This window comes from Frigidibacter sp. (genome assembly GCF_030695035.1).
Lineage (GTDB): Bacteria > Pseudomonadota > Alphaproteobacteria > Rhodobacterales > Rhodobacteraceae > Frigidibacter.
The window spans coordinates 1-56,406 of sequence record NZ_JAUYTT010000001.1; the positions used below are offsets into that span (position 1 = coordinate 1).

Sequence of the window (56,406 nt, forward strand, 5' to 3'; positions counted from 1 at the left end):
GCTGACACTCTCATCATCGGGCCTAAACCCTAAAGAGCCGATATGCAGCGTTCGTCCATCGAAACAGACCAAACCGCCCACATATCTCTTCAGTAAATCCAAAATGTCAAAGAGCACGAGACAAAATCAAACCGGATGCGCTCTAACTTGCCAGCGCGCCCGCCTGATCTGTCTCAAATTATCCCGGCTTCTGCCTGCTTCCAGACCGTCTGCCGCGCCGCCGCCCCGGTGTCTCGTTTGTCACCGTCGCTTCGGTAGAGCGGTTTCTAGGGTTACTCACCGAGGAGCGCAAGCACTTTTTTCCGGGCTCGTCACATTTTCTTCGCAGAGCCTTGTTTTCATGGGGTTGGCGTCGGTTTTTCGGGCGCTCTGCGAACCGTCTCTGGGTGAGTGCGGCCTGTTGTCGGCCGACTCGGCCGTGTCCGGAGCCGACTCGCGGGCGCCGCAGCCACTCCTGCTGCGACAGAGTCGCCCCGAACGGCCCCGATCTGCTGCCTCACCTTGCCCCAGAGAGGTTCGGGGCGCAGGCTTTCGCGCGGTCACAGCCGAACCACCGCCCGTGCCGCGCTTGATGGAGACTGCAGATGCCTCGTTCGCCAGATGATGCCCCCTCGCCCCGCCCCGCGCGCAAGCGCCGCCCTGCCGCGGTGACGGTTGCGGAACCGACACCCGTGCAGGCAGGGCTGCCCGCGTTGCGCCGCGACACGGCGCTTGCCCCACTGCCAGCCCCCGATGCGCCGCTTGGTGCCGAGGCGTTCCGCGCCGTCGACAAGATGGCTCAGGCGCAGCTTGCAGCACTGACCGGTGGCCTCTCGCCCGCCGCGATGACACTGGCGCTGTTCGACTGGTCCATGCATCTGGCCGCCGCCCCAGGCAAGCAGATGGAGCTGGCGACAAAGGCAGCACGAAAGACCGGCCGGTTCGCCTCTCAGGCACTCGCCGAGGCCACGGGGGCAGAGCAGCCGCCCTGCATCACCCCCCTGCCCGGCGATCACCGCTTTCAGGGCGAAGGCTGGAACAGGCCCCCCTTCAGCCTGATGGCAGAGGGCTTCCTGCTGACCCAGCAATGGTGGCACAATGCCACGCATGAGGTGCCCGGCCTCGCCCCGCATCACCGCGACGTGGTCTCCTATGCCGTGCGGCAGGCGCTGGATATGGCCGCGCCCTCGAACCTGCCCTTCACCAACCCCGAGGTAATCGCCCGAACATTGCAGACGGGCGGTGCGAATCTGGTCGCCGGCTGGCGCAACTGGCTCGAGGATGCAGCCCGCACCGCGCGCGGAGAGCCGGAGCAGGGCACCGAGGCCTACCTGCCTGGCCGGGACGTGGCGATCACGCCGGGCAAGGTGGTCTTTCGCAATCACCTGATCGAGCTGATCCAGTACAGCCCTTCAACAGACCAGGTCCGCGCCGAGCCGGTGCTGATCGTTCCCGCCTGGATCATGAAATACTACATCCTCGACCTTTCACCTCAGAACTCGCTGATCCGCTATCTGGTCGCGGCGGGCCATACCGTCTTCTGCATCTCATGGCGCAATCCCGGGCCCGAGGACCGCGAGCTGTCCTTTGACGACTATCGCCGCCTCGGGGTGCTGGCGGCGCTGGACGCCGTCGAAAGCATCGTCCCGGGCCACAAGATCCACGCGGCTGGGTACTGCCTTGGCGGCACCTTGCTGGCGATCACCGCGGCGGCGATGGCCCGCGCCGGCGATGCGCGCCTTGCCACGATCACCCTGCTGGCCGCGCAGACCGATTTCACCGAACCGGGCGAGCTGGCGCTGTTCATCGACGACAGCCAGATGCACATGCTCGACAGCGTGATGTGGACCAGCGGCCAGCTTGCTGGCAAGCAGATGACCGGCGCCTTTCAGATGCTGCGCACCAATGACCTGATCTGGTCCCGGATGGTGCATGACTACATGATGGGGGAACGCACGCCCATGACCGACATGATGGCCTGGAACGCCGATACGACGCGAATGCCCTACAAGATGCATTCCGACTATCTGCACCGGCTCTATCTGCACAATGAACTGGCCGCCGGGCATTTCATGGTCGATGGCCACCCGGCGGTGCTGCAGAACATTGATGTGCCGATCTTCGCCATCGGCACCGAAACCGACCACGTCGCCCCGTGGCAGTCGGTCTACAAGCTGCATCTTCTGACGGATACCGAGCTGACCTTCGTGCTGACCAGCGGCGGGCACAATGCCGGGATCATCAGCGAACCGGGCCATCCGCACCGGCATTACCGGATCCGCCGGCAATTGCCGGGGGATATCTGCCTCAGCCCTGAAGAATGGGCCACTGGCGCGTCGCTGCGCGAAGGGTCGTGGTGGCCGGGATGGGTGGAGTGGCTGGCGGCGCATTCAGCGCCCACCAGCGTCGCCCCGCCGCCGATGGGCAACGCCGGGGCTGGCTATGCACCGCTGGAGGATGCCCCCGGCAGCTACGTCCTGCAGCGATAGCGCCGGGTATCAGTCCGCCCAGTCCCAGGCCCCGGCGAACTCTCCCAGCTTCTGCGCGACGGCCGCGTCATCGACCTCGCCCTCGCGCACCATCCGCGCTACCAGCCCGCGCTTCTTGTCCTCGACCACCTCGGCCACCCGCACCGGCAGCCCAGCCTCGGCCAGCGCGGCATCATAGACGCGGCGGATCGCGCGCTTGCGCAGCTCTGGCTTGAAGATCTTGCCCACCGCGGTCTTCGGCAGCTCGGGCAAGATTTCCACATGCTTGGGCATCGCGGCACGCTCATGCACATGGCTGCGCGCATGTTCGGTCAGCTCGGCCACTGTCGTCTCGGCCCCGGCCACCAGTTCGACATAGACGCAAGGCAGCTCGCCCGCGAAGGCATCGGGCTGGCCGATCGCGCCGGCAAAGGCGACCGCCGGGTGGCTCGCCATCGCCTCCTCGATCTCGGCCGGGTCGATATTGTGCCCGCCGCGGATGATCAGGTCCTTGGCCCGCCCGGTGATCCACAGATAGCCATCCGCATCGAGCCGCCCCAGATCGCCGGTGCGCAGATAGCGGTCCTCGGCAAAGAGGCCGTGGTTCTTGTCCACCTCGGTATAGGTCGAACCTTCAAACACCCCAGGATTGGCCACGCAGATCTCGCCGACCTCATCCACCCCGCATTCGCGGATCACGTCGCCGGTGGGGGTGTTCTGCAAGATCCGCACATGGGTATGCGGCAGCACGACGCCTACGGACCCGACCTTCTTCTTCCCGTCCACCGGGTTGCAGGACACAAGGCAGGTCGCCTCGGTCAGCCCGTAGCCTTCCGCGATCTCCACCCCCGTCGCCGCCTTGAAGCGGTTATAGAGCTCCACCGGCAGCGGCGCGGACCCAGAGATCGCAATGCGCAGGGACGAGACATCCGCATCCACCGGCCGCTGCATCAGCGCGGCAATCGCCGTGGGCACGGTGATCAGGAAGGTGACCTGCCAGCGTTCGACCAGTTTCCAGAAATTGTCGAACACGCCCTCGCCGCGATAGCCCGCGGGGGTCGGCATCACCATATGCGCGCCGCTGGCAATGCAGGACATCAAGATCGGATAGGCCGCGAACACATGGAACAGCGGCAGCGGGCAGATCAGCACGTCATCCTTGCTGAACAACAGTCGCCCGCCCAGCCAGCCGTTATAGATCATCCCCGAATACTTGTGCTGCGCCACCTTGGGCATGCCCGTTGTGCCGCCGGTGTGGAAATAGGCCGCCACCCGGTCACCGGCGCTGTCCGCAAAAGCCAGCCGGTCGCCCGGCTCGCGCGCTGCAGAGCGGTTGAAGTCCAGCACGTCCGCCTTGTGGGCCACCGGGTTCTTCGGCCGGATCAGCGGCACGATCCAGCTTTTGGGCGGGGTCAGGTAGCGGTTCAGGTCGACCTCGAGCACCGTCTTCACGTTCGGCGCATGCCGCACCGCCTCGGCCGCCTTCTGCGCGACCTCGGATTTGGGGAAGGCCTTCAGCGTGACCAGCACCTTCGCCTTGGTCTCGCGCAGGATCGCGGCGATCTGCTCGGGCTCCAGCAGCGGGTTGATCGGGTTGACGATGCCCGCCGTCGCCCCCGCCAGCAGCGCCACCGCCGCCTCGGTGCAGTTGGGCAGCAGGTAGGCGACGGTGTCACCCTCCTGTACCCCAAGCCTGCGCAGCAGGTTCGCCGCCTGCGTCACCCGTTTGTGCAGCTCGGCCCAGGTCACCGTCTCGGCCCGGTCCTTGGGGCCCGAGGTGATCTGGAACGAGATCGCGGGCCGCGCGCCATGCGCCGCCTTGGTCTGGCTCAGGAATTGGTAGATCGTCGTCGGAACCTGGCGCTCGGCCCAGGTCATCTCTGCTTCGACGGCATCACGGTCCGCGACGCTTGCGAATTTCGGCATTGGTCAATCCTCCCCTTCCACCCCTTGGCGGGGCGTCTCCTTGCGCACAAGCATGGTCGCAAACACCCCGCTGCTGCAAGAGTGACGCAGCGGCGGAAGGGGCGCAGGGAGGCGGGCTCAGGCCGCGCCGACCTGCGGCACGGCCTCGGGCTCTGCCCCGCCATCGGTGAATTGCAGCCGCGCCAGCCTTGCGTAAAGCCCGCCCTCCGCGACCAGCGCGTCATGCGTGCCCTGCGCCACGATGTGCCCGCCCTCGAACACCACGATCCGGTCGGCCTTCTTCACCGTCGCCAGCCGGTGCGCCACGATCAGCGTGGTGCGCCCTTCGGCCAGCTTCTCCACAGCCGCCTGCACCGCCCGCTCGCTTTCGGCATCGAGCGCGCTTGTCGCCTCGTCCAGCAGCAGCACCCGCGCATCGCGCAGGATCGCCCGGGCAATGGCGATGCGCTGCTTCTGTCCGCCCGACAGCATCACCCCGCGCTCGCCGACATAGGTGTCGTAGCCGTCGGGCAAAGCCATCAGGAAGTCATGCGCCGCTGCAGCCTGCGCCGCGGCCTCGACCTCGGTATCGCTGGCATCCGGACGCCCGAAGCGGATATTCTCGCGGGCGCTGGCGGCAAAGATCACCGGGTCCTGCGGCACCAGCGCGATATCTTGCCGAAAATCGGCGCGCTCCATGTCGCGCAGGTCGATCCCGTCCAGCGTCACCCGGCCCCCCTGCGGGTCATAGAACCGCTGGATCAGCTGGATCACCGTGGTCTTGCCGGCGCCCGAGGGCCCGACGAGCGCCACCGTCTCGCCCGGCCGCACCAGCAGGTCCACGCCTTCCAGCGCTGACGTGCCCGGACGCGAGGGATACTGGAAGCGCACCCCTTCGAAGGCGATCTCGCCCCGCACCGGCCGCGGCAGCGGCAGCGGCCTCTCCGGACCCTTCACGCTATCCTCGGCCGCGAGCAGCTCCGACAGACGCTCCGTCGCGCCCGCCGCCCGCTGCAGCTCGCCCCAGATTTCCGACAGCGCGCCGACCGAACCGGCCACCATCACCGCATAGATGACGAACTGCACCAGCTCACCCGGGGTCATCAGCCCCTCGCGCACGTCGCGCGCGCCGATCCACAGCACCCCGATCACGCCCGCGAACACCAGAAAGATCACGATCATCGTCATCACCGCACGGGTCCCGATCCGGGCCCTGGCCGAGTCGAACGCCTTCTCGGTCACGCGCGAAAAGTCACCGCGGCTGACATCTTCATGGGTGAAGGCCTGCACCGTCTGCACCGACAGCAGCACTTCCGACGCCGAGCCGGACGAGGCTGCGATCCAGTCCTGGTTCTCGCGCCCCAATGCCCGCAGCCGCCGTCCCAGGACGATGATGGGAATGATCACCGCCGGCACGATCAGCATCACAAGGCCGGTCAGCTTGGCCGAGGTCAGCATCAGCAGCGCCAGCCCGCCGATCAGCAGCAGCAGGTTGCGCAGCGCGACAGAGACGGAAGAGCCGATGACCGACAGGATCACCGTGGTGTCGGTGGTGATCCGGCTGATTATCTCGCCGGTCAGCACCCGTTCGAAGAAGGCGGGGCTCATCCCCACCACCCGGTCGAACACTGCCTTACGGATATCGGCCACCACCCGCTCGCCCAGCCGGGTCACAAGGTAGTAGCGCGCCCCGGTGCCCAGCGCGAGCAACCCCGCGATCACCAGCGCCGCCAGGAAATACTGGTCCAGCAGCTCGGCGCCCTGGTTGAACCCGTCCACAACCCGCCGCACCGCGATCGGCAGAACCAGACTGACCGACGCGGTCAGCATCAGCGCCAGCAGCGCCCCCAGCACCATGCCCAGATAGGGTCTCAGGAACGGCGCAAGCGCCCGAAGCGCACCGATACGTTTCGATGCCGCCCGCTCTTCGGCGGACATCTGCGGTCTTCTGGCCATTGTCTTTCCCTTCGCGCTGCCTTGCGGTTTAGGCGGTGCAGGCCCATCGGGCAAGCCGCGCGTCACGAAGCGGGTCAATGCGCCGCGCCTGGGATCCTGGGGAGGGAGGTTGGAGCGGGCAGCGGGAATCGAACCCGCGTCTTTAGCTTGGAAGGCTAAGGTCTTACCATTACACAATGCCCGCGTCTGGCTGACAATATAGTCCCCGTTGGGGGAGTGCAAGTATCGCGGGGTGTCTCAGGCGGAAGGCAGCGGACGCTTGCCACAGTCTTGCGATGCGCAGGCTGCCGCCCCGGCGCGATCACGCGGCTTGCCAGTGGCAAGCCGCCCGCGACGTTTGCCCGAAGGCGTAAGCCGCAGGGCAACGGGGGTGCCGCCAACCCGGACGGTGCCAAATTCTGATGCCCCCCCCCGGTGAGCACATATGTGCCCGCCCTCGGGGGGGCGCCCCCAAAGCAAGGGGCGCGCCCGAAGACGCGCCCCCACCCGCAGACCTGCTGCTTACTTCTTGGTGATGCGCCCATCGAGATAGGGCGTGTAGGGCGTATTCTCAGCCAGATACTCTGCCGTCACATCCGCCAGATCTGGGCCGAAGTCATAGGCGTTCTGCGCATCCGTCGCGAACATCTTGAACCCGTCGCCTCCGTTGCGGACATAGTTGTTGGTGACGATGCCATAGACGGTCTCGGGCTCGATCGGCGCCCAGTCCTCGCCGGCCTTCACCATAACGTCCGACACGCGCGAGCCCACCGGCTGGGTGACATCGAAGCTGTATGTCAGCCCCGCCACCTGCACGAAGCGCCCCGCGCCCTCCTCATACTGGCTCACGCCATTCTCCAGCGCGGCCACCACGGTCGCCCCCGGCGCCTGGAAGGTGGACAGCGTGTTCTGGAACGGCAGCACCGTCAGCACCTCGCCCATCGTCACCTCGCCCGCGTCGATGGACGCGCGCAGCCCGCCGCCATTGGCGATGGCGATGGTCACGCCCTGATCGGCCACACGGTCCAGCATCGCATCGGCGACGAGGTTGCCCATCGTGCATTCCTGCGCCCGGCAGGACCCGCGGTCGCCGTCGATGGCTTCAGCCGCCTCGGCCACAACCTTCTGGCGGATCTCCTCCAGCGGCACCGCCAGCTCGGCAATCCGCGCCACGGTGGCTTCGTCCTGCACCACCGCGGCGTCCATAATCAACGGCTCGCCGCTGGCCTCGGTCACCACGCCCGCATCGTCAAAGGTCACGTTCAGCTCGCCCAGGAACTTGCCATAGGCATAGGCCGACACGATGGCGGTCTGGCCCACCATTGTCGGATAGGGTCCCTCGGCATCCTCGGACGCATTGGACAGGTAGGTATTGCTGTGCCCGCCGACGATCACATCCACCCCGGTCGTGCCCGCGGCGATCTCCTTGTCCACGACATAGCCCGAATGGCTCAGCACGATGATCTTGGTCACGCCCTCGGCGGTCAGCTTGTCGACCTCGGCCTGCACCGCGCCAACCGGATCGGTAAAGATCACGTTGGGGCCGGGGCTGGCCAGCTCATCCGTGTCATGCGGCGTCAGCCCAATCAGGCCCAGCTTCTCGCCGCCCTTCTCGATCACCACCGATTTCTGGATGATGTCCGCCAGCAACGGCTCGCCTGAGATGTCGGCATTCGACATCAGGATCGGGAAATCCACCGTCTCGACAAAGCCCTTCAGCACCTCGGGCCCGTCGTCGAATTCGTGGTTGCCCACGGTCATCGCGTCATAGCCCAGCTTGTTCATGAACTCGGCCGAGGCCGCGCCCTTATAATAGGTGTAGAACAGCGTGCCCTGAAACTGGTCGCCGCCATCCACCAGAATCGAATTGTTCGACCGCGCGCGCGCATCGGCAATCGCCGTCACCAGCCGCGCGGTGCCGCCAAAGCACTTACCCTCGGCCGCAGCCTCTGCGCCGCAGGCCGAATCAGAGCTGGAGATCGGCTCGAACCGCGCATGGAAGTCATTGGTGTGCAGGATGGTCAGCGTATACTCCGCCGAAGCGGCACCGGCAGACAGCGCAAGCGCGGCTACCGAGGCAAGAAGCCGGGAATTCATGGGCATATCTCCTATGTCGTGCGGGGGCGTCAGAAACGGATGGCCGAGGCTGTTACATTGCTGTCACAATCCGCCCCTGTCAAAGCCCTATCGCCGCATAGGGCACCACCCGGATGACAGCGCCATGACATCGGCGCCGGCCTCGGCGGAACCGCGCCCCGATCCCGGCCATTGACCGGCGCGCGGGGGCAAGGCATGTGTCGGCGATGCTGATCTTCAAGATATTCCGTCGCCCCGAATGGGATGCGTTCAAGGCCGCCGGCGAAACCGCCGGGGCGCCCGTCGATCTGGCCGATGGCTACATCCATTTCTCGACCGCCGCGCAGCTGCCGGGAACCGCGTCGAAACACTTCGCCACCGAAAGCGATCTGGTGCTGGTGGCCTTCGCGCCCGATACCCTGGGCGAGGCGCTGAAATGGGAACCCTCCCGGGGCGGGCAACTCTTCCCCCACCTCTACCGGCCCCTGCGCCTGTCCGAGGTGGTGTGGGACAAGTCCCTCCCCCTCGGCGCCACCGGCCACATCTTCCCCGAGGGCGTGCTGTGACCCCGCTCGAACGCCTTGGCCTCCTGGCACTGCACCGGCTGGACCCTGAAACCGCACATGCCCTGTCGGTCCGCGCCCTAAACGCGGGACTCGCTCCGACCCCCGGTCCCGTCACCAGCGCCCGGCTTGCCACCACGCTCGCCGGCCTCGCACTGCCCAACCCGGTCGGCCTCGCTGCGGGCTTCGACAAGAACGCCGTCGCCGTGAACCGTCTGACCCGCGCCGGCTTCGGCTTCATCGAGGTGGGGGCGGCAACGCCCCGCCCGCAAGAGGGCAACGCCCGCCCGCGCCTGTTCCGGCTGACCGAGGACCGCGCCGTCATCAACCGCTTCGGCTTCAACAACGAAGGCTCCGAAGCCATCACCGCGCGTCTGGCCGCCCGGCAGCGCGGGCCGGTGCCCGTCGGCCTGAACCTCGGCGCCAACAAGGACAGCGCCGACCGCGCCGCCGATTTCGGGCAGGTGCTGGCGCTGGCCGGCCCGCATGTCGATTTCGCCACCGTCAACGTCTCCTCCCCCAACACCGAGCGCCTGCGCGATCTGCAGGGCAAGGCGGCGTTGACCGCCCTGCTGACCGGCGTGCTGGCGGTGCGCGATACGCTCGCCGTGCGCATCCCGGTCTTCGTGAAGATCGCCCCCGACCTCGATGCCGCGGGGCTCGAGGATATCGCCGAGGCCGCGCTGACCTCGGGCATCGACGGCATCATCGCCACCAACACCACCCTGTCGCGGAGCGGCCTGCGCAGCCCCCACGCCACGCAAACCGGCGGCCTCTCCGGCGCGCCGCTGTTCGAGCTGTCGACCCGCGTCCTGGCCCGCATCTCCGCACTGACCGAAGGCCGCCTGCCGCTGGTCGGCGTCGGCGGCATTTCCAGCGCCGAACAGGCCTATGCCAAGATCCGCGCCGGTGCCTCGGCGGTGCAGCTCTACTCCGGCCTCGTCTATGGCGGGCTGTCGCTGGCGGCAGACATCGCCCGCGGCCTCGATGCGCTGCTCGAACGCGACGGCTTTGCCTCCGTCGCGGAAGCCGTCGGCACCGGCCGCGGCGACTGGCTCTAAGCCGCCGCCCGCTCCACCCGCGGGTACAGCGCCGCCATGGTCAGCCCGCGCACCGCATTCAACACCATCAGCGCCGCCCAGAGGCCGTGATTGCCGAACACCGGCAACAGCACCACCACCGCCACCACATAGATCACCGCCGACACCAGCATCGCATTGCGCATCTCGCGCGTGCGCGTCGCGCCGATGAAGATGCCGTCCAGCATCCAGCTGGCCACCCCGATCAGCGGCGCCGCCGCAATCCAGGGCAGGAAGGCGCGTGCCTCGGCCCGCACCTCGGGCGAGGTTGCCATCAGATCCACGATCACCGGTCCTGCCAGCCAGTAGCACAGCGCCAGCAGCGCCGCGCCGCCAACGCCCCATTGCGAGGTGATGATCGCCGCCCGCCGCACCCGGCCCCGGCTGCGCGCGCCCACCGCCTGCCCCACCAGCGCCTCGGCCGCAAAGGCGAAGCCATCCAGCGCGAAGGCCGTCAGCTCCAGAAACTGCAACAGCACCTGATTGGCCGCCAGCGTCACATCGCCCATCCGCGCCCCAAGGAACACGAAGCTGGTGAAGGATGCCTGCAACATCACCGACCGCAGCATGATATCGCGGTTCACCGCCAGCATCCGCCGCAACCGCGCCGCATCGAACACCCGCGCCCGGTCGCGCCAGTATCCGCCCGCCAGCGCATCGCGGCACAGCCACAGTCCAAGCGCCAGCCCGGTCCATTCCGCGATCAGCGTCGCAACCGCCACGCCCTCGACACCCCAGCCAAGCCCCAGCACGAACCACAGGTCCAGCCCGATGTTCAGCGCGTTCATCCACAGCTGCAGCAACAGCACGCCCCGCGTCCGCTCCAGCGCGATCAGCCAGCCGGTCACGGCATAAAGCGCAATCGTCGCCGGCGCGCCCCAGATACGGATCTGCATGTAGTCGCGCGCCAGCCCCTCCACCTCATCCGAGGCAGGGGCGAGCGCAAAGGCGCCCGCAAACAGCGGCACCTGCATCACCACGATGACCAGCCCGGCGGCGGCGGCCACCAGCAGAGCCCGCACCAGATTTGCCGCCACCTCGGCGCTATCACCCGCGCCCTTGGCCTGCGCCACCAAGCCGGACGTGCCCATCCGCAGAAAGCTGAAGATCCAGTAGATCGACACCAGCACGATGGCACCGAGCCCCACCGCACCGATCGGCGCCGCCTGCCCCAGCTGGCCGACAACGCCGGTATCGACCGCGCCCAGGATCGGCACCGTCATGTTCGCCAGCACGATCGGCACAGCGATCTTCAGCACGCGGGCGTGGGTGATGTCGCGCATCGGCCGGGATCAGTCGTCGCGGGCCGGCATCAGGAAATGCCCCGTCGCCTGCGCGAACAGGCGGGATCGGTTGTCCTGCCAGGCCTCGACATGGACGCTTGCATAGCGGCGGCCCGACCTGTTGACCCGCGCCCGCGCATAGGCATCGCGCGGCAGGCCAGACCGCAGATAATCCACGGTGAAGTCGATGGTCTTGGGCAGCCGCGGCAGATGCAGCGGGTCCAGCAGCGTCGCGTCGATCCGCCCCGCCTCCATCTCTTCCCACAGCAAGGACCATGACAGCTCGATGATTGCCGTCGTCTCCAGAAAGGCCGCCGTCACCCCGCCATGCAGCGCCGGCAGCATCGGGTTGCCGATCAGCTTCTCGTCAAAGGGCAGCGTCGCCGTCAGCTCATCCCCGCGCCGGTCAAAGGCGATGCCGAGGAACTGAATATAGGGCACCCCCGCCACCAGCGCCTTCAGCGCGGCATCGCGGCGCTGCTTGATGACCTGCACAGGTTCGGGGCGCGCGCGCGGGGCCGTGCTCATGCCGTCCACCCCCCGGTCGTCTGCACGGTGAAGGTCCCCGTCGCTGTCGCCACCGGCAGCGCGTCATTGTCGTCATGCGCGCTCGCCCGCACGAAGGCGACCGACCGGGTGATGTGGTGGCATTCGGCCCGGGCGCGGATGCGCTGGCCCGGGGTCGCCGCGCGCATGTAGTCGATGCGCAGGTCGATGGTCGCGGTGCCCGCCGGGCTGCCCGGATGGCTCATCACCGCCGCCCCGCAACAGGTGTCCATCAGCGCCGAGACCGCGCCGCCATGGATCACCCCGGTCTGCGGATCGCCCACCAGCCGCAGGTCATAGGGCATCGAGATCGCGGCAAGCCCCTCGCCCAACTCGTCCAGCACCATGTTCAGCGCCCGAGAGTGCGGGATCGCCTCGATGAACTGCCGCGCGATGGCCATCTTGCCCTGTTCGTCCATGCCCGTCGCTCCCTGCCCGTTCGGCGCCATGCTGCGCGGCAAGCTGCGCCGCCGCAAGCCTGAACTTGCCCCGCTGTCCGGCGCGCAGGGCAGTTGAGATCGCCCGCCCAACTCGCTAGCCTGCCCCCACCGGGGGAGTGCTGTAATGACCGACCAGACGTTGAGCTTCAAGGAAATGTGCGCGCGGTTCGACGTGACCCCGCGCACGCTGCGCTATTACGAATACATCGAACTTCTGAACCCCGGCAAAGAGGGCCGCGCCCGGCATTATGGCCCGCGCGAGGTGGCGCGGATGACGCTGATCCTGCGCGGCCGCCGCTTCGGCTTCAGCCTCGAGGAGGTGCGGCAATGGCTGCTGCTCTACGATCAGAAGGGCACGCAGGCGCAATACCGGGTCTGGGTCGGGCTTGCCGACCGCCAGCTTGCAGAACTGGAGCGGCAGCGCGCCGATCTTGATGCGACCATCGCCGACCTGCGCCAGCTGCGCGACGCCAGCGCCGCAACGCTGACGGACGGCTCACAGGCTTGACCGATCCGCGCCTCTGCCCAAATTCCTTGCGGCGGCCAGAAACCGCCTATCCAAAGCGCTTTGCACGCCGGGATATCCTTGCGCGGGCCAAGTCCCCGGGATCACGAAATTTCACGCAGCGCCCCGTTTCTTTTCTGACATGACGTCACGGTTTTGGTGACGCCACGTTACGTTTACGTTCACGTCACCTTCGCTTGTAAGCTTGCGGAAATCGGACCATCTGCCGCTCCATGACGCTACGACAAGTTGCATGGAAAGACAGTGCCATGAGTGAACAGGTTATGACCATCCGCGAGATGTGCGACACCTATGACGTGACCCCGCGCACGCTGCGCTTTTACGAGAGCAAGGAACTGCTGTTCCCGATCCGTGAAGGCCAGCGCCGCCTGTTCACGCGGCGCGACCGCGCCAGGCTGACGCTCATTCTGCGCGGCAAGCGCTTCGGCTTCACGCTCGAGGATATCCGCCAGCTGCTGGATCTCTACGAGCTTGGCGACGGCCAGCAGACGCAGCTGTGCCGCACGCTCGACGTGGCCCGCGGCCGGCTGGCCGAGATGGAGCGTCAGCACCTCGAACTCGGCGAAGCGATTGCCGAACTGAAGGATCAGATTAGCTGGGGCGAGGAGAAACTCGCCAAGGCCGAGACCAAACCAGACTGACGGCAAAACCGCCGCGGGCCGGGATACGAACTAGGGAGGAAGACCATGCCAAGCTACATCGCCCCCACGAAGGACATGCAATTCGTTCTTCATGACGTGCTCAAAGTCACCGAAACCGGCGTGCCGGGCTATGACGAGCTGGAGCGCGACTTCACCGAAGCGGTGCTCGATGCCGCCGGCAAGGTCTCGACCGAGGTTCTGGCCCCGCTGAATACGGTCGGCGACCAGGTCGGCTGCGTGATGGACAACGGCGTGGTCCGCACCCCCGAGGGCTTCAAGGCCGCCTTCGCCGCGATGAAAGACGGCGGCTGGACGGCGCTGGACTGCGATCCCGAATATGGCGGGCAGGGCATGCCCTATGTGCTGGCAACGGCGGTGGGCGAGATGTTCGTGTCGGCCAACATGGCCTTCAACATGTATCAGGGCCTGACCCATGGCGCCTATTCCGCGATTCACGCCCACGGCACCGCCGAGCAGAAGCAGACCTACCTGCCCAAGATGGTCAGCTGCGACTGGACCGGCACCATGAACCTGACCGAACCGCATTGCGGCACCGATCTGGGCATGATGCGCACCAAGGCCGAACCGCAGGACGATGGCAGCTACAAGATCACCGGCCAGAAGATCTTCATCTCGGCCGGCGAGCATGATCTGGCCGACAACATCATCCATCTGGTGCTCGCCAAGGCCCCCGGCGGCGGTGAGGGCACCAAGGGCATCTCGCTGTTCATCGTGCCGAAGGTTCTGGTGAACGACGATGGCAGCCTCGGCGCCCGCAACGCGGTCAGCTGCGGCAAGATCGAAGAGAAGATGGGCATCCACGGCAACTCCACCTGCGTCATGAACTATGACGGCGCGACCGGCTGGCTGCTTGGCGATCTGCACAAGGGCATGCGCGCGATGTTCACCATGATGAACGAGGCGCGCCTGGGGGTTGGACTGCAAGGCTATGCCGTGGGCGAGGCCGCCTATCAGAACGCGGTGATCTATGCCAAGGACCGCCTGCAGGGCCGTGCCGTCACCGGCGCCGAAAACCCCTCGGGCCCCGCCGATCCGCTGATCGTGCATCCCGATATCCGCCGGATGCTGATGGACCAGAAATCCTTCCTCGAAGGCGCCCGCGCCTTCACCTTCTGGGGCGCGCATCTGATCGACTGCAGCCGCCGGTCCGATGATGCCGCAGCCGAGGGCATGGTCTCGCTGATCACCCCGGTGCTGAAGGGTTTCCTCACAGACAAGGGGTTCGAGACCGCGATCACCGCCCAGCAAGTCTATGGCGGGCATGGTTACATCGAAGAATGGGGCATGTCGCAATTCGCCCGCGACGCCCGCATCGCCATGATCTACGAAGGCGCCAACGGCATTCAGGCGCTGGACCTCGTCGGCCGCAAGCTGGCGCAGGATGGCGGCAAGCATGTCATGGCCTTCTTCGAGATGGTGAAGACCTTCCTCAAGGAGAACGAGGGCGATGCCGCGCTGAAAGAGGGCTTCCTCGATCCGCTGAAAGCCGCCTCCAAGGATCTGCAATCGGCCGCGATGTTCTTCATGCAGAACGGCATGAAAAACCCCAACGCCGCGCTGGCAGGTTCGTATGACTTCATGCACCTCTTCGGCCATGTCTGCCTTGGCTTCATGTGGGCCCGGATGGGCAAGGCCGCGATGGCGGCCCTCGAAGGCGGTGCCAGCGACACAGCGTTCTATGAGACGAAGATCGCCACGGGCCGCTACTACATGGCCCGGCAACTGCCGATGACCGCCACCCACCTCGCCCGCATCCAGTCGGGCGCGGACCCGGTGATGGCGCTGCCGGCCGAGGCGTTCTAGGCTCGGGGCAACGGGCGCGGCAGCGGAGGAGAGGACGATGGCCGAAGCAGAGGACAACTGGAGCGAAACACCGGCAGCCATGGGCGGCTGCCAGTGCGGCACGGTGCGCTACCGCATCGCTGCCGGCCCCACCCGCGCCTCGGTCTGCCATTGCCGGATGTGCCAGCGTCAGGTCGGCGGCCCCTATGCCGCCTTCCTGAAACTGGCCGCCAGCCAGGTCACATGGCTGTCAGAGCCTGCCTGGTTCGCCTCCTCCGACATCGCCGAGCGCGGCTTCTGTCAGGCGTGCGGCACGCCGCTGGCCTTCCGCGACTTCGGATCGGAGTGGATCGAGATCACCGCAGGCAGCCTGCCCGCGGGTTTCCCCTTCGCCCCGACCGTGCAGTTCGGCATCGAAAGCCGGCACGGCTGGATCGACCATCTGGCCGCCCTGCCCGGCGAGGAAACCACCGAACAGCCGGTCAGCCACCAGTCGCAGGACGGTGCCTGATGCCCAAGCGCCTGCGCCTCACCCGCCGGTTCCCGGTCGCGCTGACCGAGGATGCCTACCGCAAGCTGAAACGCTTCAGCGACGATGCCGGCCTCACCCACGATCAGGCGCTGATCTTCCTGTTCGAGAATTTCGGCTCTGTCACCGACGAGTCGAACCTGACCCACCGGCTGCGGCTGTTCAAGGCCGAGCTTGAGACCACGGACTGACCCCCACCGCTGGCGAAAGGGACCATCATGACCGCGAAACTGTACTGCATGGGCGAAAGCGGCAATGCCTACAAGGCCGCCCTGACGATGACGCTGGCGGGCTTCGACTGGGAGCCGGTCTTCGTGGATTTCTTCAACGGCGGCGCCCGCACGCCCGAGTTTCTGGCGATCAACCCGATGGGCGAGGTGCCGGTGCTGGTGGACGGGGATCAGACCCTGACCCAATCGGGCGTGATCCAGTATCACGCCGCCGAAAAGACCGGCCGCTTTCAGGGCGAGACCGCGGCGGACCGCGCCGAGGTGCTGCGCTGGATACTGTGGGACAATCACAAGATGTCCTCGCAGAACGGCCCGCTGCGCTTCATGATGAACTTCCTGCCCGAAGAGAAGCGCCCGGCCGAGGCCATCGCCTGGCTCGGCGGCCGCGCCAAGGCCGCGTGGAAGACGCTCGACACCCATCTGGAAGGCCGCGACTGGATCGTCGGTCAAGCCCCCACGATCGCCGACTTCGCCTGCTGCGGCTATCTCTATTACCCCGAACCCTTCGGCTTTGCCCGCGCGGACTGGCCGAATATCGACCGCTGGCTGGACGGCATCGCCGCCCTGCCCGGCTGGAAACACCCCTATGACATGATGCCGGGCCATCCGTCCGACCGGGCTTAAGCCTGCGGACACCCCCGCCCAAGACGACCGAGGAGGATACCATGACCGAAGCCTATATCTACGATGCCGCCCGCACCCCGCGCGGCAAGGGCCGCCCCGATGGCGCGCTGCATGAAGTGACCTCGGTGGCGCTGTCCGCCCGGCTGCTGAACGCGGTCAAGGACCGCAACGGCCTGCAGGGCGCCGCGGTCGAGGATGTGATCTGGGGCAACGTCACGCAAGTCGGCGAGCAGGGCGGCTGCCTTGCCCGCTCGGCCGTGCTGATGTCGGACCTTGACGAAGGCATCCCCGGCCTTGCCATCAACCGCTTCTGCGCCAGCGGCATGGAGGCGGTGAACCTTGCCGCCAATCAGGTCAAGGCCGGCGCCGGCATGGGCTATATCGCCGGCGGGGTCGAGATGATGGGCCGCGTCGCCATGGGCTCGGACGGGGCCGCCATCGCCGTCGATCCGACGCTGGCGATGAAGACCTATTTCGTGCCGCAGGGCATTTCGGCCGATATCATCGCGACCCAATATGGCTTCAGCCGTACCGATGCCGATGCGCTGGCCGTGGAATCGCAGCGCCGCGCCGCCGAGGCTTGGGCCGACAACCGTTTCGCCAAATCCATCGTCCCGGTCCGCGACCAGAACGGCGTCATCATCCTTGGCACCGACGAATACATGCGCCCCGGCACCGACATGCAAAGCCTTGGCGCGCTGAAGGCCAGCTTCAAGGACATGGGCGAATCCATGCCCGGCTTCGACAAGATCGCGCTGATGAAATACCCGCATCTGGAGCGGATCGAGCATATCCACCATGCCGGCAACTCGTCCGGCATCGTCGATGGCGCCGCCGCCGTGCTGATCGGCAACAAGGAGTTCGGCGAGAAATGGGGCCTCAAACCCCGCGCCCGCATCCGCGCCACTGCCAAGATCGGCACTGACCCCACCATCATGCTCACCGGCCCCGTGCCCGTCACCGAAAAGATCCTGCGCGAGTCCGGCATGTCGATCTCGGACATCGACCTTTTCGAGGTGAACGAGGCCTTTGCCGCCGTGGTCCTGCGCTTCATGCAGGCCTTCGACGTCGATGCCTCCAAGGTCAACGTCAACGGCGGCTCCATCGCCATGGGCCACCCGCTTGGCGCCACCGGCGCGATCATCATCGGCACCATGCTGGACGAGCTGGAGCGCCGCGGCCTCGGCACGGCGCTTGCCACGCTCTGCATCGCCAGCGGCATGGGCGCGGCCACCATCATCGAGCGGGTGTGATGCAACACACCCCGATCAGCCGGGAGGTGTCGCGGTGAAGGTTGACCGCGCCAGCCTGCTGCCGGAACGCTCCTTCGAAGGGGCGCGGACGCTGCATCTGTCGGATGCGGGCGGGCTGACGCAGTTCGGCTGCAACCTGCAGATCCTTCCCCCGGGCGCGCGCTCGTCCGAACGGCACTGGCACGCCTCCGAGGATGAGGCGCTGTTCATCCTGTCGGGCAGCGCCACGGTGATCGACGATGATGGCGAGCATCTGCTGGCCGAGGGCGATGCCGCCGTCTGGCGGCGGGGCGATCCGAACGCGCATCACCTGCGCAACGATGGGACCGCGCCCTGCCGCTACATCGTCATCGGCGCGCGGGTGGCGGGGGATGTCTGCACCTATCCCGACCTCGGCCACCGGCAGGTGAACGGGGCAAGCGACTGGCGGGTCGAAGACGCAGCAGGCACCCGCCTGCGCGGCGGTGACCTCCCCCCGCGCCTGCTGAACCTCGCCCCCGACTGGGGTGCGCCCCTCGATGCGGGCCTCACCCCGCAGCGTATCCAGCGCGCCGGCGCCCGGGTGTGGGAGACGGAAGCCGCTTGGGAACACCCCATCCTCGGCGGCGGCCTCGGCCCCTACAGCCACTGCATCCTCGGCGATCCCGGCGGGCTGACCCAGTTCGGGGTGCATCTCGAACTGCTGCCCCCCGGCTCGCACTCTTCCTTCCGGCACTGGCACGAGGCGGAAGACGAGATGGTCTACCTGCTGGACGGCGAGGTGGTGCTGATCGAGGATGAGGAAACCCTCCTCCATCCCGGCGATGCCGCCTGCTGGCCCGCGGGCCACCCTGTCGGCCATTGCCTTGAAAACCGCAGCAGGCAGGACGCCTGCTACCTGACCATCGGCACGCGCAAGCAGACCGATGTCATCCACTACCCAGATCACGACCTGATTACCCAAAAGGACGGCCCCGCGCGCAGCTACCTGCACCGCGACGGCACGCCCCACCGCAAGGGAGAGAGCACATGACCGATTTCACCTACAGCCTCGGCGACGACGGTGTCGCCATCATCACCTGGGACGTTTCCGGCAAGTCGATGAACGTGATGTCGCTGGCCGGCTTTGCCGAGCTTGACGGACATATCGACACCGCGCTGGCCGACAGCGCCGTCAAGGGCGTGGTCATCACCTCGGCCAAGAAGGACTTCGCCGGCGGGATGGACCTGAACGTCATCGCCCGGATGCGCGAGGATGCAGGCGCCGAGCCGGCCCGCGGCCTTTTCGAAGGCGTCATGATGATGCACGGCGTGCTGCGCAAGATCGAGCGTGCAGGGATGGACCCCAAGACGCTCAAGGGCGGCAAGCCGATTGCAGCTGCCCTGCCCGGCACCGCGCTTGGGATCGGGCTGGAGCTGCCGCTGGCCTGCCACCGCATCTTCGCCGCCGACAATCCCAAGGCCAAGATCGGCCTGCCCGAGATCATGATCGGCATCTTCCCCGGCGCCGGCGGCACCACCCGGCTGGCCCGCAAGCTGGGCGCGATGGTGGCGGCCCCCTTCCTGCTGGAAGGCAAGCTGTCCGACCCCAAATCCGCCAAGAATGCCGGCCTGATCGATGAGGTCGTGCCCGCCGAAGACCTGCTGGCCCGCGCGAAAGAGTGGGTGCTGTCCGCCAAGGACGCCGATATCGTCAAGCCCTGGGATGCCAAGGGCTACAAGATGCCCGGCGGTGCCCCCTATCACCCCGCCGGCTTCATGACCTTTGTCGGTGCCAGCGCCATGGTCAACGGCAAGACCCAAGGCGTCTTCCCGGCCGCCAAGGCGCTGCTGGCCGCGGTCTATGAAGGCGCGCTGGTGCCCTTCGACACCGCGCTGAAGATCGAGGCGCGCTGGTTCACCAACGTGATGCTGAACCCCTCGTCTTCCGCGATGATCCGCAGCCTCTTCATCAACAAGGAAGCGCTGGAGAAGGGCGCCAACCGCCCCGCCGTGCCCGACCAGACCGTGAAGAAGCTCGGCGTCCTCGGCGCCGGGATGATGGGCGCGGGCATCGCCTATGTCGCGGCCAATGCCGGGATCGAGGTTGTGCTGATCGACGCCGCGCAAGAGGCCGCCGACCGCGGCAAGGCCCATGCCGAGGGCATCCTTGCCAAGGGCATGAAGCGCGGCAAGGTCAGCGCCGACAAGATGGCCGAGGCACTGGGCCGCATCACCGCCACCACCGATTACGCCTTGCTGGACGGTGCCGACCTGATCGTCGAGGCGGTGTTCGAGGACCCGAAGGTCAAGGCCGGCGTCACCGCGCAGGCCGAGGCGGTGATCCCCGCCACCGCCGTCTTCGCCACCAACACCTCCACCCTGCCGATCAGCGACCTGGCGAAGGCCTCTGCCCGGCCCGCCAACTTCATCGGCATCCACTTCTTCAGCCCGGTGGACAAGATGATGCTGGTGGAGATCATCCGCGGCAAGGAGACCGGCGACATTGCCGTCGCCAAGGCGCTGGATTTCGTCCGCCAGATCCGCAAGACCCCCATCGTGGTCAACGACGCGCGCTTCTTCTACGCCAACCGCTGCATCATTCCCTACATCAACGAGGGCATCCGCATGGTCTCGGAAGGCGTCGCCCCGGCGCTGGTGGAGAATGCCGCGCGCCTTGTCGGGATGCCGCTTGGCCCGCTGCAACTGGTGGACGAGACCTCGATCGACCTCGGCGTGAAGATCGCCAAGGCCACCCGCGCCGCGATGGGCGACGCCTATCCCGACGGCGCGGTGGACGAGGTTCTCTTCGCGCTGGCCGACCAAGGCCGTCTGGGGCGCAAGTCGAACTCCGGCTTCTACGCCTATGACGACAAGGGCAGCCGCCTCGGCCTCTGGTCCGGCCTCGCCGAGGCCTACCCGGTCTCGGACACCCAGCCCGAGCTGACCGAGGTTCAGCACCGCCTGCTCTTCGCGCAGGTGCTGGAGGCGGTCCGCGCGCTGGAAGACGGCGTGCTGACCGACATCCGCGAAGGCGATGTCGGCGCGATCCTCGGCTGGGGCTTCGCGCCGTGGTCCGGCGGGCCTTTCTCCTGGCTCGACATCATGGGGGCCGAGCGGGCGGTAGAGATCTGCGACCGGCTGACCGCTACCTTTGGCGAGCGGTTCAAAACCCCGGCGCTGCTGCGCGAGATGGCCGCGAAGGGTGAAACCTTCTACGGCCGCTTCGCCGCCGCCCCCGCCAAGGCAGCCTGAGCCAAAGGCCGGCGCCCCCCGGGGGCGCCGGCCTACGGATCGAACCGATACCCGAACCGCGCGATGTCCTCCGCCGCCACCTCCGCCAGCAGCTCCGCGTCCGCCGCGCTGAAATAGGGCCGCCAGTCGCGCCCCCTCTCGGACGCATTGGCCCGCCCCACCGGCCCCAGCCGCAGGTCCAGCAGCGCCTCAAGCTGCGGCAGATCCTCCTCCAGCCGCTCCAGCCGCAGGAACAGATCGCAGCGCTCCACCCCGCCCGCGTCCCGCACATAGCTACCATAGGGCGACGCCGTCAGCGAAATCCGCGTCACCTTATGGTTCAGGAACCCGCTGAAGTCGGTGACCTTCGCCAGCGCCACCGCCGGATGCGCAAAGCCCTGCCCGCGCAGCCAATGGTAATAACTCACCACCCGATCCCAGGGATTGCGCACCAGCGTGAACACCCGCAGCGCCTCGTCGGCGCTCACCAGCCCGTCGATATCCGCCAGCGTCGAGTGCTTCCACAGCCGCCCCGCCGCCGTCAGCCCCTTCAGCCGCCCGCGCCGTGCCCGCGCCTTGGGCGTGTCGCCGATCAGGATATCGTCCTTCATCGCCCGCGCCTCCAGCGCCAGCGACAAAGCGGTGCCGCCGGTCTTGGGGATATGCACGAAGATGTAGCGCCGCCCGCGCGAGATGATCATGGCCGCCTCCAGCTCCCGCGCAAGATCACCCCTCGCACAACCGCGCGCAAGTCACCCCTTCCTGCGCAGCGCGATCAGCATCCCCGCCGCCACGATCAGCGCAATCCCCAGCAGCGCCCGGCCGCCCAGCATCTCGCCCCACAGGAACCAGCTCCAGAACGCCGCGCAGGGCAGGATGGTGTATTCGAACACCGCCGCCCGGCTCGCCTCGGCCATCTGGTAGCCCTTGACCATCATCACGATGCCCAGCAGCGACCCCGCCGCCTGCACGAAGGTCCAGCCCATGAAACTGGCCGAGGGCCAGACCCAGCCCCGCAGCACGAAGCCCGCCGTGCCGCCCGGCACCTCGGGCGCGGCCAGCGCCAGCACTGCCATGCCGAGGGCGCCGTAGATCCCCAGCACCCCGAAGAACCCCGCCACCAGCGTCTCGGCGCTCTCGCCCGCGCACCAGCGGCGGGTGGCGATATTGCCAAGCGCATAAAGGAACCCGCCAATCACCGGCGCGATCAGCACAGGCGACAGGCTGCCCTCGCCCGGGTCCAGCACCATCAGCGTGCCCAGAAACCCCAGCGCGACGGCCATGATCCGGAACGGCCCGATCCGCTCGCCAAAGGCAAAGCGCGACAGCAGCAGCACGAAGATCGGCGCCGTGAACAGGCCCGCCGCCACCACCGCCACCGGCAGGAAGGCGAGGCTGCCGAAGTAGAACAGCATCGCCGTGCCATGCACGAGGCTCCGCGCCGCCACCGCCCGCGGGTTGCGGGGCCAGAGCCGCAGCCCCAGCAAAGGCGCCGCGACGGCAAACAGCGTCAGCGCCATGACCGAGCGCGTGGCATGGAACTGCCAAAGCCCGCCCTGCTCGGCGATCACCCGCACGAAATTGTCGGTGAAGCCGATGATGACCGCATAGATCAGGATCGCGCCCGCCGCCGCCAGCGTGCGGTTGCCCGCCGCCGTACCCGCCACCCTCTCGCTCATACCCTGCCCCTCAAGTCCTTGCTTTCCTTCAACCCTGCGCCGCGCCAATATGCGCGCCTGAAAGCGACATTCGGGGCGCGCCCGCAACGACGGGCAGGAGGACGATATGGGCTGGCTGCCAGATGAAACCGGGCTGGAGAAATGCGCCGCGAACTTCGTGTCGCTGACGCCGCTGTCACATCTGGCGCGCGCCGCCGATGTCTTCGCGGACCGCAACGCGCTGGTCTATGGCGCCCGCCGCTGGACCTATGCCGAATATCACGCCCGCGTCTCGCGCCTCGCCTCCGCCCTTTCGGGGCGCGGCATCGTGCCCGGCGATGTGGTGGCGACGATCCTGCCCAATATCGCCGCGCAGGCCGAGGCGCATTTCGGCGTGCCCGCCTGCGGTGCGATCCTGAATGCCATCAACACGCGGCTGGATGTGGACACGGTGGCCTATATCCTCGGCCATGGCGGCGCGCGGCTGGTGCTGGTGGACAGCGCCTTCCTGCCGCTGGCCGAGGCGGCGATCAAGGCGATGAAAGGCGACCCGCCGCGCATCGTCGAGGTGGCCGATACCGCCGCCGGCTTCCCCGCCTCGGGGCACTATCTGGAATACGAGGAGCTTCTGGCCGAAGGCGACCCCGCCGCGCCTTGGATCCTGCCGGCCGATGAATGGGAGAGCCTCGCGCTCAACTACACGTCCGGCACCACCGGGCGGCCCAAGGGCGTGGTCTATCACCACCGCGGCGCCTACCTTTCCACCGTCCAGAACCTGATCTCCTGGCGCATGGTGCTCTACCCGGTCTACCTCACCATCGTGCCGATGTTCCACTGCAACGCCTGGACCCATCCCTGGATGATCCCGGCCCTTGGCGGCACGCTGGTCTGCTGCCGCGACATCACCGCCCGCGCGATCTATGACGCCATCGCCGATGAGGGCGTCACCCATTTCGGCGGCGCGCCGATCGTGCTCAACACCCTCGTCAACGCGAGGGCCGAGGATCGCCGTCCCTTCGGCCATATCGTCGAGGTTTTCACCGCCGGCGCCCCGCCGCCCGCAGCAACCCTCGCCGCCGTCGAACCGCTCGGCTTCAACGTCACGCAGGTCTATGGGCTGACCGAGGTCTATGGCCCCGCCACCGAATGCATCTGGAAGCCGGAATGGGACGGTATCGAAGGCGAGGCCCGCGCCGCGCTGAAGGCCCGCACCGGCGTGCTGATGCCGATGATGGACGCGATCACGGTCCACGACGACACCGGCACCGACATCCCCCGCGACGCGGCCCATCTGGGCGAGATCGCCATGCGCGGCAATGTGGTGATGAAGGGCTATTACAAGAACCCCGAAGCCACCGCCGAAGCCTTTGCCGGCGGCTACTTCCGCACCGGCGACATCGCCCTGCGGCACCCGGACGGCTACATCAAGATCACCGACCGTGCCAAGGACATCATCATCTCGGGCGGCGAGAACGTCTCCTCGGTCGAGGTCGAGGATGTACTGGCCCATCACCCTGCAGTGTCCCTCGCCTCGGTCGTCGCCAAGCCCGATGAGAAATGGGGCGAGGTGCCCTGCGCCTTCGTCGAGCTGAAACACGGCCAGCAGGTGACCGAGGCAGAGCTGATCGCCTTCGCCCGCGCGCGGCTGGCGGGCTTCAAGACCCCCAAGCATGTGGTGTTCTGCGAGCTGCCCAAAACCTCCACCGGCAAGATCCAGAAATTCGAGCTTCGCGCGGTGGCCAAGCTGCTATGAGGGCCCCCCTCTTGTCCATTTCCAACCTTTCGGCTGATGCGGTGGCAGGACAGCACCTGATTGCCCCGCCCGCCCCTGCCCGCTATGGTCGCCCAACGGACGCCCGGCCCGGCGCCCGCAGCGCAAAGGATGCGGGCGGCCGATGACGGCACTGACCGAATATCAACGGCTTGAATGCCCCGGGATCTGGCGCGAGGCCGCAGGCGCGCAGCGCCGCGAGGTGATCGTGGCGCTTGGCGATGCCACCGTCGTCATCTCCGACAGCCGCAGCGAACGCGCGCTGGCGCATTGGTCGCTGCCCGCCGTGCTGCGTCTCAATGCCGGCGAGATACCCGCGCTCTACGCCCCCGGCGACGAAGCTGGCGAGACGCTGGAGATTGACGAACCCGCGATGGTCGCCGCGCTGGAGAAGGTGCATTCCATCATCGAAGCCCGCCGCCCGCATCCCGGCCGGCTGCGAATGACGGTTCTGGGCAGCATCCTTGCCGGTGTCACCGCGCTTGGCGTCTTCTGGCTGCCCGGCGCGCTGGTTGGCCATACCGCCTCTGCCCTACCCTTCGCCAAGCGGCAGGAAATCGGCGTCGGCCTGCTGACCGACCTTGCCCGCGTCGGCGGCGCGTCCTGCGCCAGCCGCCTTGGCGACAGCGCCCTGTCGCAGCTCGCCACCAAGCTCTTCGGCACCGGCGCCACCCAGATCTTCGTGATGCGCGACGGCGTTGCCGATGCCGTCCACCTGCCCGGCCAGATCCTCGTGCTGAACCGCGCGCTGATCGAGGATCAGGACACGCCCGAGGTTGCCGCAGGCTATCTGCTGGCCGAACGGCTGCGCGCCGAAGACTCCGACCCTATGGTGCAGCTGCTGCAATGGGCGGGCCTGCGCGCCACCTTCCGGCTGCTGACCACCGGAAACCTGCCCGAGGACGCACTGACCGGCTATGCCGAGGTGCTGCTGACCACGCCCGATGCGCCGGTGGACGAGGCCGCACTGCTCTCGCGCTTTGCCGCCGCAGGTGTCGGATCGACCGCCTATGCCTATGCCGTCGATCCCAGCGGCGAGACCGTCCTGCCGCTGATCGAGGGCGACCCGCATCCCGGCGGCGCCACGGGCCGCGGCGCGGTGCTACCCGACGAGGCCTGGGTGGCGCTGCAGGGCATCTGCGGCGACTGATCCCCAAAGCGATTGGTCCAAAAAGGAACGCCGCCCTCCTTGCGGAAGGCGGCGCCGGTACTGCCCGATGTTCCCCCGGTTACCTCTCAGCGCAGCGGCCCCAAGCCGCGGCGCAAGTCTTCAGCGTACGTAAGCGTCGGCAAACCCTGCCCGCCGCGCCGCGCTCAGCGCTCCCGCCACGTCCGCCGGGGCAAGCGGCCCCAGCATCACGATCTGCAAGGCGCGCCCGCTTTTCTGGATCTTGCTGGTCGCCACCGGCAACCCGGTCGCCCGCAACCGCGCAGCCGTGGCCGCGGCATTTGCCGGCTCGCCGAAGGTGCCGACCTGCACATAGCGCCCGCTGGTCGCGGCAGGTTGCACAGCAGCCGCCCGAATTGGCGCGGCCCTGACCTGCGCCACGGGCTCTGACCTTGAGGACACCGTCACCTGCACGGGGGCCGGAGCCTGCACCACCCGCACCTGCTGCGGCGCAGCCTTCATCGGCACCTTGTCCGTCCAGACCTGCGCCATCTGCGCGTCGCCCGTCGGCGTGCCGACCCCGCGCATCGGGTTCAGCCGGTCATCCTTCCACGCGGGTTTGTAGCCCGGCGGCACCGTCACCGGCACCGCCTGCACAAAGCCCTGCGGCATCGCTGCAATCTGCGCCGCGGTGGCATAGGTCTTGGGGTATTCGCTCTGCGGCACGCAGCGGATCACGTGGCGGCCATCGGCCAGCATGAAGCGCTGCGCCACCGGCGAGCGGTTCGGGCAAGCGGTCTGCCCCACCGGCGCCGCGGCAATCGCCACGCCGCGCGGCTGCGCTACGGGGGCCGGAGCGCGAACAGGCGCCGGAGCCTGAGCCGCCATCACCCGCGCGCCGGCATAGCTGCGCGGATCGGGCCCGCCGGTCCGCACTGTGGCCGGCGCAGTGATCCGCGGCGGCGCTGTGGTCGTGGCAATGGTGTCCATCGGCCGGCCAACACGTCCGGCCGGGGCCACACGCGGGGCGGGGGCAGCGGCAATCACGGGGGCTGTAGGCGCAGAGCCGAAGGTCGGCCGCTGCCCGCAGATCACCGTGCGGTCGCGCGCCACCCGCGGCACCCAGGTCGTCTGACCGGCATAGCCGGCGCGCATGAACACGCAGCCGCTACTGTCGACATACTGGCTGCCGCCAAAGCTCGCAGGCGGAAACTCCGCCGGGCCGTCAATCTCGTCGAAGGTAACAGCGCCCGCAGACACGGCGCTGAAGGCGGCCGCGAGCATCGCAGCCGTTAGCAATTTCGCAACATTCATCTTCTTGACCCCCCCGGGTAAAGCAAGGCCAAGGATGCCGCATGCCGCGAATCATGTAAAGCGCTAATGGCCCTATTTTGTGCCGAACATGCGGTCGCCCGCATCCCCTAGCCCCGGCACAATATATCCATGGTCATTCAGGTGACTATCCACAGCTGCTGTGACGATCGGCACATCCGGATGCGCCTCTCTCATCCGCGCCACGCCTTCCGGCGCCGCCAGCAGGCACAGGAAGCGCAGGTTCTTCGCCCCCGCCTTCTTCAGCAGGTCGATGGCGGCGACCGAGGAGTTCCCCGTCGCCAGCATCGGATCGACCACGATCACCATCCGGTCCTCCAGCTCTGCCGGTACCTTGCAGTAATATTGCACCGGCTGCAGCGTTTCCGGGTCACGGTAGAGGCCAATGAACCCCACCCGCGCCGCCGGTACCAGTTCCAGAATGCCATCCAGCAGCCCGTTCCCGGCCCGCAGGATCGAGATCAGCGCCAGCTTCTTGCCGTCGAGGATCGGCGCCTCCATCGGCTCCAGCGGCGTGTCGATGGTGCAGGTGGTCATGTCCAGCTCGCGCGTCACCTCATAGGCCAGCAGCAGGCTGATCTCGCGCAGCAGCCGCCGGAAGCCCGCGGTCGAGGTATTCTTGTCGCGCAGCAGCGTCAGCTTGTGCTGCACCAGCGGGTGGCGGACGACGGTCAGGTGCTCAAGCATCCTTCTTCTCCAGTTTTTTCAAGATATTGGCTTTGGTGGCGGCATCGCAGAAAGCGGCCTCGGCAGCGGTGCGGGCAAGGTCTTCGAACACCGCCTCGTCCCAATCGAAGGCCTCAGCCAGCCGGTCATATTCGCGCACCATCGTGGTGTGAAAGAACGGCGGATCGTCGGTGGAGACGGTAACCTTCACCCCCCGCCGGTGCAATTCGCCAATCGGATGCTTGCGCCAGCCGGGGTAGAGGCCAAGCGCGAGGTTGGAGCCCGGGCAGACCTCCAGCACGATGCCGCGCTCCGCCAGTTCATCGACCAGCGCCATGTCCTCGATGGCGCGGACGCCGTGGCCGATCCGCTCCACCCCAAGATCGCGGATCGCCTCGCGCACGCTTTGCGGGCCCTCCCACTCGCCAGCATGGCAGGTCAGCCGCAACCCAGCCTCGCGAGCGCAGTCGAAGCTCCAGGCGAAGTCCTTGGGTTTGCAGATCTTTTCGTCGCCGCCAAGCCCAAGCCCCACGATGAACTCCCCCGCCGTCTCGGCCGCGCAGATCGCCGCCTCGCGCGCCTTTTCGGGGCCAAAGTGGCGGATCGGGGTGACGATGCCGCGCATGACGATGCCAAGCCCGCGCTCGGCCTCGGCGGCCGCATCCTGGATGGCGGCGAGGTGGTCGCGCCAGGCGGGAAGGTCGCGGGTGCCACAGAAGTCGGGCGAGAGGAAGATTTCCGTGTAGATGACCCCACTTGCAGCGCTTTCTTCAAGCACGGCGAGAGTCAGGCGGCGGTAGTCGTCGGGTGTTTGCAAAACGCTGGTCGCCGCCTCGTAGACTTTAAGAAACTGCCAGAAGTCCTTGAAAGCATAGGCACCTTTGGCATCGAAGATGCCCGAGATATCCATCTTCTTCTCGGCCGCCAGCCCGCGGATGAACGAGGGCGGCGCCGCGCCTTCCAGATGCAGGTGCAGCTCGACCTTGGGCAAGTCCTTGGGACTCATAGAAAACTCCTCCCCGGCCCCGCGGCCGGTATCCCCAGATGCGCCGCGATGCTGGCGGCCATATCCGTAAACGCCACCTGCCCCACCGGCCGCAAGCCCTTGCCCCAGCCGATCACCGGAACCCGCTCGCGCGTGTGGTCAGTGCCGGTCCAGGTGGGGTCGTTGCCATGATCGGCGGTGAAGATCACGAGGTCGCCGGGTTGCAGCCGTGCCAGAAACCGGCCCGCCACTGCGTCGAAGGTTTCCAGCGCCCGGGCATAGCCAGAGACGTCGCGGCGGTGGCCGTAGAGGCTGTCAAACTCCACAAAGTTGGCAAAGGTCAAGGAGCCGGGCTCTGCGTCGCCTGCCAAGGTCAGCAGGTGTTCGAAAAGGGCTGCATCATCCGCGCCCTTGCGCAGGTCCGACACGCCGCGCATCGAGAAGATGTCGCCGATCTTGCCGATCGCATGGGTCTGCCGTCCGGCGCCTGCGGCCCAGTCCAGCAGCGTCGGGGACGGTGGGGCAATGGCATAGTCATGCCGGTTGGCAGTCCGCCGGAAGCTGCCGGGCGCGCCGGTGAAGGGCCGCGCGATCACCCGGCCGATCTTCATGTCGTGCAGCCGGGGCGCGAGCGCGGCACACAGCGCCAGCAGCCGGTCCAGCCCGAACGCCTTTTCATGCGCCGCAATCTGGAACACGCTGTCGGCGGAGGTGTAGCAGATCGGCCAGCCGGTGCGGATATGCTGCTCCCCCAGCCGCGCGATGATGTCGGTGCCCGAAGCGTGGCAGTTGCCCAAGATGCCGTCGGTGCCGGCCAGCCGCGCGACCTCGGCGGTCAGGTCCGCCGGGAAGGCAGGCTCGGCATCGGGGAAATAGCTCCACTCCCACGGCACCGGCACGCCGGCGAGTTCCCAGTGGCCCGAGGGTGTGTCCTTGCCGCGCGACACCTCTGTCGCTGAGCCCCAGAGGCCCCGCGGGTCGGCATCAAGCCCGGGCGTGCCCGCCTCCGAGGCAAGCCGGATCGCCGCGCCGAGGCCGAGGCCGTCCAGCACCGGCAATCGCAGCGGGCCGCTGCGGCCTTCCTCGGCGCGGCCTTCGGAGCAGGCCGCAGCGATATGGGCCAGCGTATTGGCACCGGTATCGGGACGCGTGCCGTTGAAGAAGGCGCCCGCGTCGGGCGCGCCGCCGCAGCCGACGCTGTCCATGACGATCAGGAAGGCGCGCCCCGGAGCGGTGGCATCAGACGCCTGCACCTACCCGATCCTCTCATAGATCAGGTCGGGCTCATCCGGTTCGGTGTCGGCCAAAGTATAGGCGGCGCGGACGGCGGCGGCGGCGCGGTCGGCCTCGACCTCGCTCGCGGCATGGACCATGGCCAGCGGCAGGTCGGGCGAGACGCGCTCGCCGATCATCACCATCTCGGACAGGCCGACCGAGGGGTTGATACGGTCGCCGTTCTTCAGCCGCCCGCCCCCAAGCCGCACCACGGCCATGCCCAGAGCCTCGGCATCGACGATGGCGACAAAGCCGGCGCGTTCGGCGCGGACCTCACGCATCACCGGGGCGGCGGGCAGGCGGTCGGGGAAGCGTTCGACGAAATCCATCGGCCCGCCCAGAACCGCCACCATCTCGCCGAAGATCTCGGCGGCGCGGCCGGTCTCCAGCGCGTCGTCTATCTTCTGCGCGCCCTCATCGGCATCGGCAGCCAGCCCCGCCAGCGCCAGCGCCTCGCCGCCCAGCGCGGCGGTCAGATCCCACAGCGCCTGATTGACGGCGCTGCCGGTCAGGGTTTCCATCGCCTCCAGCACTTCCAGCGCGTTGCCGGCGCTGCAACCCAGCGGCTGGTTCATGTCGGTGATGAGGGCGGTGGTCATGCAGCCGGCGCCCTGCGCGGTGCTGACCAGCGATTGCGCCAGGGCCCGGGCCTGATCCATCGTCTTCATGAAGGCGCCCGAGCCGACCTTGACGTCGAGCACCAGCGCCTCCAGCCCCGCCGCGAGCTTCTTGGACAGGATCGAGGCGGTGATGAGGTCGATGCTTTCGACCGAGGCGGTCACGTCGCGGATCGCATAGAGCCGACGGTCGGCCGGGGCGATGTCGGCGCTGGCGCCGGTGATGATGCAGCGGGTGTCGCGCACCAGCTTTTGCAGCTCATCCACCGACAGGTCGGTGCGATAGCCCGGGATCGCCTCCAGCTTGTCCAGCGTACCGCCGGTATGGCCAAGGCCGCGGCCCGAGATCATCGGCACATAGCAGCCGCAGGCGGCCAGCGCCGGGGCCAGCAGCAGGGAAACGCTGTCGCCGAGGCCGCCGGTGGAGTGCTTGTCGACGACCGGGCCGGGCATGTCCCAGTGCAGCACCTGGCCGCTGTCACGCATGGCGCGGGTCAGGGCAACGCGGCCGGGCGCATCGAGGCCGTTGAGGCGGATAGCCATCGCAAAGGCCCCGGCCTGCGCGTCGGTCACCTCGCCCGAGGCGAGGGCGCGGGCGAACCAGTCGGCCTCTGCCGCGGTCAGGCCCTTGGCGTCACGCACCCGGGCCAGAACCTCGCGCGCATCCATCAATCGCGCCCTGCAAGCGTCATGTGATGCACGGTGAAGGAGCCGGGCAGCAGCGCGCCGATGGTGGTGGCGAACTGTTTGCCGGCGACGGTGGCCAGCGTCACCGGCACCTCATGGCGGCCGAACTCGGCGAGCTTCTGGCGGCAGCCGCCGCAGGGGGGCACGGGTTCGGGGCTGTCGGCGATCACGCAGACCTCGGTCAGCTCCGTCTCGCCCGCGGCGACCATGGCGGCGATGGCGCCGGCCTCGGCGCAGGTGCCTTCGGGGTAGGCGACATTCTCGACATTGCAGCCGACATAGACGGTGCCCGAGGCGGCGCGGATGGCGGCGCCGACCTTGAAGCGGGAATAGGGCACATAGGCATTCTCGCGCACATCGGTGGCGGCCTGAAGAAGCGACATCGGATCCTCCGGGTTGGGGTTGCGGCAAGACTGCGCTGCCGGGGCGGGCGATGCAAGCGGGAGGGGTGGGAAGGCGCGTCCTGCGCGGTCCCATTGGCGAAGGCCATCGCCTTCGCCATGCGCTGAGAGTGCATTTTGCACCGGACGGGCCCCCAAAGGGCCCGGCCAGCGCCCGCCCCGCCCCCGGCGGGCGCTTCTCGCCCGCCAGGTCGGGCGCTGTCCTCATACGGTCTCATGCTGTCAGCGGCTCCGGGTGACATGTCCCGCAGCGTGCGGGGGCGAGGCAGTGCCTCGCCTGTTCCCGCCCGGCCTCGCCGGATGGATCCGCGACAAATTGCTCCAAGCTTGCGCCGTTGCGTCAACCGGCGTATGCCGGGGCAGGCCCGGCGCGCGGGATAGTTCAAGGCTAAACGATCTTGGGGGAGGCCATCTGATGGACGACATGAACGAAGATGCAGCCCCGCAGGACGCGGTTCGGCTGGACGCGGTTCGGCAAGACGAGGCGCGGCAGGACAAGGCCCGCATGGACGCCCTGCGCTACCATGAGGAGCCCAAGCCCGGAAAGCTGGAGATCCGCGCGACGAAGCCCCTGGCCAATGGCCGCGACCTGAGCCTTGCCTACTCGCCCGGCGTTGCCGAAGCCTGCCTCGAGATCAAGGCCGACCCGTCCACTGCCGCCCGCTATACTTCGCGCGGCAATCTGGTGGCCGTCGTATCAAACGGCACCGCAGTGCTGGGCCTTGGCAATATCGGCCCGCTGGCCGCCAAGCCGGTGATGGAGGGCAAGGCCGTCCTCTTCAAGAAATTCGCCAATATCGACTGTTTCGACATCGAGCTGAACGAGATGGACCCGGTCAAGCTGGCGGATATCGTCTGCGCGATGGAGCCGTCCTTTGGCGCGATCAACCTTGAGGATATCAAGGCCCCCGACTGTTTCATCGTGGAAAAGCTGTGCCGCGAGCGGATGAACATCCCGGTCTTCCATGACGACCAGCACGGCACCGCCATCGTCGTCGGCGCGGCGGCGACCAATGCGCTGCATGTGTCGGGCAAGCGGTTCGAGGATATCAAGGTCGTCTCCACAGGCGGCGGCGCGGCGGGCATCGCCTGCCTCAACATGCTGCTGAAGCTGGGCGTGCGGCGCGAGAATGTGTGGCTGTGTGATCTGGCGGGGCTGGTCTATCACGGCCGTGAGGCGGACATGACCCCGCAGAAGGCCGAGTATGCGCAGGGAGACCAGCCGCTGGGCCTCGCCGATGTGATCGTCGGCGCCAACCTGTTCCTCGGCCTCTCCGGCCCCGGCGTGCTGAAGCCCGAGATGGTGGCGAGCATGGCGCCGCGGCCGATCGTCTTCGCGCTGGCGAACCCCACGCCCGAGATCCACCCCGATCTGGTGCGCAGTGTGGCGCCCGATGCGATCATCGCCACCGGCCGGTCGGATTACCCCAACCAGGTCAACAACGTGCTGTGCTTTCCGTTCATCTTCCGCGGCGCGCTGGATGTGGGGGCGACGCAGATCAACGACGCGATGCAGATCGCCTGTATCGAGGGCATCGCAGCCCTTGCCCGCGCTACGACCAGCGCCGAGGCGGCCGCCGCCTACCGGGGCGAGAAGCTGACCTTCGGCGCCGATTACCTGATCCCCAAGCCCTTCGATCCGCGGCTGATGGGCGTGGTTGCCAAGGCCGTCGCCAAGGCGGCGATGGAGACCGGCGTTGCGACACGGCCGATCGAGGATCTGGCCGCCTACAAGCGCAAGCTGGACAGTTCGGTCTTCCGCTCGGCCATGCTGATGCGCCCGGTCTTCGAGGCGGCGGCGACCGTCACCCGCCGCATCGTCTTTGCCGAGGGCGAGGATGAGCGGGTGCTGCGCGCCGCCAACGCGATGCTGGAGGAGACCACCGACAAGCCGATCCTGATCGGCCGCCCGGACGTGATCGCCATGCGCGCCGAACGCGCCGGCCTGCCGATCCGGCCCGAGCGGGATTTCGAGATCGTGAACCCCGAGAGTGACGGGCGCTACCGCGACTACTGGGAAACCTATCACGGGCTGATGGCCCGCCGCGGCGTCAGCCCCGACATTGCCCGCGCGGTGATGCGCACCAACACCACCGCCATCGGCGCGGTGATGGTGCATCGCGGCGAGGCCGACAGCCTGATCTGCGGCACCTTCGGGCAATATCTGTGGCATCTCAACTATGTCCGGCAGGTGCTGGCGCGGGGCGGTCTGCACCCCATCGGCGCGCTGAGCCTGATGATCCTCGAAGACGGGCCGCTGTTCATCGCCGATACCCATGTTCATTCGGAACCGACGCCCGAGCAGATCATGGAATGTGCCAAGGGCGCGGCGCGGCATGTCAAGCGCTTCGGCCTTGCGCCAAAAGTCGCGCTCTGCTCGCATTCGCAATTCGGCAACCTCGACAATTCCTCGGGCCGGCGGATGCGCGAGGCGCTGGAGCTGCTCGACGCGCATGAGGTGGATTTCGCCTATGAGGGCGAGATGCATGTCGATGCCGCGCTGGACCAGGGCCTGCGCGACCGCATCTTCCCGGGCGGGCGGTTTGACGGGCAGGCCAATGTGCTGATCTTCGGCAACAGCGATGCGGCCTCGGGCGTGCGCAACATCCTCAAGATGAAGGCCGGCGGGCTCGAGGTCGGGCCGATCCTGATGGGAATGGGCAACCGCGCCCATGTCGTCACCCAGTCGATCACCACGCGGGGGCTGTTGAACATGTCGGCGCTGGCGGGGACGCCGGTCGCGCATTACGGGTGAAGTTTAGCGAGGAGGCAGAGACGCGCCCACGGAGCGGGCCGTCTCCTCACGGACCGACCGCCGGGGGGGGCAATGCCGCTAGCGCGTGGATGAGTTGTAGTCCGGCCTTGTGGGCGGCGTATGCTTGGTCTCTTGTGGAGAGGGTCTCGCCGTAGCGAACCTCGGGCCGACACTCCACCTCTGCAATTAGTTGATTGAGGTCCAACCCCTCTATCGACTTTGCCAACTCTCCGTGCAGCTTTTCCAAGTCATGACCATGTCTCGGGTTTCCCACCCCGAGCAGCACGATCAAGCCTTTCATGAACTTCTCGCACATCTGAAGCGAGGCCCAGCGAGACTGGCCGAAGTTTGGGGTCTGCGCCGTCAGCAGCGCTACTGCAGTTGTCCAATCGGTTTCTGCTTCGATGAAAGACTGATTCAACTTGCGGAAGCGGTCGAATGCAGCGCGAACACCGTGCCCTAGGGCGAACTGGCGGTAGGCTTCCCGCCGGTCGGCATCGGTGAAGAACGCAAGCCTTGCGCCCGTCACATGCGTAAGACAGTCGCACGGATCAATGGAAACTCTGCCGTAGCTGAAAGGAATGAGCATTTCCCAAAGGTCGCCATGTGCGAATACCGCGACCTTGGCCGAGCGCTGCATGGGCAGGCGCTTGCCGTAAACCTCCCGGAACCAAGCATGAATCCTCTTGGGGTAGTCCGTCTTCGGAATGACCTCCCCGGGCTTAACAGGTGCAAGATCGAGAACGTAGGACTTGACGCCGAACCGCACAGAAAACTCTTTGACGGCGCGAACCGCGCGCATGTGAGGCGGCACCCCTTCCAACTTCAGTTTGTCGTCAATCTCGCGCAGAACTGGACTCAGGTCGTCGGGTATGTCGTTCATTGCCTACCTCGTCGATGCTGAGAGAACGTCGCGCGCGGAGAATCATCCGTCAAGACCGGGGCACCAAGCGGAGCACCTAGACGGCTTTGCATTTGCATCGACGATTTTGCAAAGTCGTCCACGACTTCCGGATAGCCAATTACGCGTTGCAGGCTTTGCAAAACTTCGCAGGCTCCGCAGGGCTAATTCTGCAAATTAGCCGCGCCCAATGGTCACTGTTGCCGGTAACATCGTTGCGTGAATGCCCCGCTCTGCCTAACTAAGCACACGCTGCGGAGGAGGCACACTATGGCATACCAAGACATCTATCAGGGCTGGCAATCCGATCCCGAGGGGTTCTGGATGCAGGCCGCCGAAGCGATCGACTGGACCCAAAAGCCTTCGAAGGCGCTGTTTGACGACAAGGCCCCGCTTTATGAGTGGTTCCGCGACGGGCAGGTCAACACCTGCTGGAACGCGGTGGACCGCCATGTGATTGCCGGGCGCGGCGAACAGCTGGCCATCATCCATGACAGCCCGGTCACCCATTCCACCAAGGGCATCACCTACCGCGAGCTGCAGGCGCGCGTTGCCAGCCTTGCCGGCGCCCTGCGCGCCAAGGGCGTGGAAAAGGGCGACCGCGTCATCATCTACATGCCGATGATCCCCGAAGCGCTGGAGGCGATGCTGGCCTGCGCCCGGCTGGGCGCCATCCATTCGGTCGTGTTCGGCGGCTTTGCCGCGCATGAGCTGGCCGTGAGGATCGACGATTGCCAGCCCAAGGCGATCATCGCCGCGTCTTGCGGGATCGAGCCGGGGCGGGTGGTGCATTACAAGCCGCTGGTGGACAGCGCCATCGAACTGGCCCACCACAAGCCCAGCTTCTGCGTGATCTTCCAGCGCGAGCAGGAGGTGGCCAAGCTGATCGAGGGCCGCGATTTCGCCTGGCACAGCTTCCAGTTCGGGGTGGAGCCGGCAGAGTGCGTGCCGGTCAGCGGCGATCATCCGGTCTATATCCTCTACACCTCTGGCACCACCGGCCAGCCCAAGGGCGTGGTGCGCCCGACCGGCGGCCATCTGGTGGCGCTGCAATGGTCGATGAAGAACATCTACAATATCGAGGCGGGGGATGTGTTCTGGGCCGCCTCGGATGTCGGCTGGGTCGTCGGGCACAGCTACATCTGCTACGGGCCGCTGATCGCCGGGGCCACCACAATCGTGTTCGAAGGCAAGCCGGTCGGCCCCCCCGATGCCGGCACCTTCTGGCGGGTGATCCAGAACCACAAGGTGAAGTCCTTCTTCACCGCCCCCACCGCCCTGCGCGCCATCAAGCGCGAGGATCCGGCCGGCATTCTGGCGCGCGACTACAACATGCGCACGCTCGGCGCGCTGTATCTGGCGGGCGAGCGGGCGGATCCCGACACCATCCTCTGGGCGCAGCAGATCCTCGGCCTGCCGGTGATCGACCACTGGTGGCAGACGGAAACCGGCTGGGCCATTGCCGCGAACCCGCTGGGGATCGAGGCGCTGCCGGTCAAGATCGGCTCGCCTTCGGTCGCCATGCCCGGCTATGACGTGCAGGTGCTGGATGAGGGCGGCCACCCGCTGCCCGCGGGCGAGCTGGGGGCCATCGCGGTGAAACTGCCGCTGCCGCCCGGCACCCTGCCGACGCTGTGGAATGCCGAGGAGCGGTTCCGCAAATCCTACCTGTCGCATTTCCCCGGCTACTATGAGACCGGGGATGCTGGCTACAAGGATGCCGATGGCTACCTTTACATCATGGCGCGCACGGATGACGTGATCAACGTCGCCGGCCATCGCCTGTCCACCGGCGCGATGGAAGAGGTGCTGGCGGGCCATCCCGACGTGGCCGAATGCGCAGTGATCGGGGTAGGGGATGCGCTGAAGGGCCAGCTGCCGATGGGCTTCCTGTGCCTGAACAAGGGCACCGAGAAGACGCCCGAGCAGGTGGTGAAGGATTGCGTCAAGCGCGTGCGCGACCAGATCGGCCCGGTCGCGGCCTTCAAGCTTGCTTGCGTCGTCGACCGCCTGCCCAAGACCCGCTCAGGCAAGATCCTGCGCGCGACGATGGTCAAGATCGCCGATGGCGAGGCGTGGAAGATGCCCGCCACCATCGACGATCCGGCGGTGCTGGACGAGATCGCGGTGGCGCTGAAGGCGCTTGGCTATCCCGGCCAAGCCTGACCTACCTGCAAACTGGGCCCCCGCGGGGGCCCAGTTTGCAGGTTGACGCTGCGGCAGGCAGAGCCCCTGCGCCCATTGCCAGCTTGGCGAAATGCCGGGGGTGGCGTAGAACAGCGGTATCATGCAACCTCGGCTTGTGCTCCCCCTCCGCCAATCCGCCTTGCGTCGTGGCGCGGCTGCGCCATGAACCAACCCGTATGGTCCGCTATTCCCCCCGACACCGGCAAGGCCGACCCGGCCCGCCTTGCGCTGCTGGGCCATGATCTGCGCGCCGCCGTGTCGGATGTGCTGGGCGGGCTGCGCCTGATCGACCATGCCGAGATCGACCCCGCCACCGTTCTGCAACTGGAGCGTGTGCGCGCCGCCGGTGAAGTGCTTGCCCGGCTGCTGGAGGAAAGCCTTGCGGCGATGCTGGGCGAAGAGCAGATCGACGGCCCGCAGATCGCCAATGTGCAGATGTCGCGCTTCCTTTATGACATCGAGGTGCGCTGGTCCGGCCGCGCCCGCGAAAAGGGCCTCGGCTTCCATATCGCGGTGGAGCCCGGCGTGCCCACGGTGCTGGCGCTGGACCGGATCGCGCTGGAACGGGTGCTGGCGAACATCCTGTCGAATGCCATCAAATACACCGATGCTGGCACCGTGCGGATGCATGTCGGGCTAACCGAGGATCGCGGGCTGCGCCTGTCGGTGCATGATGAAGGCCCCGGCTTCTCGGCCGAGGCGATGGGGCGGCTCTTTCAGTTTGCGGGAAGGCCCGAGGGCACCGACAAGCCCGGGCATGGGCTTGGCCTGCACATCTCGCAGGACATGGCGCACCGGCTGGGCGGGAGTGTCTCTGTCCACAACCGCCCGGGCGGCGGCGCCGATGTGGTGTTCGAACTGCCAGCCAGCGCCTGGCATCTGGCCACCCCCGGCGTGCGCGAGGATCTGCCCGACCTCAGCCGTGTCAAGGTGCTGCTGGCCGAGGACAATATCACCAACCAGACCATCATCAGCCACATGCTGGCGGCGATGGGCGCCGAGTTCGAGCTGGCGGCCGACGGGGTCGAGGCGCTGCATTGGCTGGAGCGGGAAGAGTTCGACCTGGCGCTGATCGATATCGAGATGCCGCGCCTGTCGGGCATCGACGTGATCCGCGCCCTGCGCGCGGCGGGCGGGGCGCAGTCGCGGATGCCGGTGCTGGCGGTCACCGCCTATGTGCTGCGCGCCAACCGCGACGCGATCTATGCCGCGGGCGCCGATGGCATCTTGGCGAAGCCGCTGCCGGGGATCGAGAGCTTCGGGCTCGCCATCGCCGCCGCGCTGGCGCGGGCCGAGGCGCATACCGTCCTCGACGCCGTGCCGCCTGAGGAAACGGTGGAGCTGAACCTGGCCCGGTTCGAGCATCTGATGGAAATCGCCGGCCCCGACAATTCCGGCGAGCTGCTGGACCGGCTGCATTCCGACCTGCGCAAGACCGAACGCGGGTTGATCGCCGCGCTGTCCGATACCGACCGCGCCGCGATCCGGGCGGAAACCCATGTGCTGATCTCGCTGGCCGGCGCGGTGGGGGCCGAACGGCTGCAGGCGCTGGCCGAGACCGTCAACGCCGCCGCCCATCGGCGCGAGGATGGGCCGATGAAGACGCTGGCCGCCGAGATGCTGGCCCAGATCGACCGGCTGATCGGCTTCGTGCGGCGCGAGATCGACCGCCGCGGGGCACCCGGATGAGCGCGGCCATGGCTGCGGGGCACCTGCTGCTGATCGAGGATACCCCCTCGCTGCAGATGGTCTATGAATCGGTTCTGGCCTCTGCCGGCCACAAGGTCCGCACCGAGGGCGATGCCCGCGGCGGCCTCGGGGCCTTCCGCTCCGAACCACCCTCGGCGGTGCTGCTGGACCTGATGCTGCCCGACCGCGACGGGCTGGACCTGATGGCCGAGATGCTGTGCGAACGGCCCGAAGTGCCGGTGATCGTGATCACCGCCAACGGCTCGATCAACAAGGCCGTGGCGGCAATGCGGGCCGGCGCGCATGACTTTCTGGTCAAGCCCTTTGACGAGGCCCGCCTGCTGAACGCCGTGGAAAACGCGCTGGCCCATGCGCATCCCGGGCCCGGCGCGGCAAACCCCGCCCCCGCCACCGGGCAGGGCCAGTCCGGCCCCCTTGGCGCCTTCATCGGCTCCTCGGAACCGATGCGCGCCGTCTATGCCAAGATCCGCTCGGTCGCCCGGTCGATGGCGACGGTGTTCATCACCGGCGAGTCGGGCACCGGCAAGGAGCTGTGTGCCGAGGCGGTGCATGACGTGTCGAACCGCGCCACCGGCCCCTTCGTGCCGCTGAACTGCGGCGCGATCCCGTCGGAACTGCTGGAATCCGAGGTGTTCGGCCATCTGCGCGGCTCCTTCACCGGTGCCATCGCCGACAAGCAGGGCGCCGCCGCCGCCGCCGATGGTGGCACGCTGTTCCTCGATGAGGTCTGCGAGATGGACCTGAACCTGCAGACCAAGCTGCTGCGCTTCTTGCAGACCTCGACCATCCAGCCGGTCGGTGCCACCCGCGCCCGCAAGATCAATGTCCGCATCGTTTGCGCGACCAATCGCGACCCGCTTGACGCCGTGCGCCGCGGCCGCTTTCGCGAGGATCTCTATTACCGCCTGCATGTGGTGCCGATCCACCTGCCGCCCCTGCGCGACCGGGGCGAGGATGTGATCGACATTGCCCAGCATGTCCTTGCCCGCTATGCCCGCGAGGAGGGGCGTGAGTTTCGCGCCCTGTCCGAAGAGGTGAAGGCCCGCTTCCGCCGCCACCCCTGGCCCGGAAATGTGCGGCAGATGCTGAACGTCTTGCGCAACGTCGTGGTGCTGAACGACGGCGCCATCGTCACCGCCGCGATGCTGCCCCCCGACCTGCACCCAGACCTGCACCCCGATCTGGCGGCGGATCCTAGGGTTTTTGTCCCCGCCTCCCACCGACCCGCCTCCCACCGACCCGCCTCCCAATCCCCCGCCGCCTCGTCGTACCCCACCCTGCCGCTGGATGACCTCATGGGCCGACCGCTGGCCGAGGTGGAACGCCGGGTGATCGAGGCGACGCTGGCGCTGCATGGCGGCTCGGTGCCCCGCGCGGCGCGGGTGCTCGACGTCTCGCCCTCGACGCTTTACCGCAAGATCGCCGCCTGGGGGCAGCAGGGGCAGGACTGACGGATCAGTCCCTCTGCAACCCCAGCCGGATCTGCTTTTCGGTCTCGATCAGCGCAAAGAAGGCCACGCCCACCGCGACGATCAGCATCCCGTCCGCCAGCGGCACCGCCACCGTGCCGAAGACGCGCTGCATCAGCGGGATGTAGGTGATGGCGAACTGCGCCGCCGTCACCCCCAGCACCGTCGCCCAGATCACCTTGGTGCCCCGCGCCGCCGCCCAGGTCAGCGAGGTGCCATGCAGGTTGCGCACGAAGAACAGATGGAAGATCTCCAGCACCACCAGCGTGTTCATCGCCATCGTCTGCGCCAGCGCCAGCGGATAGCCGCGGTCCATCGCATAGGCAAAGATGCCGAACACCGCCGCCAGGAACAGCGCCGAGACCAGCACCACATGCCAGACCAGCGCCCCCGACAGGATCGGCGCGTTGCGCTGCCGGGGCGGGCGGCGCATGGTGCCGGGCTCTGTCGGCTCGAAGGCCAGCGCGAGGCCAAGGGTGATCCCGGTGATCAGGTTGATCCACAGGATCTGCACCGCCGTCACCGGCATTGCCAGGCCCAGCAGCAGCGCCACGATCACCGTCAGCGACTCGCCGCCATTCGTGGGCAGCGTCCAGCTGATCACCTTCTTGATGTTGTCATAGACCGTCCGCCCCTCGCGCACCGCCGCGGCGATGCTGGCGAAATTGTCATCGGCCAGCACGAGGTCGGCCGCCTCTTTTGCCGCCTCCGACCCCTTGAGCCCCATGGCAATACCGGCATCTGCGCGTTTCAGCGCGGGCGCGTCGTTCACCCCGTCGCCGGTCATCGCCACGCTTTGCCCCTGCGCCTGCAGCGCCATCACCAGACGCAGCTTGTGCTCGGGGCTGGTGCGGGCAAACACGTCGGTCTCGCGCACCGCGGCGCCCAGCGCGGCATCATCCAGCGCCTCCAGATCGGTGCCGGTCAGCACGCGGGTGGAGTTTTCCAGCCCGATCATCCGGGCGATGGCGGCGGCGGTGCCGGCATGATCGCCGGTGATCATCTTGACGCGGATCCCCGCGGCGCGGCATTCAGCCACCGCCGCAATCGCCTCGGGCCGCGGCGGGTCGATCAGGCCGACAAGGCCCAGCAGCGTCAGGCCGCCCTCGATCTGATGCTCGTCGATCTTGTCAGCTGACGGAGTGCAAACCGCCAGCGCCAGCATCCGCTGGCCCTGTGCCGCAATCTCCTCGGCCACCGCGTGCCAGCGCGCGCGGTCAATCGGCTCCGGCCCCTCGGGCCCCGACTGGTCGCGGCACATGTTCAGCACCCGTTCCGGCGCGCCCTTCACATGGACCAGCGCCGTGCCGTCCGCGCCACGGTTCAGCACCGCCATGAAGCGATGGCGCGAGTCGAACGGGATCGCATCCAGCCGCGGCCAGCCGGCCGCCGCCTCGGGCAGGACCTTGCCGGCAAAGGCCAGCAAGGCGCCCTCCATCGGGTCGCCCTCGACGCCCCAGATCCCAGCCTTGCAATGCAGTTCCGCATCGTTGCACAGCGCCGCCGCCCGCGCGAGATCGCCCAGCCGCCCGCCCGCAGGCGTGATCGCGCCATCGGGGGCATAGCCCTCGCCCGCCACAGCATAGCGCCCGCCGGGCACCACAACCGTCGCCACCGTCATCTCATTGCGGGTCAGCGTGCCGGTCTTGTCGGTGCAGATCACCGACACCGCGCCTATGGCCTCGATGGCCGGCAGCCGCCGCACGATGGCATGCCGCCGCGCCATCGCCTGCACGCCGATGGCCAGCGTGATGGTCATCACCGCCGGCAACCCCTCGGGGATCGCCGCCACCGCCATGCCGACCACGATCATGAACAGATCGGCAAAGTCGCGGTGCTGCACGAAGGTGCCAAAGGCCAGCAGCAGGCCAGAGATCAGCAGGATCAGCAGGCTCAGCCAGCGCGCGAAATGGTCCATCTGCCGGACCAGCGGCGTGGTCAGGGTTTCGACCCCCGCCAGCAACCCGCCGATGCGGCCGATTTCCGTGGCAGCCCCGGTAGAGGTGACGATCCCGCGCCCGGTGCCCTTGGTCACCAGCGTGCCCGAATACGCCATGCCCCGGCGGTCGCCCAGCGGCGCATCCACCGCCACTGCATCGGTGCCCTTGTCTACCGGCACCGATTCCCCGGTCAGCATCGCCTCTTGCAGGGCAAGGCCGCGCGCCTCGATCAGCCGCAGATCGGCCGGCACCTTGTCCCCCGCCTCCAGCAGCACCACGTCGCCCGGCACCAGAGCCTCGCCGGCGACAGTCAGCCGCCGGCCGCCGCGCAGAACGGCGGCATGGGGGGCCAGCATCTGCCGGATCGCGCCCATCGCTTGCTCGGCCCGGCCCTCCTGCACCACGCCGATCACCGCATTGGCGAGCACCACCGCCAGGATCACCCCGGCATCGACGTAATGGCCAAGGCCGATGGTCAGCGCCGCGGCGGCCAGCAGCACATAGATCAACACATTGTGGAACTGCACCAGAAACCGCATCAGCAGCCCGCGCTGCGGCGCTTCCGGCAGCCGGTTCGGCCCGAACTGCGCCAGCCGCGCCTCGGCCTCAGCCTCGGTCAGCCCCGCGGCATCGGCCTGAAGATGCCCCAGCACCTCGTCGGTCTGGGTGGCATGGGGGTCGGTCGGGAGGGTGGTGAGGGGGGCCATGTCCGGCATCGGCGATATCCTTGTCGGGTGAGGGCGCGCACAGGCTGAAGGCTTCCGCTGCAAGGTTCAACCCTTGGCAGGGCGTACCCGACGTTTTGCCGCGGCCTTACACGAACTGCTCGCGCGTCAACCGCTCTTCCAGCCCATGCCCCGGGTCGAACAGGATCTTGTGGCGCACCTTCGGTTCCGACCGGATCTCGACCCACAGCACGTCCCGCACCGAATGGCGGCTGTCGGCATCGGCCATCACCGGGCGCTTCGCCGTCTCCAGCACATCAAACCGCACCACCGCCGATTTGGGCAAGATAGCCCCGCGCCAGCGCCGCGGCCGGAACGCCGCCATCGCCGTCAGCGCCAGCACGTCCGAGCCAATGGGCAGGATCGGTCCATGCGCCGAATAGTTGTAGGCGGTGGACCCGGCGGGCGTGGACAGCAGCGCGCCATCGCAGACCAGCTCTTCCATCCGCATCTTGCCATCGACGCTGACCCGCAGCTTGGCCGCCTGCGGGCCGGCACGCAGCAGCGCCACCTCGTTGATCGCCAGCGCCTGATGCACCTGCCCGGCAGCATCCCCGGCACGCATCGACAGCGGGTTGATCACTTCCTGCTCGGCCGCGGCCAGCCGCTCCGGCAGATCCTCGACATCATATTCGTTCATCAGGAAACCGATGGTGCCGCAGTTCATCCCGTAAACCGGCGCCGCCATGTCCTGCGTCGCGTGCAGCGTCTGCAGCATGAACCCGTCGCCGCCCAGCGCCACGATCACCTCGGCCTCCTCCAGCGCGCGCTGGCCGTAGAGGCCCACCATCCGGGCCAGCGCCTGCTGCGCGGCCTCGCTGTCCGACGCGGCAAAGGCGATGCGCTGCGGCCTGTCCATGCTGATCCTTCCCCCCGCCCCGGCTGTCCGCTGCGGCGTTTCCGAAAGTCTTCACCCGCGCGCATCGGAAACGCAAGGCCGCGCCCCGGGACGCTTGGGCCGCCTCTTGCGCCAACCCGCCGCCCCTGCGGCCCTTTGCGTCGCATTCTTGGCTTCCGGGGCGGCAGGTTTCGGGCTAAGACACAGCGCAATTGCGCATTGCATCAGGAGACGCCCCCCCATGAATGCCCCAATGAATGCCCCGCAACGTGATGCCGGCTTCTTTACCGAAGACCTTGCCTCCCGCGACCCCGAGATCTTCGGCTCCATCACCCAGGAGCTTGGCCGCCAGCGCGACGAGATCGAGCTGATCGCGTCCGAGAACATCGTCAGCCTTGCGGTCATGCAGGCCCAAGGCTCGGTGATGACCAACAAATATGCCGAGGGCTATCCGGGCAAGCGCTACTATGGCGGCTGCCAGTATGTCGACATCGCCGAGACGCTGGCCATCGAGCGCGCCAAGCAGCTGTTTGGCTGCGAATACGCCAACGTGCAGCCCAATTCCGGCAGCCAGATGAACCAGGCCGTGTTCCTGGCGCTGCTGCAACCCGGCGACACCTTCATGGGGCTGGACCTGAACTCGGGCGGCCACCTCACCCATGGCTCGCCGGTCAACATGTCGGGCAAGTGGTTCAACGTCGTCTCCTACGGCGTGCGCAAGCAGGACGAGATGCTGGACATGGACGCGGTGCGCGAGAGTGCGCTGGCCAGCAAGCCCAAGCTGATCATCGCCGGCGGCACCGCCTATAGCCGCAGCTGGGACTGGGCCGCCTTCCGCGCCATCGCGGATGAGGTCGGGGCCTACCTTATGGTGGACATGGCCCATATCGCCGGCCTCGTCGCCGGCGGCGCCCATGCCTCGCCGCTGCCCCACGCGCATGTGGTCACCACCACCACCCACAAATCGCTGCGCGGCCCGCGCGGCGGCATGATCCTGACCAACGATGCCGACATCGCCAAGAAGATCAACTCCGCGGTCTTCCCCGGCCTGCAGGGCGGCCCGCTGATGCATGTGATCGCCGCCAAGGCGGTGGCGTTTGGCGAGGCGCTGCGGCCCGAGTTCAAGGCCTATGCCGCGCAGGTGGTGAAGAACGCCCAGGCGATGGCCGATCAGCTGATGAAGGGCGGGGTCAATATCGTGTCGGGCGGCACCGACAACCACCTGATGCTGGCCGACCTGCGCCCCAAGGGCGTGACCGGCAAGGCGACCGAGGCTGCCCTCGGCCGCGCCCACATCACCTGCAACAAGAACGGCGTGCCGTTTGACCCGGAAAAGCCCTTCGTGACCAGCGGCATCCGCCTCGGCACCCCTGCGGGGACCACCCGCGGCTTCGGCGAGACCGAGTTCCGCCAGATCGCCGACTGGATCGTCGAGGTTGTGGACGGGCTGGCGGCGAACGGTGAGGCTGGGAATGCCGAGGTGGAGGCGAAAGTCGCCGCGGAAGTGCAGGCGCTCTGCGCGCGGTTCCCGCTGTACCCGACGCTGTAAGGGCGGGGGGGCGCGGCGCGGGGGCACCTGCCGCCGCTCCCTCTTCCCGGTGCGGGGCCGCAGGTCAGGCTGACTTGAGCCCCTGACCGCGCGCCTGCCTTGGCGAAGGCCATCGCCTTCGCCACGATGCGACCTCGCATTTCGCACCGGACGGGCCCCCAAAGGGCCCGGCCAGCGCCCGCCCCGCCCTCGGCGGGCGCTTCTCGCCCGCCAGGTCGGGCGCTGTCCTCAGTCGGTCTCATGCTGCCAGCGGCTCTGGGGGAGATGTCCCGCACGGGCGGGGGCGAGGCAGTGCCTCGCCTTTTTCCGCCCGACATGAGCGGCCGGATTTTGCGAGGCGCTGCTTGTTGGCAGAGGGCAGGAATGCGGGACAAAGGTGCCGCGCGGCCCTTTCGGTCCCGCGTCGTGCCAATCGCTAACAGAACGACCATGTGATCGTCACAGGGCAACCTCAGGACTATTGCCAAGGGTGCGCCTCGGTCCAGGTCTGGTCGTCCCGCCGACTATGCCCCGACCTTTGTCAGCGCGAGGGACAGGGCCCCGAAGGTCGGCTACCGTCCGTCACATCCAGACAAGCCGCTATGGTGCGCATTTCCTTTGCCAGAATATCAAATTCCTGCACACGACGTTCCATCGGGCGAGGAAAGTAGATGCGGGCCTGTAAAAGTATGTGCGGATCCATCGGGTATGATGCGTATAGGACACATAACGCCACCTTGTCCCCCGAAGATGTCAGGCCACACGTTGCAGAAAATTCCGCTGGGCGGTCCGGCACTAGGTAGAAAATTCGTGCAGACTCCGGCGCAAGCAGCCACGCATCAAATCCCTCGAAGTTATAAAACTTGCTTCCATCGTAGGCCCTGCTGACATTACCTTCGGAGCCTGGCTCGTTCCAGGAGCGACTGGCGGGGACGGAAGTCGAGCGGATATGAAACACCACACCGTCAAAGATCGGGTCAGCCTCCAAAGCAGGCCGTAGCCAGTCGATATCAGAAACGGGTATGAAATCATCGTCTCGGCGAAGCTCAGAAGCCGCCATGCGAACATCGAACAGCCTCGAACCCAGCTGAACTATCGTGCCCGAATTTTCTCCGACCGCGGCCGAGCCAGTGAGGAGCAGTATTGAGGCTAAAATGGCCCTCATCCCTACAAAAACCCCCGCCAGACCAGCACACCCACCACCAGCGCCGCCGTCACCACCAGCGCAAAGCCCGAGGCGGCGGCAAGGTCGAGCACATAGCCCCGCACCCGCGCCGTGCGCCCCAGCGGGTGCAGATAGCGCACGCAGGCGTCATAGGCCGCCGCCACCCGCGCATGATCCATCTGCACCAGCAGTTTCGGCACCTGCGCCTTCTCCGCCGCCGCCGCCAGCAGCTCCGCCTCGGCCCTGATCCGCCGCGGCAGCGCCCGCCCGCCGCGGCGCAGCTTCTCCGCCAGCCCGGCCCCGCGCATCCGCAGCCGCTCTTCCATCAGCGCCGCCACCCGGTCCGCCATCTGCTGCACGCTCACGCTGCCCATCACTATCCCTCTGCCCGCCGGCACCGACCCTAGCGCAGCCTTGTCCCGCTGGAAATCCCCGCCCGCCCGCGTTATCAAGGCCCCATGCTGACCACCATCCTCCACGGCGCCCCGACGGCGCAGCCGCCCCTCCTCATCGTGCACGGCCTCTTCGGCTCTGCCCGCAACTGGGGCGTCATCGCCCGCCGCCTGTCGGATGACCGGCAAGTGATCGCCGTCGACATGCGCAACCATGGCGACAGCCCCTGGACCGAGGCGCATGGCTACGAAGACCTCGCCCATGACCTTGCCACCGTGATCCGAGCGCATGGCGGCCGCGCCGACGTTCTGGGCCATTCGATGGGCGGCAAGGCGGCGATGCAACTGGCGCTGACCGAACCCGCCCTCCTCCGCCGCCTGATCGTCGCCGACATCGCCCCCGTCGCCTATGGCCACAGCCAGTCGCATCTGGTGGAGGCGCTGCAGGCCCTGCCGCTGGCCGGGCTCACCAGCCGCGGCGAGGCCGATGACCAGCTCGCTGCCGCCATCCCAGATGACGGCACCCGCGCCTTCCTGCTGCAATCGCTGGACCTGAAGGCCTCGCCCCCGCGCTGGAAGCTGAACCTGTCGCTGCTGAAGGATGAGATGGACCGCATCACCGGCTGGCCCGGCACGGAAGGCCAGTTCGACGGCCCCACCCTGTTCCTCGCCGGGGCCAATTCCGACTATATCCAGCCCGAGCACCGCGAGATCATCAAACACCTCTTCCCGAACGCCAAACAGGCCAAGATCCCCGGCGCCGGCCATTGGCTGCACGCCGAAAAGCCGCGCGAGTTCGAAGCCGCGATCAGGGCCTTCCTCGCTTAACGCCATACTCCCGCGCCAGCCGCGCCGGATCGGCCCCCGCCAGATAGCGCGCCAGCAGCCACAGGTTCCGCGCCCCCCGCCGCAGCCAACCCTCCGCCAGATACCGCGCCGCGGAGGTTTCCGCGACTGAAGCCAGCGGCGCCATCTGCCCCCTGAGCAAACGAGCCACTGCCACATCCTCCATCAACGGCAGCGCCGGATAGCCGCCCACGCGCGCCAGCAGAGCCGCCGGAACCAGCAACCCCTGATCGCCATACGGCAGCCCGAGCCGAGCACGCAGGTTCGCCCAACCCGCCACGATCCGCCCGGGCACCCCGCCGCCGCGAAAGCGCAGCCGGAACCAGCCTGCCCGCCCCAGATCGCCTGCAGACGGTCCGGCCAGATGCGCCGACACCGCGGCACTCCACCCCGGCGCCAGCCGCGTATCGGCATGCAGGATCAGCAGCCAGGCCCCGCCCGCCGCCGCCACCCCGCGCGCCACCTGCGCCCCGCGGCCCGGCGCACCGCTCACCACCACCGCCCCCGCCGCCTCGGCCAGCGCCAGCGTGCCATCGCCAGACCCGCCATCACTCACGATCAACTCGCGGATCAGCCCGGCCTGCAACCCCTCGGTCAGCGCCGCAAGGCACGGCCCCAGCTCTGCCGCCGCATTCAGCGTCGGGATCACGATGGAAATCGGCGCGCGCATCTGGCCCCCTCGCTGGTGGTTTCCCTTGAGCGAGGTGCTTATATGATCCGCAGACAGAACGGGAGAGCGGCAGATGACCGAAGCAGCCCTGGCGACCCAAGCAGCCTCTGGCGAACGCGCCCCCGACCGGCGGGTGTTCCGCATCACCGGCGCCGACCGTGAAAGCTTCCTGCAAGGGCTGGTCAGCAATGACCTGCGCAAACTGGCCGCTGGCCCGGTCTATGCCGCCTTCCTGACGGCGCAGGGCAAGTACCTGGCCGATTTCCTGCTGATCCCGGAACCCGACGCCATCCTGCTCGACATCAAGGGGACCATCGCCGAGGCCTTCACGCGCCGCCTGTCGATGTACCGGCTGCGCGCCGATGTGCAGATCACCCCGACCGAGATCCATGTCTGGCGCGGCCTCGGCCCCGCCCCGGTCGCCGCGGTCCCCGACCCGCGCGACGCCAATCTCGGCTGGCGGCTCTACACCGCCGCCGAGGGCCCGGCCACGGCCGATCCCATCGACTGGGACGCGATCCGCGTCGCCGCCTGCATCCCCGAAACCGGCGTGGAGCTGATCCCGGATGACACCTATATCCTCGAGGCCGGGTTCGAGCGGCTGAACGGCGTCGATTTCCGCAAGGGCTGCTATGTCGGGCAAGAGGTCACCGCGCGGATGAAGCACAAGACCGAGCTGCGCAAGGGCTTCCGCACCGTTCTGGTAGAGGGCAGCGCCCCGGTGGGGACCGAGCTTCTGGCGGATGGCAAACCGGCGGGGACGCTCTACACCCAGTCGGGCGGCAAGGGCATCGCCTTCCTGCGCTTCGACCGGGCGCAGGGCGAGATGCTGGCGGGGGATGCCCGCGTCACCCTCCCGCCTGCCGAATAGGCCGCCTCACGCCATCGGCTGCAACCGCGCCAGCAGCGCGCCCGAGGCCTTGATGCCGATCGGCGCGATCACCGTCGACAGCAGGAAGGCCAGCGGCCAGGCCATCACGAAGGTCCGCGCCCATTCGGCCAGCCAAAGTGTGGTCAGCCCCATATGCAGGCCGGTGAAGATCCCGCTCATGCTGAAGGCCATCATGGCCGTCATGAAAACCTGGGCGAGGATCATATGTGTCTTGTTCTTCATCTTGCGCTCCGCGTGTCTATAGGGGGGCGCAGCCGCCAACCTTGGCGGTCATGCAGCATCCCCCCTTGTCAGGGTGATGCCGCGGGTTCGAAAACATTCGACTAATTCCCGCTTGCGCGAGGGCCGGAATAACCAACCGACCTGAATTTTCCGGCAAGGCTCAGATAGGCGGCAGCCGCGCAAAGATCAATGGATTCGGGCGGGCCGGGATCGGCTCCGCCCTGCGGGTGGTCTGTGCGCGGGCGCACGCTGCTGGGGGAGGCTGCAATTCCCGACAAATTCCCTTTACATACGCCATACATATGGCTTCTGTATGCCTTCTGTATCCCACCCCAGAGCCTCTCCAGCCCCACCCCACCGCACGCTGCGTCAACACACCGCGCCGCTGCGTTAACCGCTTTGCACAGTCCACAGGCGGTTTTGCAACGCGCGCGCCGGTCACGAACCGCCTTGACCCGTTAACCCCTGCCCCCATAATCGCAAAAGGCCGCACCCTTCGGCGCGGCCTCGGTCTCGTTCGGGCACCTGAAGTCAGGCGCGCTCGGAATATTCCATCAGTTCGGTATGCACGACGATATCCTCGTCCTGCCCCACGAAGGGCGGCACCATGATCCGCACACCATTGTCGAGGATCGCGGGCTTGAAGCTGTTCGCAGAGGTCTGGCCCTTCTGCACCGGCTCGGTTTCCACCACCTTGCAGATCACCTTCTGCGGCAGCTGCACCGACAGGGCTTCCTCGCCGTAATACTCGACCGAGGCGGTCATCCCGTCCTGCAGGAAGGGCCGGCGGTCACCCAGCAGGTCGGCCGGAAGCTCGGTCTGCTCAAAGGTCTCGCTGTCCATGAACACCAGCATTCCATCGGTTTCATACAGGAATTGCTGGTCTTTCGTCTCCAGCCGCACCTGTTCGACCTTGTCTTCAGACCGGAAGCGCTCGTTCAGCTTGCGCCCGTCGCGCAGGTTCTTCAGCTCGACCTGGGCGAAGGCCCCGCCCTTGCCCGGCTTCACATGGCTGACCTTGACCGCAGCCCAAAGGCCGCCGTCATGCTCCACGGTGATACCTGGGCGGATTTCGTTGCCGTTGATCTTGGGCATGGAACTTAAAGCCTTGTGGACTGGTTGATGGCGTATCGCCCGCACCTATATCTGGGCGGCTGCCCTGTGGCAAGCGACCGAAAGCTGGTGACGCGGGGCCCTAAGCCATGCAACACATGCATGACTGCCATACGAAATAGGGTCCCCCGAATCACTCGGGATTAGACATATTCGGCCGCACGCCAACAGACGCAAGAGCAATAAAAAAGGACCACACAAAATGCGCGATTTCGTTGACGGCACCGCATTCAACTACGAGCAAGGCCAGCGCGCGCGCAAACTCTTCGCCGCCGTCGTCCTCGCCGCCCTTGATGATGCGATTGCCGATGACAAGAAATACGGCAACGGGCCGGAACAGATCGCCCGCTGGGCGCGGTCCCGTGACGGGCGCGAAGTGCTGTCCTGTGCCGGGATCGACCCGAACGAGCGGGTGGTCAAGGGCCTGATGGAATTCGTGTCGAAGGGTGTCCGCACCTCGGTCGCGCTGTCGCGCGAGGAGAGCGAGCGCCGTCACGCGCTGGAAGAAGCCGAAGCCGCCTGATCAGGCGACTTCGCTGCCGACAAGGCTTACAAGACGCGCTCCACCGGGGGCGCGTCTTGTTTTTACATGTGTGATGTGAGGCAGGCCTTCGCCCGGACGGGCCACGGGCTACTCGAAGTCGCGCGAGGCCAGGGCCCGCTGGATCTCGCGGCGTACGAGCTTGCGGACGCTGCGGGTGATGCGCTCTCCGAGCGTGCCCTGCAATTCCTGCCGGATGATCTCGGACACCAGTGCGCGCAGCGCCGCCTCGTCCAGAACCGTCTCCTCGACATCGTCGAAGAGGCCGTCCTCGTCATCTTCCTCGGCCTCCAGCAGGTCCGTCTCTTCCGGCTCGCCGCGCAGCCAGCCGCGCCCCGCGGCCGAGATCGGCGGCGTAGCGCCCCAGCCAAGCCCGCCCGCCAGGTGCAGACGGCGGGGCTGGTTGTCCGGCACGGGATCGTCCTGCCAGTCCGGGGCCTCCGCTTTGGGGGCGTCGGCCTCATCCACGTGCAAGACCGTCTCTGGGCTGGCCATATCCTCGGCCTCAGCCGCCCAGAAGCGGTCTGCCAACTCGGGTTCAGGGTCGGCATAGGCATTCGGCTCTGCATCGGCCTCGCCCGGCAGGTCCTCGGGCTCTTCAGGCGCAAGCTCCAGCCCCTCGCCCCGCGGTTCTTCTACCCCGTCTACAACCTGGCCTTCAGGGTCATCCTCGGTCATATCGCCCGGGGCGGCCCATTCCATCGTTTCGGGATACTGGCTCCACAGCCCTTCGGGCCGTGCATCGCCAGTGTCGGAGACGAGCCGGACGGAACCCTCGGCGGCGGTTTCGGCGATGTCGGTTTCGGGTTCTACGTCCTGGCGCTCAACGCGCGGGGGCTCTGCATCCTGAGGTTCGGCATCCCCTTCGGCAAGGTCATCCACTGCGGCGCCCCTCTGTGCAACCGGGGCACCCTCGGTCATTTCGTCTTCATCCAGTGGCCGTGAAATTGCCGCGGCAAGGTCGTCGGCGAAATCCTCGAACTCGTCCGAGACCTGCGGCATCTCGCTGCCGTCCGGCTCCCAGTCGCCACCAGAGCCCGAGATCGCCGCCTCGAGTTCCGCGATGGTCTCCTCAAGGCTCGCACGCAGGCTGGCCGAGTCGGGCCGGGCCACGCGCAGGGCCGGGGTGAGCACAAGCGGATCAGGCTGTGCAGCCGCATCAGCCTCAAGCTGGATGTCCGACACGCCGGCCTCTAGGGGTTGTTCTTCAGTTTTACCGGGCTGCTGCGGCGGGAGTTCCGCCACTAAGGAGGCGTCCAGCGCATCCTCCTCAGCCTCTGCCGAAGGCCCCGCCATCTCGGGCTGTTCGGGTTGCGGCGCAGGCGCGGCACTCAACATCGGGCGGGGATGTGCCACGGCGGGACGGGACGCATCCCGCGTGGCCACGACACCCTGCGGGATGGTCAGATCCTCGGACACCAGCCTGCGTATGGAGGACAGCACGTCCTCGATTTCGACCTTGGTCATCGGGTCAGACATCATGCCCCCTTCTGCGATGGACCAAGGGTAGCCCCGACCGCGCTGCAAGACAACCTTGGCCGGGACAAGAGGCCGCGCAGGCGCGCGGCGCGCCGATCACTCTTTGCCGAGGGCGCGCAGCACGCGGTCAAGGCTTTTGCCCTGCGGGCTGGTAAGCGGTGCATTCTTGACAGCCTCGTAATACGCGGCGGGGTCATAGGTCGGGATCCCGAGGTTCAGATGCTCTGCAGTCAACAGACCCATAGAGGCCAAAAGCGAATAAATCGATACTTGCAGATTGGCCTCGGCATCGATCCGGGTGGCGCGGGCATCCAGCAGATCCTGCTCGGCATCCAGCACATCCAGCGTGGTGCGAGCCCCGAGGTTCGCCTCTTCGCGCACCCCATCATAGGCGGCGGTCGCGGCACGGATCTGCTCGTCGGTGGCGCTGATCTGGGCGCGGGCGACGGCAATGTTGGACCAAGCCTCACCCACCGATTGCCCGATGGTGACGCCGGACTGCAGCAGTGCGGCGCGCGAGGCATCGCGGCTGGCGATGGCCTGGCGGTGCAGCGACGACAGCGAACCGCCCGAATAGATTGGCTGTGACAGGCTGACCCCGGCGGACATGGTGTCCTGCCCGTTGTCATTGCGGCCCGCCTGGACCGAGGCATCGACGCTGGGCCCACGTTGCGCTGCGGCCAGACGCACCTGCAGTTCCGACACCGTCACCTGCCGCTGCGCCTCGCGCAGCGAGGGGTGGGTGCGCAGGGCGATGGCCTTGGCCTCGTCCAGCGTGGCAGGCAGGGCCGGGGCGCGGGGCGCCGCAGCCAGCGTGGCCGGATAGTGGCCGGTCGCCGCCTTGTAGGCCTCACGCGCGACGCTGAGGTCGCCCGAGGCCGCGGCGGCGCTGGCACGGGCAGAGGCGAGCTGTGCCTCGGCCAAGGCCACATCGGTGCGCGTCACCTCGCCAACCTCGAAGCGGTCTTCAGCCGCGCGCAGCTCCTCGCCGATCACGCGAACGGAGTTTTCGTTGATCGCCACGTTCTCAAGGGCCGAGCGCACGTCGAAATAGGCGCTGACCGCATCCAGCAGCACACCTTGCTCGACCTGCACCAGCGCTTCCCGGCTGGCGAGCACGGTTTCCTGGGCGATCAGCACCCCCAGTTGCGAGCGGCCGCTGTCAAACAACGTGAGCGAGGCGCTGAGGCCAATCGACGCCGTATAGCCGCTGGTCTGCACGGTGCGGGCATAGCCCGAGTCGGCGACGAAGGCCAAGACCGGCCGCAGCGCCGCAATGGCGCCGGCCACATCTTCATCCGTCGCGCGCAGCACGGCGCGGTTTTGCTCCAGAAGGTTTGATTCCCGATAGGCAGAGACCAGCGCATCGGCAAGCGTCTCGGCCGAGGCCGGGGCCGCCGTTGCCAGAGCCAACCCCATCGCAAGAAGCCCTGCGCGCCATCCCGTCCGTTTCGCCTGGTATGCCATTGCTGCCGTCCTGTTCTGCCCGAGTCCCGGTTCGCCGAATGGCGAGGCTTGCGCTTTGCGTCTTGCGCCCCGCGTCTGTCACGCACCAGGCGCGGGTTTCCGTCGCTCCAGATGCGGTACTCCGCCTTAACGCCGCCTTACAGAATAAAGCCGCGGCCTTTTTCGAACCCGGGAAGAACCGGGGCCGATGCGTTGAAGGCAAAGCGCCAGGTCACCGCACCATCGGTTTTATGGCCAACGCGCGCCACGCCAAGGGCACCTTCCATGAAGATGCAGCCGATGCGGCCACCTTCTTTCAACTGCGCCAGAATCGCCTCGGGCACCACTTCCACGGCGCCTTCGATGGTGATCACGTCATAGGGCCCGTGCTTGGCAGCGCCTGCCACCAGCGGCCCGGCGATCACCGCAGCATTATCGGCGCCCGCCTCGGACAGCACGGCCTGCGCCTCGGCTGCCAGGCTCTCATCCTCTTCGACGGCGACGACCGCCTCGGCCAGCCGCGCGATCACCGCCGCCGAATAGCCCAGACCGCAGCCGATATCGAGCACCAGCTCCGTCGGTTGAATGTTGAGCGCATCGAGCAATTTTGCCAGCGTCCGCGCCTCGAGCACCACCCGGCGCGGGCCGATGGTGAGGTTTTCGCCCATATAGGCGGCCTCGCGCAGGGCGGCCGGGACAAAGCTTTCGCGCGGAATGGCCAGCATTGCCTCAATGATCGGGAATTTGGTCACATCGTTCGGCCGGACCTGCGTATCGACCATCATCGTGCGGCGCTGTGCGTAGTCAGCCATGAGTGAACTCTTCGGTCTGAATTTCCTGCGCTCGTCTTGCCACAGAACCGCAGGCGCGGCAACGGCGCTTGCAGCACGTCGCACGCACTGATGACGAGGCGTGGCGCGGCTGGCACAACCCTTGGCAGCACGCGAGCCTTGGCAGCACGCGAGGCGCTTGCACGGCCCGCGGGCATGGTATAGATGCGGCACACCTCCGGCGGCGGGTTGGCGGAGAGGTTACGCACCGGATTGCAAATCCGTGAAGACCGGTTCGATTCCGGTACCCGCCTCCAAGGTTTCAAGGGATTATCCGGAGTATCCGGCGGCGGCGCGAAGTCCTTTCCCATGTCCGTCCCCGGCTGCGAGCCAACCCTTGGCACGGCATTCAGCCTTCAGCCCTCGGATCGTGCAGCCGCCTGCAAGCAGAGCGGCAGCGTATCTTATAAGTCCAAGCCGCTTCATCCGACGCGCCCATATCGCTCCACGATGTCCACCATTCGGCACTCTCAGCCTTCGCAAGGCGGCAAGACCGGGCGGATTGTGAAATTCAGCGCCGCTTCCACCGGTCGTTCGTCCGGCCGATCGACTTCAGGCATCAATGCCCTTTACACATTAAGGCCAGCAGACCGAGCGCTGGTGACATAGGCTTCGAGATCAAGACGGTCAGCCGCAGCGACGGCCTCGGCCGTCCAAAATGCGTCGCGGTCGAGGTTCAGCGTTGTCGCGTTTGTCTTCGTTTCCGTGGCCAGAGCGTCTTGCCAAGCATCGTCAACGCGACGTGTGTCCAACCCGTAATGCTGCGCAATCGCGTGTGCGGGACCGGAATTGTGCAAAAAGCCATCGAAATTGATGAAAATTACGCGGTCGGAAGGATACTGACGAAACAGGGGGTTATTGAAGAGCGTGGCTGCAGCAAGCATGTCAGAGAATACTGTCATGTGGATAGGGCCATGCTCGTTCAGGTACCGTAGGAAAGCTTCCCTGTCGTCTTGGATGACCTCACGAGACACAAAATCGACGTCAATGCGGCGGAAACGAAAATCTATGAACTCGGACAGAAGCGTTTTCCTGGGGTGCCGGTAGACGCAGATGAACCGGTAGTCCGGAAGCGCCCATGACAGGATCGGCACAGGAACATGTCCGAAAGCCATCTGGTTATCGTGCAAGCTACGCAGCCGAGTGATGAAATATTGCTCAACGCTGGTGATGCTCGGAGTCCTC

47 protein-coding genes and 2 tRNA genes (1 of these 49 only partly in view) are annotated in these 56,406 nt (G+C 67.2%); 23 read left to right on the plus strand and 26 right to left on the minus strand.

Going from position 1 to position 56,406, the window contains the following annotated elements:
• Nucleotides 1-584: 584 nt before the first annotated feature.
• Nucleotides 585-2,468, plus strand: coding sequence for an alpha/beta hydrolase (locus Q8S30_RS00005; protein ID WP_305663995.1), 1,884 nt, complete (start codon nt 585-587; stop codon nt 2,466-2,468).
• Between the two features lie 9 nt (nt 2,469-2,477).
• On the opposite strand, the gene Q8S30_RS00010 is transcribed toward Q8S30_RS00005, so the two are convergent.
• The 4 genes from Q8S30_RS00010 to Q8S30_RS00025 all read right to left on the minus strand — a co-directional run bounded on the left by Q8S30_RS00010 (nt 2,478) and on the right by Q8S30_RS00025 (nt 8,384).
• Complete coding sequence (locus Q8S30_RS00010) at nt 2,478-4,373, minus strand: acyl-CoA synthetase (protein WP_305663996.1); 1,896 nt, start codon at nt 4,371-4,373, stop codon at nt 2,478-2,480.
• 117 nt (nt 4,374-4,490) lie between these two features.
• Nucleotides 4,491-6,308 carry an ABC transporter transmembrane domain-containing protein gene (locus tag Q8S30_RS00015; protein WP_305663997.1) on the minus strand — a complete coding sequence of 606 codons (1,818 nt, stop codon included), beginning with the start codon at nt 6,306-6,308 and terminating at the stop codon, nt 4,491-4,493.
• 110 nt (nt 6,309-6,418) lie between these two features.
• Nucleotides 6,419-6,492: transfer RNA gene (locus Q8S30_RS00020), tRNA-Gly, on the minus strand.
• Between the two features lie 317 nt (nt 6,493-6,809).
• Nucleotides 6,810-8,384, minus strand: a complete 1,575-nt coding sequence (locus Q8S30_RS00025; RefSeq protein ID WP_305663998.1) for a bifunctional UDP-sugar hydrolase/5'-nucleotidase — start codon at nt 8,382-8,384, stop codon at nt 6,810-6,812.
• Between the two features lie 206 nt (nt 8,385-8,590).
• Between Q8S30_RS00025 and Q8S30_RS00030 the strand changes: the two genes are divergently transcribed.
• Nucleotides 8,591-8,929: a DUF952 domain-containing protein gene (locus Q8S30_RS00030; RefSeq protein WP_305663999.1), complete on the plus strand. Its 339-nt coding sequence runs from the start codon at nt 8,591-8,593 to the stop codon at nt 8,927-8,929.
• The gene (locus tag Q8S30_RS00035; RefSeq protein WP_305664000.1) at nt 8,926-9,987 is read left to right on the plus strand and encodes a quinone-dependent dihydroorotate dehydrogenase; all 1,062 of its coding nucleotides are present in this window, start codon (nt 8,926-8,928) and stop codon (nt 9,985-9,987) included. Before Q8S30_RS00030 ends, Q8S30_RS00035 begins: the two co-directional genes overlap by 4 nt.
• Here Q8S30_RS00035 and Q8S30_RS00040 read toward each other — a convergent pair.
• From Q8S30_RS00040 to Q8S30_RS00050, 3 genes are read right to left on the minus strand one after another with little or no spacing between them, the layout of a single operon-like run.
• On the minus strand, nt 9,984-11,288 hold the full coding sequence (locus Q8S30_RS00040; protein ID WP_305664001.1) for an MATE family efflux transporter: 1,305 nt from the start codon (nt 11,286-11,288) through the stop codon (nt 9,984-9,986). The two genes, Q8S30_RS00035 and Q8S30_RS00040, sit on opposite strands and share 4 nt — an antisense overlap.
• Nucleotides 11,289-11,297: 9 nt before the next feature.
• Nucleotides 11,298-11,816 (minus strand): PaaI family thioesterase, encoded by a 519-nt coding sequence (locus Q8S30_RS00045; protein ID WP_305664002.1) that lies wholly within the window; start codon nt 11,814-11,816, stop codon nt 11,298-11,300.
• On the minus strand, nt 11,813-12,253 hold the full coding sequence (locus tag Q8S30_RS00050) for a PaaI family thioesterase (RefSeq protein WP_305664003.1): 441 nt from the start codon (nt 12,251-12,253) through the stop codon (nt 11,813-11,815). The genes Q8S30_RS00045 and Q8S30_RS00050 overlap by 4 nt, the downstream gene beginning before the upstream one ends.
• Nucleotides 12,254-12,398: 145 nt before the next feature.
• Between Q8S30_RS00050 and Q8S30_RS00055 the strand changes: the two genes are divergently transcribed.
• The 9 genes from Q8S30_RS00055 to Q8S30_RS00095 all read left to right on the plus strand — a co-directional run bounded on the left by Q8S30_RS00055 (nt 12,399) and on the right by Q8S30_RS00095 (nt 21,093).
• Nucleotides 12,399-12,782: a MerR family DNA-binding transcriptional regulator gene (locus Q8S30_RS00055; RefSeq protein WP_305664004.1), complete on the plus strand. Its 384-nt coding sequence runs from the start codon at nt 12,399-12,401 to the stop codon at nt 12,780-12,782.
• 266 nt (nt 12,783-13,048) lie between these two features.
• Complete coding sequence (locus Q8S30_RS00060; protein WP_305664005.1) at nt 13,049-13,441, plus strand: MerR family DNA-binding transcriptional regulator; 393 nt, start codon at nt 13,049-13,051, stop codon at nt 13,439-13,441.
• Between the two features lie 45 nt (nt 13,442-13,486).
• Nucleotides 13,487-15,265: an acyl-CoA dehydrogenase C-terminal domain-containing protein gene (locus Q8S30_RS00065; RefSeq protein WP_305664006.1), complete on the plus strand. Its 1,779-nt coding sequence runs from the start codon at nt 13,487-13,489 to the stop codon at nt 15,263-15,265.
• 37 nt (nt 15,266-15,302) lie between these two features.
• Nucleotides 15,303-15,755: a GFA family protein gene (locus Q8S30_RS00070; RefSeq protein WP_305664007.1), complete on the plus strand. Its 453-nt coding sequence runs from the start codon at nt 15,303-15,305 to the stop codon at nt 15,753-15,755.
• Nucleotides 15,755-15,964, plus strand: a complete 210-nt coding sequence (locus Q8S30_RS00075) for a hypothetical protein (protein ID WP_305664008.1) — start codon at nt 15,755-15,757, stop codon at nt 15,962-15,964. Before Q8S30_RS00070 ends, Q8S30_RS00075 begins: the two co-directional genes overlap by 1 nt.
• Before the next feature lie 27 nt (nt 15,965-15,991).
• Nucleotides 15,992-16,627: a glutathione S-transferase family protein gene (locus Q8S30_RS00080; protein WP_305664009.1), complete on the plus strand. Its 636-nt coding sequence runs from the start codon at nt 15,992-15,994 to the stop codon at nt 16,625-16,627.
• 41 nt (nt 16,628-16,668) lie between these two features.
• Entirely contained in the window at nt 16,669-17,880 is a 1,212-nt protein-coding gene (locus Q8S30_RS00085; protein ID WP_305664010.1) for an acetyl-CoA C-acetyltransferase, read from the plus strand.
• A 34-nt stretch (nt 17,881-17,914) separates the two neighbouring features.
• Nucleotides 17,915-18,892 (plus strand): cupin domain-containing protein, encoded by a 978-nt coding sequence (locus tag Q8S30_RS00090; RefSeq protein WP_305664011.1) that lies wholly within the window; start codon nt 17,915-17,917, stop codon nt 18,890-18,892.
• Nucleotides 18,889-21,093: a 3-hydroxyacyl-CoA dehydrogenase NAD-binding domain-containing protein gene (locus Q8S30_RS00095; protein ID WP_305664012.1), complete on the plus strand. Its 2,205-nt coding sequence runs from the start codon at nt 18,889-18,891 to the stop codon at nt 21,091-21,093. The genes Q8S30_RS00090 and Q8S30_RS00095 overlap by 4 nt, the downstream gene beginning before the upstream one ends.
• Before the next feature lie 32 nt (nt 21,094-21,125).
• Here the strand turns inward: Q8S30_RS00095 and Q8S30_RS00100 are convergent, their stop codons facing one another.
• The gene (locus Q8S30_RS00100; RefSeq protein ID WP_305664013.1) at nt 21,126-21,773 is read right to left on the minus strand and encodes a Type II secretory pathway, pullulanase PulA; all 648 of its coding nucleotides are present in this window, start codon (nt 21,771-21,773) and stop codon (nt 21,126-21,128) included.
• Between the two features lie 51 nt (nt 21,774-21,824).
• Entirely contained in the window at nt 21,825-22,751 is a 927-nt protein-coding gene (locus tag Q8S30_RS00105) for a DMT family transporter (RefSeq protein WP_305664014.1), read from the minus strand.
• 106 nt (nt 22,752-22,857) lie between these two features.
• Between Q8S30_RS00105 and Q8S30_RS00110 the strand changes: the two genes are divergently transcribed.
• Both Q8S30_RS00110 and Q8S30_RS00115 read left to right on the plus strand, forming a co-directional pair.
• On the plus strand, nt 22,858-24,483 hold the full coding sequence (locus Q8S30_RS00110; RefSeq protein WP_305664015.1) for an AMP-binding protein: 1,626 nt from the start codon (nt 22,858-22,860) through the stop codon (nt 24,481-24,483).
• 142 nt (nt 24,484-24,625) lie between these two features.
• The gene (locus Q8S30_RS00115) at nt 24,626-25,651 is read left to right on the plus strand and encodes a hypothetical protein (protein WP_305664016.1); all 1,026 of its coding nucleotides are present in this window, start codon (nt 24,626-24,628) and stop codon (nt 25,649-25,651) included.
• Between the two features lie 120 nt (nt 25,652-25,771).
• Here Q8S30_RS00115 and Q8S30_RS00120 read toward each other — a convergent pair whose 3' ends face one another.
• The 6 genes from Q8S30_RS00120 to Q8S30_RS00145 form a co-directional block, all read right to left on the minus strand.
• Nucleotides 25,772-26,893 (minus strand): SPOR domain-containing protein, encoded by a 1,122-nt coding sequence (locus Q8S30_RS00120; protein ID WP_305664017.1) that lies wholly within the window; start codon nt 26,891-26,893, stop codon nt 25,772-25,774.
• 102 nt (nt 26,894-26,995) lie between these two features.
• The gene (upp, locus tag Q8S30_RS00125; protein WP_305664018.1) at nt 26,996-27,628 is read right to left on the minus strand and encodes a uracil phosphoribosyltransferase; all 633 of its coding nucleotides are present in this window, start codon (nt 27,626-27,628) and stop codon (nt 26,996-26,998) included.
• The gene (locus tag Q8S30_RS00130; protein ID WP_305664019.1) at nt 27,621-28,613 is read right to left on the minus strand and encodes an adenosine deaminase; all 993 of its coding nucleotides are present in this window, start codon (nt 28,611-28,613) and stop codon (nt 27,621-27,623) included. The genes upp and Q8S30_RS00130 overlap by 8 nt, the downstream gene beginning before the upstream one ends.
• Nucleotides 28,610-29,845 carry a phosphopentomutase gene (locus tag Q8S30_RS00135; RefSeq protein ID WP_305664020.1) on the minus strand — a complete coding sequence of 412 codons (1,236 nt, stop codon included), beginning with the start codon at nt 29,843-29,845 and terminating at the stop codon, nt 28,610-28,612. The genes Q8S30_RS00130 and Q8S30_RS00135 overlap by 4 nt, the downstream gene beginning before the upstream one ends.
• Nucleotides 29,846-31,153 (minus strand): thymidine phosphorylase, encoded by a 1,308-nt coding sequence (locus Q8S30_RS00140; protein ID WP_305664021.1) that lies wholly within the window; start codon nt 31,151-31,153, stop codon nt 29,846-29,848.
• On the minus strand, nt 31,153-31,554 hold the full coding sequence (locus Q8S30_RS00145) for a cytidine deaminase (protein WP_305664022.1): 402 nt from the start codon (nt 31,552-31,554) through the stop codon (nt 31,153-31,155). The genes Q8S30_RS00140 and Q8S30_RS00145 overlap by 1 nt, the downstream gene beginning before the upstream one ends.
• A 523-nt stretch (nt 31,555-32,077) precedes the next feature.
• On the opposite strand from Q8S30_RS00145, the gene Q8S30_RS00150 reads away from it, so the two are divergent.
• Entirely contained in the window at nt 32,078-34,327 is a 2,250-nt protein-coding gene (locus Q8S30_RS00150) for an NADP-dependent malic enzyme (RefSeq protein ID WP_305664185.1), read from the plus strand.
• 46 nt (nt 34,328-34,373) lie between these two features.
• Here Q8S30_RS00150 and Q8S30_RS00155 read toward each other — a convergent pair whose 3' ends face one another.
• Nucleotides 34,374-35,210, minus strand: coding sequence for a hypothetical protein (locus tag Q8S30_RS00155; protein ID WP_305664023.1), 837 nt, complete (start codon nt 35,208-35,210; stop codon nt 34,374-34,376).
• 288 nt (nt 35,211-35,498) lie between these two features.
• On the opposite strand from Q8S30_RS00155, the gene Q8S30_RS00160 reads away from it, so the two are divergent.
• From Q8S30_RS00160 to Q8S30_RS00170, 3 genes are all read left to right on the plus strand, one after another.
• Nucleotides 35,499-37,394: a propionyl-CoA synthetase gene (locus Q8S30_RS00160; protein WP_305664024.1), complete on the plus strand. Its 1,896-nt coding sequence runs from the start codon at nt 35,499-35,501 to the stop codon at nt 37,392-37,394.
• 183 nt (nt 37,395-37,577) lie between these two features.
• Entirely contained in the window at nt 37,578-39,104 is a 1,527-nt protein-coding gene (locus tag Q8S30_RS00165) for an ATP-binding protein (protein ID WP_305664025.1), read from the plus strand.
• The gene (locus Q8S30_RS00170; protein WP_305664026.1) at nt 39,101-40,576 is read left to right on the plus strand and encodes a sigma-54 dependent transcriptional regulator; all 1,476 of its coding nucleotides are present in this window, start codon (nt 39,101-39,103) and stop codon (nt 40,574-40,576) included. Before Q8S30_RS00165 ends, Q8S30_RS00170 begins: the two co-directional genes overlap by 4 nt.
• Nucleotides 40,577-40,580: 4 nt before the next feature.
• On the opposite strand, the gene Q8S30_RS00175 is transcribed toward Q8S30_RS00170, so the two are convergent.
• Together Q8S30_RS00175 and Q8S30_RS00180 are read right to left on the minus strand one after the other, a co-directional pair.
• On the minus strand, nt 40,581-43,250 hold the full coding sequence (locus tag Q8S30_RS00175; RefSeq protein WP_305664027.1) for a cation-transporting P-type ATPase: 2,670 nt from the start codon (nt 43,248-43,250) through the stop codon (nt 40,581-40,583).
• A gap of 97 nt (nt 43,251-43,347) precedes the next feature.
• On the minus strand, nt 43,348-44,118 hold the full coding sequence (locus tag Q8S30_RS00180) for an NAD kinase (RefSeq protein ID WP_305664028.1): 771 nt from the start codon (nt 44,116-44,118) through the stop codon (nt 43,348-43,350).
• A gap of 232 nt (nt 44,119-44,350) precedes the next feature.
• Here Q8S30_RS00180 and glyA point away from each other — a divergent pair, with 232 nt between their 5' ends.
• A complete protein-coding gene (gene glyA, locus Q8S30_RS00185; protein ID WP_305664029.1) occupies nt 44,351-45,646 on the plus strand; it encodes a serine hydroxymethyltransferase in 1,296 nt (431 codons plus the stop codon).
• Nucleotides 45,647-46,792: 1,146 nt separating this feature from the next.
• Here the strand turns inward: glyA and Q8S30_RS00190 are convergent.
• Complete coding sequence (locus tag Q8S30_RS00190; protein ID WP_305664030.1) at nt 46,793-47,164, minus strand: hypothetical protein; 372 nt, start codon at nt 47,162-47,164, stop codon at nt 46,793-46,795.
• Between the two features lie 84 nt (nt 47,165-47,248).
• On the opposite strand from Q8S30_RS00190, the gene Q8S30_RS00195 reads away from it, so the two are divergent.
• The gene (locus Q8S30_RS00195; RefSeq protein WP_305664031.1) at nt 47,249-48,010 is read left to right on the plus strand and encodes an alpha/beta fold hydrolase; all 762 of its coding nucleotides are present in this window, start codon (nt 47,249-47,251) and stop codon (nt 48,008-48,010) included.
• Here Q8S30_RS00195 and Q8S30_RS00200 read toward each other — a convergent pair.
• Nucleotides 47,991-48,698 carry a glycosyltransferase gene (locus Q8S30_RS00200; RefSeq protein WP_305664032.1) on the minus strand — a complete coding sequence of 236 codons (708 nt, stop codon included), beginning with the start codon at nt 48,696-48,698 and terminating at the stop codon, nt 47,991-47,993. The two genes, Q8S30_RS00195 and Q8S30_RS00200, sit on opposite strands and share 20 nt — an antisense overlap.
• Nucleotides 48,699-48,771: 73 nt before the next feature.
• On the opposite strand from Q8S30_RS00200, the gene Q8S30_RS00205 reads away from it, so the two are divergent.
• Nucleotides 48,772-49,569 carry a folate-binding protein YgfZ gene (locus Q8S30_RS00205; protein ID WP_305664033.1) on the plus strand — a complete coding sequence of 266 codons (798 nt, stop codon included), beginning with the start codon at nt 48,772-48,774 and terminating at the stop codon, nt 49,567-49,569.
• A 6-nt stretch (nt 49,570-49,575) separates the two neighbouring features.
• Here Q8S30_RS00205 and Q8S30_RS00210 read toward each other — a convergent pair whose 3' ends face one another.
• Nucleotides 49,576-49,812: a DUF2798 domain-containing protein gene (locus Q8S30_RS00210; protein ID WP_305664034.1), complete on the minus strand. Its 237-nt coding sequence runs from the start codon at nt 49,810-49,812 to the stop codon at nt 49,576-49,578.
• A 531-nt stretch (nt 49,813-50,343) separates the two neighbouring features.
• Nucleotides 50,344-50,907 carry an elongation factor P gene (gene efp / locus Q8S30_RS00215; protein ID WP_305664035.1) on the minus strand — a complete coding sequence of 188 codons (564 nt, stop codon included), beginning with the start codon at nt 50,905-50,907 and terminating at the stop codon, nt 50,344-50,346.
• 220 nt (nt 50,908-51,127) lie between these two features.
• On the opposite strand from efp, the gene Q8S30_RS00220 reads away from it, so the two are divergent.
• Nucleotides 51,128-51,448, plus strand: coding sequence for a DUF6280 family protein (locus Q8S30_RS00220; protein ID WP_066815303.1), 321 nt, complete (start codon nt 51,128-51,130; stop codon nt 51,446-51,448).
• 108 nt (nt 51,449-51,556) lie between these two features.
• On the opposite strand, the gene Q8S30_RS00225 is transcribed toward Q8S30_RS00220, so the two are convergent.
• From Q8S30_RS00225 to Q8S30_RS00235, 3 genes are all read right to left on the minus strand, one after another.
• Nucleotides 51,557-52,945 carry a hypothetical protein gene (locus tag Q8S30_RS00225; protein ID WP_305664036.1) on the minus strand — a complete coding sequence of 463 codons (1,389 nt, stop codon included), beginning with the start codon at nt 52,943-52,945 and terminating at the stop codon, nt 51,557-51,559.
• Nucleotides 52,946-53,041: 96 nt separating this feature from the next.
• Nucleotides 53,042-54,412, minus strand: a complete 1,371-nt coding sequence (locus Q8S30_RS00230) for a TolC family outer membrane protein (RefSeq protein ID WP_305664037.1) — start codon at nt 54,410-54,412, stop codon at nt 53,042-53,044.
• Between the two features lie 137 nt (nt 54,413-54,549).
• Complete coding sequence (locus Q8S30_RS00235) at nt 54,550-55,203, minus strand: protein-L-isoaspartate O-methyltransferase (protein WP_305664038.1); 654 nt, start codon at nt 55,201-55,203, stop codon at nt 54,550-54,552.
• A gap of 201 nt (nt 55,204-55,404) precedes the next feature.
• On the opposite strand from Q8S30_RS00235, the gene Q8S30_RS00240 reads away from it, so the two are divergent.
• Nucleotides 55,405-55,478, plus strand: a tRNA-Cys gene (locus Q8S30_RS00240).
• 312 nt (nt 55,479-55,790) lie between these two features.
• Here Q8S30_RS00240 and Q8S30_RS00245 read toward each other — a convergent pair.
• A protein-coding gene (locus tag Q8S30_RS00245) for a sulfotransferase domain-containing protein (protein WP_305664039.1) crosses the window boundary here: on the minus strand, nt 55,791-56,406 show its 3' portion. 146 nt of this gene lie beyond the right edge of the window; only the last 616 of its 762 coding nucleotides appear in the window; its start codon lies off the right edge, out of view — the gene reads right to left on this strand; it ends in the stop codon at nt 55,791-55,793.

What these genes read in the sequence shown, in the direction of transcription:
- Q8S30_RS00005 (WP_305663995.1), top strand. Translation starts at nt 585, where the DNA reads ATGCCTCGTTCGCCAGATGATGCCCCCTCGCCCCGCCCCGCGCGCAAG.
- Q8S30_RS00010 (WP_305663996.1), bottom strand. Translation starts at nt 4,373, where the DNA reads ATGCCGAAATTCGCAAGCGTCGCGGACCGTGATGCCGTCGAAGCAGAG.
- Q8S30_RS00015 (WP_305663997.1), bottom strand. Translation starts at nt 6,308, where the DNA reads ATGGCCAGAAGACCGCAGATGTCCGCCGAAGAGCGGGCGGCATCGAAA.
- Q8S30_RS00025 (WP_305663998.1), bottom strand. Translation starts at nt 8,384, where the DNA reads ATGAATTCCCGGCTTCTTGCCTCGGTAGCCGCGCTTGCGCTGTCTGCC.
- Q8S30_RS00030 (WP_305663999.1), top strand. Translation starts at nt 8,591, where the DNA reads ATGCTGATCTTCAAGATATTCCGTCGCCCCGAATGGGATGCGTTCAAG.
- Q8S30_RS00040 (WP_305664001.1), bottom strand. Translation starts at nt 11,288, where the DNA reads ATGCGCGACATCACCCACGCCCGCGTGCTGAAGATCGCTGTGCCGATC.
- Q8S30_RS00045 (WP_305664002.1), bottom strand. Translation starts at nt 11,816, where the DNA reads ATGAGCACGGCCCCGCGCGCGCGCCCCGAACCTGTGCAGGTCATCAAG.
- Q8S30_RS00050 (WP_305664003.1), bottom strand. Translation starts at nt 12,253, where the DNA reads ATGGACGAACAGGGCAAGATGGCCATCGCGCGGCAGTTCATCGAGGCG.
- Q8S30_RS00055 (WP_305664004.1), top strand. Translation starts at nt 12,399, where the DNA reads ATGACCGACCAGACGTTGAGCTTCAAGGAAATGTGCGCGCGGTTCGAC.
- Q8S30_RS00060 (WP_305664005.1), top strand. Translation starts at nt 13,049, where the DNA reads ATGAGTGAACAGGTTATGACCATCCGCGAGATGTGCGACACCTATGAC.
- Q8S30_RS00065 (WP_305664006.1), top strand. Translation starts at nt 13,487, where the DNA reads ATGCCAAGCTACATCGCCCCCACGAAGGACATGCAATTCGTTCTTCAT.
- Q8S30_RS00070 (WP_305664007.1), top strand. Translation starts at nt 15,303, where the DNA reads ATGGCCGAAGCAGAGGACAACTGGAGCGAAACACCGGCAGCCATGGGC.
- Q8S30_RS00075 (WP_305664008.1), top strand. Translation starts at nt 15,755, where the DNA reads ATGCCCAAGCGCCTGCGCCTCACCCGCCGGTTCCCGGTCGCGCTGACC.
- Q8S30_RS00080 (WP_305664009.1), top strand. Translation starts at nt 15,992, where the DNA reads ATGACCGCGAAACTGTACTGCATGGGCGAAAGCGGCAATGCCTACAAG.
- Q8S30_RS00085 (WP_305664010.1), top strand. Translation starts at nt 16,669, where the DNA reads ATGACCGAAGCCTATATCTACGATGCCGCCCGCACCCCGCGCGGCAAG.
- Q8S30_RS00095 (WP_305664012.1), top strand. Translation starts at nt 18,889, where the DNA reads ATGACCGATTTCACCTACAGCCTCGGCGACGACGGTGTCGCCATCATC.
- Q8S30_RS00100 (WP_305664013.1), bottom strand. Translation starts at nt 21,773, where the DNA reads ATGATCATCTCGCGCGGGCGGCGCTACATCTTCGTGCATATCCCCAAG.
- Q8S30_RS00105 (WP_305664014.1), bottom strand. Translation starts at nt 22,751, where the DNA reads ATGAGCGAGAGGGTGGCGGGTACGGCGGCGGGCAACCGCACGCTGGCG.
- Q8S30_RS00110 (WP_305664015.1), top strand. Translation starts at nt 22,858, where the DNA reads ATGGGCTGGCTGCCAGATGAAACCGGGCTGGAGAAATGCGCCGCGAAC.
- Q8S30_RS00115 (WP_305664016.1), top strand. Translation starts at nt 24,626, where the DNA reads ATGACGGCACTGACCGAATATCAACGGCTTGAATGCCCCGGGATCTGG.
- Q8S30_RS00120 (WP_305664017.1), bottom strand. Translation starts at nt 26,893, where the DNA reads ATGCTCGCGGCCGCCTTCAGCGCCGTGTCTGCGGGCGCTGTTACCTTC.
- upp (WP_305664018.1), bottom strand. Translation starts at nt 27,628, where the DNA reads ATGCTTGAGCACCTGACCGTCGTCCGCCACCCGCTGGTGCAGCACAAG.
- Q8S30_RS00130 (WP_305664019.1), bottom strand. Translation starts at nt 28,613, where the DNA reads ATGAGTCCCAAGGACTTGCCCAAGGTCGAGCTGCACCTGCATCTGGAA.
- Q8S30_RS00140 (WP_305664021.1), bottom strand. Translation starts at nt 31,153, where the DNA reads ATGGATGCGCGCGAGGTTCTGGCCCGGGTGCGTGACGCCAAGGGCCTG.
- Q8S30_RS00145 (WP_305664022.1), bottom strand. Translation starts at nt 31,554, where the DNA reads ATGTCGCTTCTTCAGGCCGCCACCGATGTGCGCGAGAATGCCTATGTG.
- Q8S30_RS00150 (WP_305664185.1), top strand. Translation starts at nt 32,078, where the DNA reads ATGGACGCCCTGCGCTACCATGAGGAGCCCAAGCCCGGAAAGCTGGAG.
- Q8S30_RS00155 (WP_305664023.1), bottom strand. Translation starts at nt 35,210, where the DNA reads ATGAACGACATACCCGACGACCTGAGTCCAGTTCTGCGCGAGATTGAC.
- Q8S30_RS00160 (WP_305664024.1), top strand. Translation starts at nt 35,499, where the DNA reads ATGGCATACCAAGACATCTATCAGGGCTGGCAATCCGATCCCGAGGGG.
- Q8S30_RS00165 (WP_305664025.1), top strand. Translation starts at nt 37,578, where the DNA reads ATGAACCAACCCGTATGGTCCGCTATTCCCCCCGACACCGGCAAGGCC.
- Q8S30_RS00170 (WP_305664026.1), top strand. Translation starts at nt 39,101, where the DNA reads ATGAGCGCGGCCATGGCTGCGGGGCACCTGCTGCTGATCGAGGATACC.
- Q8S30_RS00175 (WP_305664027.1), bottom strand. Translation starts at nt 43,250, where the DNA reads ATGCCGGACATGGCCCCCCTCACCACCCTCCCGACCGACCCCCATGCC.
- Q8S30_RS00180 (WP_305664028.1), bottom strand. Translation starts at nt 44,118, where the DNA reads ATGGACAGGCCGCAGCGCATCGCCTTTGCCGCGTCGGACAGCGAGGCC.
- glyA (WP_305664029.1), top strand. Translation starts at nt 44,351, where the DNA reads ATGAATGCCCCGCAACGTGATGCCGGCTTCTTTACCGAAGACCTTGCC.
- Q8S30_RS00190 (WP_305664030.1), bottom strand. Translation starts at nt 47,164, where the DNA reads ATGGGCAGCGTGAGCGTGCAGCAGATGGCGGACCGGGTGGCGGCGCTG.
- Q8S30_RS00195 (WP_305664031.1), top strand. Translation starts at nt 47,249, where the DNA reads ATGCTGACCACCATCCTCCACGGCGCCCCGACGGCGCAGCCGCCCCTC.
- Q8S30_RS00200 (WP_305664032.1), bottom strand. Translation starts at nt 48,698, where the DNA reads ATGCGCGCGCCGATTTCCATCGTGATCCCGACGCTGAATGCGGCGGCA.
- Q8S30_RS00205 (WP_305664033.1), top strand. Translation starts at nt 48,772, where the DNA reads ATGACCGAAGCAGCCCTGGCGACCCAAGCAGCCTCTGGCGAACGCGCC.
- Q8S30_RS00210 (WP_305664034.1), bottom strand. Translation starts at nt 49,812, where the DNA reads ATGAAGAACAAGACACATATGATCCTCGCCCAGGTTTTCATGACGGCC.
- efp (WP_305664035.1), bottom strand. Translation starts at nt 50,907, where the DNA reads ATGCCCAAGATCAACGGCAACGAAATCCGCCCAGGTATCACCGTGGAG.
- Q8S30_RS00220 (WP_066815303.1), top strand. Translation starts at nt 51,128, where the DNA reads ATGCGCGATTTCGTTGACGGCACCGCATTCAACTACGAGCAAGGCCAG.
- Q8S30_RS00225 (WP_305664036.1), bottom strand. Translation starts at nt 52,945, where the DNA reads ATGTCTGACCCGATGACCAAGGTCGAAATCGAGGACGTGCTGTCCTCC.
- Q8S30_RS00230 (WP_305664037.1), bottom strand. Translation starts at nt 54,412, where the DNA reads ATGGCATACCAGGCGAAACGGACGGGATGGCGCGCAGGGCTTCTTGCG.
- Q8S30_RS00235 (WP_305664038.1), bottom strand. Translation starts at nt 55,203, where the DNA reads ATGGCTGACTACGCACAGCGCCGCACGATGATGGTCGATACGCAGGTC.